Genomic DNA, 57,671 nt, shown 5'->3' on the forward strand with positions numbered 1-57,671 from the left:
CAGAACCTTCCCGTTTCATTTGTTCAACCAGACGGTATACGGTACTGACATCAACAGAAAAACATTCTGCTACTTCTTTTGCGTTGTGTGTTTTGTTATAAGCTTGAATTAAAAGATTTCTGGTTTCATTGTGTAACATATCTATCACCTCTTAGCTTAAGCATATCACTTTAGTCAAGAGTTGCAGTAATTTATGGAATTGCTATAAATCCAGAGCAGACCGTTATGCCATCCTTTCCCCTGCTGCCCTTGATCTTCTTACGGAATACTGGTTTCAATACGGCCACCCAAAAGGATGGCTTTTCCCGAAACAGTTTGATCCTTCCAGACCCATTGATACCTTTTATCTGTCCCGTCACATTCATGAACACGAGCGGCGGCTCGGATGGACCGAAAGACTGACCTGCCATTCTTTCCGCCATGCTTTTGGCACACATCTTTATGAAAACGGTACGGATCTGCTTACCATAAAAGCTCTTATGGGACATAAATCCCTGTATTCCACGGTTCTTTATGTCCATTTGTCTTCCAGACACCTTTCTGGTATTGTCAGTCCTTTTGACCAGACAGGAGGCCGTTCCCATGCAGAATCTTAAAATCAGCAGCATCTGGAAACACTCCTATCAGGATTTCTCTGCTTCCGGCATCCACCAGTCCGATGTCCAGCGGAAAGCTTCGCGTGCTATCCTCAGCTGCAAATCCGGTAACCTTGGCATCAACATTTCGCAATGTCAGGACCGTGGCCATTTGGAGTTCCACTATAATTCCTGCCGTAACCGTAACTGCCCGAACTGTCAGGCCGTCAACAAAGAAATCTGGGTGGACAAGCGCAGAGCTGAAGTCATCGATGCCCCTTACTTTCATGTGGTCTTTACACTTCCTCATGAATTGAATCCTCTGCTTTACTGCAACCAGCGGCTTCTCTATGCCCTTCTGCACAGATGCTGCGCCCAGACACTTCTTGAACTTTCTGCCAGTAAAAAGTGGCTCGGCGCAACACCCGGGATTATTCAGGTTCTTCATACCTGGAATCAGGAACTCGGATATCATGTACATATGCGCTGCATCATTTCCGGCGGCGGACTGACAAAAGACCATAAAATATGGAAAACCAGAACGTCTTTTTTTATTCCTCTCAAGGTACTCCGGGATAAGTTCAAAGGAAAATATCTTGCAGAACTGGATTCTCTTTATAAAAATCAGAAGCTGGTGTTTTCCTCTTCCTGTGAAAAACTCCGGAACTCTTACCAATGGGCTGAATTCCGCAGCCGCCTTTTTGAAAAAGACTGGTGTCCTTATATCAAAGAGACCTTCAACGGATTTGGCAACGCAATCGAGTATCTTGGCAGATATACACATAAAGTTGCCATTTCCAATCATCGTATCCTGTCTGTCGCTCACAAAAAAGTGACCTTTTCTGCCCGCGGCTGGAAGCCGGGTGACCCGCACAGGATCATCACTCTGGATCATACCGAATTTATCCGCAGGTATCTGATGCATGTACTTCCGTCAGGCTTTCAAAAAATCCGCTATTATGGATTTCTGAATAACCGTGCCAGGAGGAAAAACCTGAAATTAATCTTCACGCTTCAGGGACATCAGCGTTTTCATGCCAGATATGCCGGTTTGTCCATGGCCGAACTGCTAAAGACAGTCTGGAAGGTAGATATCTGTATCTGCCCGGAGTGTGGCTGCCATCGTATGCGCAGCATAGGAAGAACCTATGGAACTTCCTGATAAAACTCCTTCTTCATTGAATACATTTTTAAAAAGCCTCCGGAAGAAGGCTTTAAAGGCATGCCCATTTTTCAAAAAGGAATCAAAAAACTCTGTGGCTTCCGATGAAATTCCCTGAACAGCGTCTTGATTTATCATCATTTGGTAAAGGGAAAAAATACTTTCCCCATACACATCCTGGCTAACCGTCCGCGTCCTGGTACAATTGGAAAGAATCACATTCAGAGCAGTTCTGATTTTTCTCAGAACTGCTCTTTTGGTCTGCTCTGAATCTGATACTTTCCTTAAGAATTATACCATAATATTCCCAAAAATCTTGATAATTTTCCATTTTTTTGTTCCTTTTTTCAAAATTTCTAAAAGAAACGAATATCACTGTGATGACTTATTCACCTCAATACTATTTTGTAAGTTCACCAATCCAACTTACTTTTTTTCACTACCACACGACAATTTAGGAAGCTCTTCTATATTCTCTTTATCCCATCGCACCAAAATATCTTGTCGCTCATGTTCCATACACCATTCTTTTAAGGATTTTTCCATTCACGCCCCTCTATTCCAAACTTCATAACCTTGCCGTCTCGCTGAATCATACACTGGCTGCATATTCTTCTGTAAAATATTATAAAACTGCTCCCGTGAATTCCCCTTGCAATACAATTCTCTTCCAGCCCAGATAGAATGCAAATTATCCCGATAGCACCCTTCAAACAATTTATGTATTCCCGGCCTGTCATGAATAAACCCATACAGCAAATACTGATTCTCCGCAAATCTTTTAAAAAACGGATCCCATTTCGGAAGCTTATTACTTTTCGCCGAATTCAAAGAAGAATCCATCGGCATCAAATTCCAAAGTTCATCGTTCATGACAAACGACCATGGAATAAAGTGATCTACATCATACGCTTTCGGTGCGACAACTTCTCCAGTAAATACATCTCTGACTTCCGTCAGATCCAAAATGCCTTCCCATAGCTTTCGCACATGATTCAATTTCCGCATTTTCTCATCCATCGGTGCCAGTTTATATACAAGACCTGGAACTTCTGGATTGTTGTTTTGTAGCCATTTGACTTTTTCATATTGAATCCATCCGAGAATCGATACCGTGTTATCCTGAATCATCTTCATCCAAGATGATTGAAAATAGATTTCTTTCTTAAGCTTACTACCGGTTCCCAATGTATACGGTAATAGCACCACACGCCGATTAATTCTCTCAATATATTCCATCATCCGGCGGACGCTTCCCCACTCTGCTGGTTCTTCTGCTTTATCAAAAAATCCTGCAAGGGCTCTGTAAGGAACCATATTGGTAAGCTGTTCTTTGGATGATTTTAATTCTGACGCATACCCGTCCATCGATCGGCATTCCGCTCAGGTGGATGTGAAATTCACGGACCGAATACCATGCGTTACAAATCATTTCATCGATAACTGCATCAAAAGTAGTCTCTTTTACACCTTCCGCGATAAGTTGAACAATCGCTTCCAGCCAATAAAACTTATAACAGTAGGATGGATCCTTCAGCATATGTGAAAATCCTTCAATGTCTAATGTGTTGTAGTATTTTCCATCCAGTTTCAAACTATATCCGATTTTTGAAGTATCAAATTCAACCACTTTTCCTCACTCCTACCCGGGCGGACATCCTTCGATATCCAGTATTCTACTATTTTTATTTCTGAAAAGTTTTTTATAAATGCTTTAAAAGAATTCTCTGTAAAATCGGTAAAATATCGTTCTTCACGATATCCCTCATAGTCTCCATACTTGAAAGAAGTATAAATATATCCATTTGGCTTTATGGCACGCACTATTTTGTATAGCACATCCCGTAACTCAGTTTTTGGAAGATGCAGAATAGAAGAGCACGCCCATATCCCCTCATATTTATTTACGAACGAAAGTTCCGAAAATAACATTTGTTTTACTTCGATTTCGACATATTCTCTGGCAATTTTGCAGATTTCTTCGGATCCGTCTACGGCATCAACACGATAACCTCTTTCCAGAAAATATTTACTATCACGCCCGGAACCGCATCCAAAATCTAAAATATAAGAACTTTCTGGAAGATAAGAAAGAAACTTATCTTGTACAAAACGGAACTCAACGCTCTTTGTACTTGCAACAAACTTAGCTGCATTTTCATCGTAATATTGCAACGTATTTTCGTTCTGCTCTGTAAATTTCTGGTTTGTTCGCTCTAAAGTCATAGTTTCTTTCTATCCTCGCACATTCTTTCTCTCAACAGCACTTTTTCGCATTATATATGCTAATTCTCTGTTCTTACATTTCTTTTCTAATTTTCTCTATCAATGTAATATCTGCCGGCAGCCATTCTACTTCGTCTAACTTTTCTTTCGTCAACCATTTTGCAGCTTCATGTTCTTTTAACACAAGATGTCCATTTAAAACTTCACACCAAAAGCAATCCATAGAAAGATGAAATTCTGGATAATCATATTCAATTGTATCAATGAGTTCTCCCACTTCTATTTCCGTATCCAACTCTTCCATAATTTCTCTTTTCAAAGCTTCCTGCGGTGTTTCGCCTTTTTCAATTTTTCCTCCTGGAAATTCCCAGCCACCTTTAAATTCTCCATAACCTCTCTGGGTTGCAAAAATGATGGATTCTCCTGTTTTATTTACTGCTTTTATTACTGCTGCAACAACTCTGATTGTTTTCATTTTACTTTTCCTCCATTGTTTTTCCACTCTGCAAATATCTCAACAAATCTTCTCTTACTGCTGTTTGCATTTTAAATTTTAATTTACAGATCGGTTTTAATACGCCTCTATTATTTTTCTTTTTCGTTTCATGAGCCTCCAAGACATCAAATTCTCCCATATAGAAAAAATTGTTTTCTGCATCCGTCTTTTGAACAAAAAGATGCTTTCTCGGCGTATTTAAAACTTTATCCATATAGGCACCATCTAATTTCTTATCAATCTGAGAATCCCATCTGAAAATCACGTTATCTACAAATTCATCCGCATAATCTGGTTTCCCATCAACGTATTCTTTTTCTTCATCTGTGTTTTCCGCTTTATGATACGTAACAAAGATGAAAACATCATCTCCCAGTTGAGACATTCCATACATTGTTGATGATAAGTCTTTGCCAGCATTCATAAGCAAGCTGACATCTCTTCTTGAGTATTTTTCATAAAGTACAAATGGCACTTCCTTTTTGTATGGCTTTGCATATTTATCTTGATATCTAGCCAAACCAACAACTACAATATCTCGGATTTGATCGTAAAAATCGTTATGTGCTAAGCGCTCTGTATAACTCAAAATTCTCTTTAAGCGATTCTCTCCATCTGTTTCCAGAATATCAATCTGATAAAACTTCTCTCTTTCCGTGCTGTTTGTGACAAATTTTCCTTTCAGAACATCACATGCAAGATCAATCTTTTGCGTTGTTGTCTCATAACCATATCGCTCTTTGCAGCTATCAATAACTTCAGAATATGTAATTTGATTTTTTTCTAAAAACAATCGCAAAATCTCCAATTCATCTGGTCTGACACCGCTTAATATTGTCTTTGATAAATATTCCAATGTTGTCTTTTCCTGTTCTGACAACTGAAACAAATGCTCTTTTTTCTCCATTTGTTCTGCAAAAGAATAATAAGTTTTGTATTCCTTAATAATTACAAAAGGATCCATCTCCGCATTTTCGTAAAAATCCAAAAGCATTGGGCGCCTTCCGAGACGGTTTTTCAGATTAACGTATCCTTCTTTCATCAATTCTTTCAAGGTGCTTGGTTTGATACAATCAATCGCATGAAAAATTTTTTCTTTTGCTATTTCATCAAAATGAATGGTAGATGCTCCCGGAATGGTACTATTTCCACTAATAACATATTTCCGAATCACATCCGCATTGTAGGTATTATCCCCAGATAAAGCGACGGGAATCATAAAATTATTATTGTAATTTCCGATAAAATCCAGAATCACTACATATTCTTTTCCTTCCGCCTTACGCAGCCCCCGTCCCAATTGTTGGATAAATACAATGGGCGATTGTGTAGGCCGAAGCATAATGACTTGATTGACTTCGACAATATCAATGCCCTCATTTAAAATATCTACAGAGAAAATATAATCTAATGGCTGTAATTCATCCGTTGCATCCTCTTCCCTCATAGCTAAACGTTCAAATGCCGTTTCTCGGAGCTTTTGTGATGTTTCATTGTTAAGCGCAAGCGTTCTATACCCACGTTCATTGAACATTCTCGATAATGTTTCGCATTCTTTATTTCTACTACAAAAAATCAATCCCTTCACGCGTTCTCCACTATAGCCATAATATTGAGCCTGCTCAATGATATGGTCTACCCGTTCTTCGCTTGTAAGAAGATTAAAATCTTTTTCTGTAAGATTCTTTCCTTTAGACGTTTTATCATCTATCAACGAAATATCACTGATTCCAAAATAATGAAATGGACACAGCAAGTGATCTTCCATTGCTTTCTGTAATCGAATTTCATGTGCTATTTGATGATGGAAAAGTTCATAGACATTTCGCCCTTCTATATGATCATCCAGTTTATCCGGCGTAGCTGTCATACCTAAAAATAACTGTGGTTCAAAATAGTTCATTACTTTCTGATAGGTATTCGCTGGACTATGGTGTGCTTCATCGAGAATGATACAATCAAATGCATCTTTTTCATATTGGAACAAATGCTGATCTCTATTTAGCGTCTCTACCATAGCAAATACAAAATCACAGCCATATTCGTGTTTTCCATCTCCTACGATGCCCATAGAAATGGAATTATTAAACACTCGTTCAAAAGACTTCTTGGCTTGTTTGGCTAACTGCGCCCGGTGGACAAGAAATAATACTCTCTTAAAACCTAATTCACGCATTGCAAATGCTGACGCATACGTTTTTCCGGTTCCTGTAGCCGAGATTAATAATGCTCTTTTCTCGCCTTTTTCAATGATTTTTCGAAGATTAACAATGAATTCTTCCTGCATGGAATTTGGCTTTAATGTATATTTTTCAAAAGACGGAATCTTGTCTTTTTTAGCTTCTTCCCGTTGATGCTTGATAATCTCATATCGTGCTTTATAAATTTCATAAAAGCTTTCAAAGTCCAAAGCGTACTCTGAATTCCAATGCAGATTGAATTCTTCTACGATCTCGTTTGCTACCTCGCCCTGCTCTGTAGATATAATCTTTGTGTTCCATTCTATGTTGCTGGTAAGTGCTGCGCTTGTCATATTGGAACTGCCAAGGATAATTCTATAGACTTCCTCTTTCTTAAAAATATATCCTTTCGTATGGAATCCATTATCTGCTGCTTCCACATCATACATTTTCAGGGTAATATTTTTCAGTTCATTCAGTTTGGCTAAGGCTTTTGGTTCACTGAAATCCAAATAATTCGTTGTAAGGATTTTCCCCGGAATTCCCCTTCGTTCGAGTTCTTTTAATGTCTGCAACAGGGGCGTGATTCCTCCCATTGTGATAAATGCCACACTAATCTGGAATTGTTCACAGCGAAGCAGCTCTTCCTCAATAGAAGAAATAACTTTTTTACCTTCTTCTGGATTGTTTGATATAAAACTTGGTTTATATTCCAGATTAGAAGCGAGATTACCGTTGATATAAGCTGCTTCCAAACCTTGATTTATGTTTTGTATTATTTCTTCTTTCACCGTTTCATCCTCTCTGTTCTAACTTTAAATTGTAATCTATTTTATCTCACAATTCAAATTTTTTCACAAGCTCCCAATATTTACTAATTTATAACTCGTCTTTCATTGGGACATTATCTCATGACCACTTTACATCGTCTCCTGATATGCTCGATCAATCAAGTTCTTCGCCTTCTGGAAATCCTCCACTGTCTTGATTGACACTTCCAGCTCCCCAGTTCCATAATGCCCGATTCCGCGGGTATCTCTTGTGAACCCTTCTTCCAGTTCAACAGTATCTGGATCGAGTTTCATCCGCAGCAGAATCTGCTTATTATAAATCTCAATACAGAAAATATTCTGTACTTTCTTATAAGCCAAATACAGCTTCAGCTGGTTCGCAACGAGATCATCTCCCAGCGATTCGATATAATCGCAAAGTGCTGTATATAATGTTTTGAAATGGCTGCTTGCCAAAGCCAGCTTCTCTACATGCGTTTTCTGTGTGTATGTACTTGCTGTCGGCATCGTCGATGTCTCCGGTACCGGCTTTGCCACTGGTGTATTCAAATGTTCAAACAGCAGCAGCTCCTCCCCATATTTGCGGTATTTCACCAGTTTGATATTTCTCTGCATCTGATTGACTGCATGCACATCATATCTCGTGAAATCATTTGCAATGCAGATAACGCAAGGCACGGACCAGTCGATCTGGTTGGCGACCTCCATTCCAAATTTTTCTATCACAAGCAGTTTAAAATCCGCTTTGTGATCCAGAAGCCAGTCCAGGTAGAATAATCCCTGATTGATTACATTTTCACTGGTGCTTCTCTTGTACTCAAAAATTACCGGGCTGTTGTTTTCATCAATTCCGATGCTGTCCATTCTTCCGGATGTGATCATATATTCACTTTTCAGAAAACGAACGCCGAAAAATGTCTCCATGTTCTGCTCTATCGTTGTTTGCAGTTGTTTCTCCAATACTACCGTGGAAGAGGTGCGCTCTTTTACAACCGTTCCGACCTCAAAAAGTTTTATTTCCGACACTGCAGTTTCTCCTTCCCTGTCGCAAGATATATGTTCATTATATCGTACCTTCTTACAAAATACTATTGTAAAACATTCTTTCCGCAGGCATTCCCATCAAAAAAGGCCGCAGCTCCGCAAAGCTGTGACCTTTTCCCAATATTACCAATATGCTATTTCCGATACACCGTCTTCCCCCGTGCAATCACTTCCCGAAGTTCCAATCCCTGATCCAGTATGCAAAGATCCGCATCAAACCCTTCCCGGATCTTCCCTTTTCCTTTCAGTGACAGAATTTCCGCCGGGTTCGACGTAATGGTCGAAATCGCGGTTTCCAGCGGAATTCCCGCTTTCTCCACGCATTCTTTTACTTCTTTCAGCAAACAGCTCGACTGGCCCATGCCCATCCGCAGGAATTCTCCCTTCTCATTAAAGATCGGCAGACTGCCCTGGCCGTCGGATGAGATGGTGATGTGTTTCGGGTTAACGCCTGCATCCAGCATGCGGCGGATTCCTTTGCACACGCGGACTTCATCACAGACAGTTTCCCAGTAATCGATCTCTTCATTTCCGGTGAAATCGACTGCGCCGCCCTTTACGGCGTATTCAATTGCCTTCTGGAACAGCTTCTCGTTCCGGTTGACATGGGTCGGCAGGAACTGGCTGGCCGGGATTTCGGTTTCGCTGATGACGCGTTCGATCAGCTCCATACATCTTGCACCGTTGCCAAGGTGGACATTGATCACTCCCGCTTTCCCGGAAAGAACGCCGCCGAGGCGCGTGTCTGCTGCCAGCCGTGCGAATTCTTCGAAGGTCGGCTGTGAGGATCGGTGGTCCGAGATGGCGATTTCGCCGGTTCCGATGATTTCTTCGATCATCATGATATCTTTTGTAATTCCATCCGTCAGTGTGCGCACCGGAACCTGATAGCTGCCGGTGTAGCACCAGGCGGACATGCCCTGCTCCCGGAGACCTTTTGTTTTTGCCACGAGCGCGCACATGTCACGGCCAATGCCGTCAGTTCCGAGACATCCGACAACGGTTGTCACGCCGAATTTGTTCAGGCCTTCCATTGTTGCCTCCGGGGTGCGGTTGGCAAAACCGCCCTCACCGCCTCCGCCGAGCACGTGAACATGGCAGTCGACAAAGCCAGGTGTCAGGACAAGTCCGGTTCCGTCTACGGTCTCCGCTCCAGAGAGCAGGCCGTCTGCCGTTATCGTGCCGGCATCTGCGATCTTGACAATTTTATCATACACCGTAAGAACGTCTTTTCTTCCGAGGTATTCCGGCGCATAGACGTCTATATTCTGAAATAATATCATTTTCTCTCACTCCTCTTAAAATCCAATAGCAACCGCAATCAGAATCGTAATGACTGCTCCAATCATCAGTATCCCTAAGAATTTCCACATGAATTTGATCCAGTTCGACCACTCGATCTTTGCAATCGCCAGGGAGCCGATCAGGCAGCCGGAGGTCGGGACGATCAGGTTTGTGAAGGCATCACCGAGCTGGAACGCAAGGACAGATGTCTGGCGTGATACGCCGAGAAGGTCCGCGAGCGGTGCCATGATCGGCATGGTGATCGCCGCCTGACCGGAGCCGGATACAACGAAGAAATTGAAGACCGACTGGAACACGTACATCAGCACGGCTGCGGCTGCACCGGAGAGACCGGCCAGGGCCTGTGAGATGCCGTACATAATGGTGTTGATAACGGTCGGTGTGGTCGGATCAGAACCGCCGAGCACCTGCATGATGCCCTGTGCCATCGCAACAACGAGTGCTGCGCCGATCAGGTCTTTTGCGCCGTCTTTGAAGGAAACGGCAATGTCGTTCACTTTCATGTCGTTCAGATGGAAAATGACACCGATCACACCGGCCACGATTCCCATGATGAAGAACTGGGTTGCAATTTCTGCCATGTAATAGCCTTTTGCCATAACGCCCCAGATGACCCAGACAATGGTAACTGCCAGGGTCACCAGAACTAAGATGTGGCCGATGCCGAAGGAATGACCCTCGTCGATGCCTGTTTTTTCGTTCTGGTCACGGAAATACTGGTCGCTTTCGTAGGCAACGGAGATTTCCGGGGTCTTTTTGACTTTTGCTGCATAGAACATGGTCATGCCGCAGCCAAGAGCGGTGAATACCACCCACATTACCATACGGAAACCTGCGCCGGAGAAGACGTCAACGCCGGCGATTCCCTGTGCGATTCCGACGGAAAACGGGTTCATCCAGGAAGATCCGAAGCCGATCTGTGTTGCCACGTACGTAACGAGCACAGCAATGACGGTGTCGTATCCGACAGCAACGAACAACGGGCAGAGGATCATCGTGAACGGAAGGGCCTCTTCTCCCATTCCGAACACGGCTCCGCCGAGGGAAAACAGGACGAAAAGGACCGGGATCAGCAGTTTTTCGGCTCCTCTTGCCTTGCGGATCAGGCCGATCAGGCCCGCCTCAACAGCTCCGGTGCGGATCATGATGCCGAAAGCACCGCCGACTACCATCAGAAATGCGATGATTTCGATAGCGGAGCTGCTGATAATTCCGTTATACATGTAATTGAAAAATCCGGTTCCGCCGTCGCCGCTGAACAGTGCAACGCCTTCTGTGACCGGTTTTCCGGCAGCATCGGTCAGATACTGGAAACTTCCGTCTTTGATGACGGTACGGGTTTTTTCTACCCCGTTCATCAGGTATGTGACATCCTCCGTCTCGTAATAGCCTTTCGGGACGAGGAAAGTCATGACGGCCGCGATAACCACCACAAAAAAGATGATAATGTAGGTATCCGGCACGTTAAATCCCCTGTTGAATGATTTCAGGCCTTCGCCTTTCTTTTTGCTCATATTTTGAGATTTCCTCCATTTGATATTCTATTCTCATTTTTAACGCGCATGGATTAGTGTACCATAGATCATAGAGGAAAGTCACTGAAAAAATCAAAAAAGTGGCAGAAAAATTTTCCATTCGGATTTTTCTGCAAGCTGTGTGCAATGTCATGCATAACATGATTGTATAGAAAGACAAACAATTCCTTTTTGGGTTTCCTGCTCCCCGTCTCTTATGCTATACTTGGAAAGTTGTTCTAACAGTAATACAAATCTAATACAGAAAGCGAGCTTTTCAAATGAATTCGTTCAAACCAATGCTACTCACTTCTCTGAAGTCCTATGACCGCGCGCAGTTTGCCAAAGATGTGACTGCCGGTATCATCGTTGCGATCATTGCACTTCCTCTTTCTATTGCACTGGCTCTTGCTTCCGGCGTGGGACCGGAGGCTGGTATTTTCACTGCGATTGTGGCGGGCTTTGTGATTTCCGCGCTCGGCGGAAGCTGTGTCCAGATTGCCGGTCCGACGGCCGCGTTTGCTACGATTGTTGCCGGTATTGTCGCGCGGGACGGCCTCGAGGGGCTGATGACGGCGACCATTCTTGCCGGTGTCTTCCTTATTATCATGGGCTTCTGTCATTTTGGAAGTCTGATCAAGTTTATTCCTTATACAATTACGACGGGTTTTACTTCCGGTATTGCGGTGACAATCGTGATCGGACAGTTAAAGGATTTCTGCGGCATTACGTATCCTGACGGGGTAAAGCCGATTGAAACGATGGAAAAACTGAAGGCATTTGCGGAGAATTTTTCCACGATTTCACCGGATGCTCTGATTGTCGGAGGGGTCAGCCTTGCTATTCTGATCGTGTCTCCGCTGATTTTCAAGAAAATCCCGGGATCGCTGATTGCTGTTATTGCCGGTATTCTGATGGTTCAGTTTCTGCCGCTGCACGTTTCTACGATTGGAAATCTGTACACAATCAGCAATGCGCTTCCGACGCTTCATCTGCCGGTTTTTGACATGAAACTGATTCAGTCGGCGATTCCAAATGCGTTTACGATCGCGGTGCTTGCAGCGATTGAGTCGCTTCTCTCCTGTGTTGTTGCGGACGGCATGATCAACAGCAAGCATCGTTCGGATACGGAGCTGATTGCACAGGGTGCCGGAAATATTGCTTCTGCGCTCTTCGGCGGTATTCCGGCTACGGGAGCGATTGCCAGAACGGCGGCAAATATCAAAAACGGCGGACGCACGCCGGTTGCGGGTATGGTGCATTCCATTACGCTCGTCATCGTTCTTGTTGTGCTGATGCCGTTTGCGGGCATGATTCCAATGCCGACGATTGCCGCGATTCTGTTCCTTGTGGCCTACAATATGTGCCAGTGGAGAACCTTCGTGCATCTTGTACGCACGGCTCCGAAGAGTGATATTATCGTTCTTTTTACTACGTTTGTGCTGACCGTTGTGTTTGATCTCGTTGTCGCAATCGAGATCGGCATGGTTCTGGCCTGCCTGCTTTTCATCAAGCGGATGAGCGAGGAAACGCACGCCGACAGCTGGGTCTATGTGGACGATGATTCCCCGGCGGTGGATGAGCATCTGCAAAAATTGCCGCTGGAAATCCGTGTATACGAGATCACAGGACCGCTCTTCTTTGGCGCGGCGGATGCGATTGAGCACATCGTGGTAAAGGATTTCACGAAGTGCCTCGTTCTCCGGATGCGGAGCGTACCGGCGATCGACAGTACGGCCATGAATGCGCTCCAGAATCTGACGAAGCTCTGCGAATCGAAAGGGATCACCCTCGTCTTTTCTCACGTGAATGAGCAGCCGATGAAGGTGATGAAAAAATCCAGCTTTGTGGAGCTTGTCGGGGAAGAAAATTTCTGTGCGAATATTTCGGATGCGTTAAAGCATGCGGAGGAGCTGATTTCAAGATAAGATATCACCTGCATTTCTGTGCGCAAAAAAATGGCAGATCAGAGGTTGTATGACTTCTGATCTGCCATTTTTTCAGTTTTCCGCATCATTTTTCATCTGTGCCTTCGCTTTTCTTGCAATTCCCTGTGTTCCGTTCAGGATGCTTGCGCGGGTGACTTTGTCGTTGCCGTATTTCTGGCGGATTGCGTCGAGGGCGGCATCGAGTTTACGGCTTTTCTCCTTCTTTTCGGGATCTTCGAAGAGGGAGAGCTGTTCGAAATCGTCTTCGGTAAGGCCGGTTACGGAGACACCGATCAGGCGGAGGGGCTCTCCTTTCCAGGATTCGCGGAAGAGCTGTTTGGCGTAGCGGTAGATTTCATCTGTGATATCGGTCGCATTTAGAAGTTTTGTCTGGTGTGAGCGGTTTCGGAAATCGAGGGTGCGGAAGGTTATGGAAACGGAGGTGCATTTTTTCTTTTTCCGACGCATGCGGGCGGCCACGATGTCACACTGGGCGAGAAGAATCGGGTCGACCTGTTCGATAGAGACGATGTCCTCGTTAAAGGTCGTCTCTGCGCTGAAGCCTTTCGCCTCATCGGGCTGTGCTTTTACGGGGGAATCGTCGATGCCGCGGGCGTACTGGTACAGCTGATAGCCGTTTTTATTGCCAATCAGGGTCTGAATATCAGTTTCCCGTGCATGTGCCAGATCTCCGATCGTGCGGATTCCGGCCTCGGTCAGCTTCTTTTCGGACGCTTTGCCGAGAAACAAAAGCTCGCGTACCGGAAGCGGCCACATCTTCTCAGGGATTTCTTCTGGAAACAGGGTGTGCACTTTGTTCGGTTTTTCGAAATCGGACGCCATTTTGGCCAGGAGTTTATTGGTGGAAATGCCGACATTTACCGTAAATCCCAGCTCGTCGGAAATCCGGTCTTTAATTTCATGTGCTGCCGCGATCGGGTCCGGGTACAAAAGAGAGGTTCCCGTCATATCAAGGAACACTTCGTCAATCGAGAAAGACTCCATGACCGGAGTGTAGGATGCGCAGATTTTCTTGAAGGCCCGGGAGCACTTGACATAAAGATCGAAATCACTGGGAACAATAACCATATTCGGGCATTTCCGCAGTGCCATTGCCACAGGCTCGCCGGTCTGGACACCGCATTTTTTCGCCGGAATCGACTTGGCTACGACGATTCCCGTCCTTTTTGCCGGGTCGCCGCCGATGCAGGCGGGAATGTCCCGCAGATCCGGCAGCCCCTCTTTCATCCGCCGAGTGGATTCCCAGGATAAAAAGGCGCTGTTGACATCAATATGAAAAATCAGGCGGTTTTCCGGTTTCTTTGTTTGTTCTTCTCTCATTCTCAACACCTCTGCAAAATTTTTCTGCCATGCTCTATATGGAAATCGGCAAGTCTGCTTTTGTAAGAAAGACAAGAAGAACGATCTGTACCAGCAGCATCAGCGGGATGCCGATGGTGAATTTCTTTTTCTTTGTTTTGTGATGGAACAGGTGCATCGCCAACAGTGCTCCTGCAGAACCGCCGGCTGCAGCCAGAGTAAGAAGCGTGGAAACGCGGATTCTCCATTTTCCATGCACAGCGTTTCGTTTGTCAATGCCATAGACTGCTATGGTAATAATATTAATGCAGATCAGGTAGAGATACAATCCTGTCTGCAGTTGAATAGGAAGATTCATCTTCAGTTCACCAGCCTTTCGGTTTTATCTTTCTTTGAAAAGAAGGCAGCGTTTTTTCTCCGCTGCCTTCTTTTCAGATTTTTTTCAGAATCATTTCTTCTCCAGAAATATTTTTCTTGTAACAAAATTGTAAACCATAACGACCGCGGTTGCGAATACTTTTGCGATCGTATAGATCAGGTTGTGACCAATGTTCTGCTGCAGTACCGCGTTTCCGCTATAGATGGGTCCTACCACAATCCAAATCAAAAAGCTGTTCAGCAGCATTCCGATCAGGGAAAGGACGACGAAGGTAATGAATTCGACTTTTTTGTTCAGGTCTTCTTTTCGTTCAAAGACAAATTTGAAACTTAAAATGTAATTGACGATGACGGACACGGTAAATCCTGCAACGGAGCCGACAAGCGACGCCATTTCAAAATAGGAACTGGAGGTCAATGCCATGATAAGGTTCAGGACAATCAATCCGATCACATAGTCAATGCCAAAGCTGATGAAGCCGACAATGCCGAATTTCACAATCTGTGCAAATAATTTCTTCATTTTTCCTCTGTTTCCTCTGTTTTTTACGATGCCATTTTGAAGCAGCATCGTATAGAGGATACCATAAAACATCAGGGTTTTCAAGTAATACAGACAGAGAAGCGGTTAGAATTCTTTTTTCTCCATCACCCTCACGCTGATTCCATAAGAAATCAGTAATGCAGCGATACCGACCGCAAAAGCTCCGATTTTTCCCGAAGTTTTTTCCAGCATATCTGAGAATGATGTAATTTTTTCAAGTGCAGCATCCCCCGCTGTTTTGTGTACAAACAAGATCACACCTGCACCCAGAAAGCAGATTCCTGCCAGAACAATTCTGGATCCTTCCGCTCCATACTTCACCTGGATTGGAATTGTCACCGCGATGGCCAGGAAAAATACGGCCAGAACGACAGGAAACATGCCTGCATTTTCCAGAAGCTGCCCTGCTGCATCTGCAACGCCGTTCACCATCAGAGAGGCAAAATACAGTGCCAAAGCAATAAGAAAAGATCCTGCTGCGCCTAGGATACAGAGCAGATATTTTTCCCGGATATACATTTTCCGGTCAACCGGCAGTGTAAACAGAAACGGAAATCCGTTGTCCATCTCGTCATACGAAATAGTTCCTGTCAGCATGATAATCATAAGAAACGGGAAATAGCCCAGAATAAAGGTATTTGTCTGCCCCAGACTGATTACTACTGCAAGGGCCAAAAAAAGGACCAGTGTTTTCCGGTTGCTTTTCAGCAGACAGAGATCTTTTTGTAATAATCCGCTCATCGTACTTCTCCTCCTGTCATCATCAAAATTAATTCATCGATCCCGGCCCGCTCGACAACAAGATCCGGGTAATTTTCTTTGTAATACTGCTGATCGCTTGTGAAGCATGCATAACCATACGCTTCCTTCCGGCATTTCAACAGATATTCCTTGTCCAGCGCCGCATACTGCTCTTCGCTTGCTTTGATGAGGCCGTACTGTTCGAGAATCACATCCGTCTCCTCGTGCAGGATCTGTTTTCCTTCGTGAATCAGGTAAATATCATCACAGAGATGCTCGAGGTCGGAAGAAATATGTGAAGTAATGAGAATCGTACGGCTCTCATCCTCCGCCGCATAGCTTCGCAGCAGATCGAGAATTTCGTTCCGTGCCTCCACATCAAGGCCGGCCGTCGGCTCATCCAGAATCAGCAGATCTGCTCTGTGAGATAAAGCAGCAAGCACGCGCAGCTTCGCTTTCATTCCAGTGGAAAATTCCCGGAGTTTTTTCTGCATGGGAAGCTGGAGTTTTCTGCACTGCTCTTCAAACCAGTTCCTGTCAAAGTTCTGATACATTTTTGCCAGAATCTTTTCCGTATCTGTAACGGTAAACAGCTCGTTAAATCCGGATTCTGCCAGGGAAACGCCGATCCACTGCTTATCCAAAGCTTTCATTTCGCTGACCGGTTTTCCAAAAATCTCAATCGTTCCGCTTTCTGCTTTTACAAGTCCCACCATCAGCTTGATTGCTGTACTTTTTCCTGCCCCGTTTTTTCCTACCAGACCGGTAATTCTTCCCTTGGGAATTTCCAGGGAAAGCTGAAAATCAAACGCGGGATACGTTTTTTTGACATTCTCCATCTTGATCATGTCGGAACCTCTCTTTCTTCTGCCCAGATCAGATTTCTTCGTCTGGGACGATACCTTTCTTTTTATTTTTCCTCCAAAAGGAGCTGTACGATTTCTGAAATTTCTTCTTTGCTCATTCCCATTGAAAGGGCGCGGTCGATGGCTTTTTCAAAATCCGCTTCCGCTTCTCTCTGCCTTGCTTCTTTTGCGAGCTGCTGGTCGGAAGCCGTTACATACGTTCCTTTTCCGTGAATAGTTGTAACGAAGCCATCCTCTTCCAGCTTATCGTACGCCTTTTTCACGGTCAGCGCACTGATCCGCAGTTCCCCGGCCAGAGAACGGACGGATGGGAGCGCTTCTCCTTCTTTTAATGCGGTATCTATAATTTCTGATTTGATCTGCTCCATGAGCTGCTCATAAATCGGCACCATGGAGGAATGGTTTAAAATAATATGCATATTGTTCTGTTTCTCCTTCACGATAAACAGTATATAACAGTCGAACACTGTTGTCAACTGTTATATACTGTTTATTTTCGAGTTTCCGATTTTTTTCCTGCCATCCGCTTCTTCCAATGACGCACTCTGTCATGCCGAATTTCTTTGTTTTCTTACGCCTTTTGCATGTTTTTCTTTCTTTTATATGGTTTTTTCCTCTGTCACACATGAAATTGATGAAATCCGGGAAATTCTTGACGGCGATCCGGAAATCGACGGCGGCGCAACGACGCTCTCCGGCGGCGATCTTGCTGTTCGGATTTTCGGACACCGTGCGCAGAAGCTGCAGCAGACGGCGGAAAAAATCAAAGCTGTGTATGAAAAACTTCTATAAAAAAGGCTGGAAAATATCCGTTTTCTGTCTGTCAAAAATCGCAGGAAAAATGTCAAAATAAAGTGTGACAACCTCCTCAGAATGTGATAAAATAGCTTTCGTTTGAAATGAATACAAAACTTATTTTTATCATTTTTGAGGAGGTTTTTCATGGAAAGAGATATGACAAAGGGCAGTCCGCTGCCGGTCATTCTGCGGTTTACGCTGCCGCTGATTATCGGAAATATTTTCCAGCAGCTCTACAACATGGCAGACACAATCATTGTCGGACGTTATGTCGGGGCGGATGCACTGGCTGCAGTTGGTTCTACGGGAACCATTATGTTCCTGGTGCTTGGCTTTGCGCAGGGCATCACAGCAGGCTTTACGGTTCTGACATCGCAACGGTTCGGCGCAAAGGATACAAATGGGGTAAAGCGAAGTGTGGCAAACGGCATTCTACTGGCTCTCCTTTTCACGGTTGTCCTGACGTTCTTCAGCATGATCTCCATGCGGTCGCTGCTGCATCTCATGAACACACCGGAAAATATCTTTCAGGACGCTTATACCTATATTATGATTATCTGCGGCGGACTGATCGCCACGATTTTTTACAATCTGCTTTCCTCCTATCTGCGTGCGGTCGGAAACAGCCAGACTCCGCTGATGTTCCTGATTTTTTCGGCTGTATTAAATGTTCTTCTGGATCTGCTTCTCATTATCCATTTTAAAATGGGCGTTGCGGGAGCCGGATATGCAACTGTTTTCTCTCAGGGAATTTCTGCCGTGCTCTGTCTTTTTTATATCTATCGCTCCATGCCGGATATGTGGCCGGAAAAACACCACTGGAAGCTTCATGCGGCAGATTCCCGTCATCAACTCTCGATGGGCATTCCGATGGCTCTCCAGTTTGCCATCACCGGATCCGGTACGATGATTATGCAGGCAGCCATTAACCTGTTCGGCTCAGAGGCGGTTGCCGCTTTTACGGCGGCCTGTAAGCTGCAGAATCTGGTCACACAGGGCTTTTCCGCAATGGGACAGACGATGGCAACCTACAGCGGGCAAAATTTCGGGAAAGGCGATATTCCGCGGATCAAAAAGGGAGTTCGCGCTGCACTTCTGACTTCCATCACCTATTCTATCGTAGCCGCTGTTCTCGTCTTCCTTCTTCTGAAGCCATGTCTTTCTCTCTTCTTCTCGGGTGATGTCGATATGGCCGCCATGATGCCGTGGGCGAAAACATACTCTTATATGTGTGCGTTTTTTTATGTACCGCTCTGCACTATTTTTATTTTCCGAAATGCAATGCAGGGTTGCGGCTACGGTTTTCTGCCGATGATGGGCGGCGTTTCTGAACTGTTTGCGCGCCTTATTGTAGCTGTGATTGCCATGAAAGTCATCAGCTATCCGCTCGCCTGTTTCTGTGACCCGGCAGCCTGGGTGACGGCAGCTGTCTTTACCGGTGTTTCGTATCTGTTCGTGATGAAGAATATCGACAAAAAGTATGGAACAAAGACACCGACAGCTCCAATCAGCTGACATTTTTCATACCAAACGCAAAACTGCGCGGAATGCACGATTTTGAAATGCATTCCACGCAGTTTTTTGTATTTACAGGGTTACGGATTCAGTTTTGCTTTCTGCAAACTTACACAGGAATGATTATACGTGAGTGTCATCGTCAGATAAACGACGCCCACGACAATGACTGCGAGAATACCGGTATGGAACACCAGATGCAGGAGCATCGTCGCACACAGCAGGATCTGAATCATCTTACCCAGCGCCATATAGGCCTTATAGGCACTCTGGTATACCATCTCTTTTTCTGCCTCATCGCAGCTTGCCATCCAGTCTTTCTGGAAGTTTTTTGAGTTCATATCGCCTCTCTTCTCCGGGTGAGCTGCCTGAACCATTTTTACATAACGCATCTGATAATAGCCATAGAGAAAGAAGCTGATACAAAACAGAACACAGGCTGCCAAGAATCCAGCGAGCTCTTTTCCCGATGCTTCTTCCAGCCAGGGACGGGAAAAGGTAAATGACAGCACGCTGAAATCGCAGACCTGCGAAATCACATTACAGTTCATCAGCATCGCGCCGTATTTCTCTTCTTCATAGCTTAAAACTTCGTACTGCTCATCCTCTGCTTCTTCGAGATGTTTCAGTATATCCTTTAACTTCCGGCTGTAAAATTCCATCAGGACAATGCTTACAACGAAAATTACCGCAATGATCGGCAGTGCCAGCGGGCGGACCAGATCGCTCAGATCACTCATGCCATTTTTCACCCCGAACGTCACAAAAATTCCGACAAAGAAACCGAAGACTCCGCCGATTCCGAGATAGATCAGCATCCGTTTCATCAGCTTTCCGTAGGAATTTGGTTTGTTCCCCTGTTTTTCTTTCATGATTCATCCTCCTCGTATTGAAAAATATCTTCTACTTTTACTTCACAGATTTTTGCAAGTTTTAACGCCAGTGTCACCGACGGCGAATAGTCTCCCCGTTCGATCAGGCTGATGGTCTGTCTCGATACCCCGGCCATTTTTCCAAGGTCGGTCTGGCTGATGCCGAGCTTCGAACGGTATTCTTTTAGCTGATTGTACAGCGGCATCGCAGCATCTCCTTTCTGTTCACGTTTCTTAGATGAGTTTTCTATTTGACAACTTTTCTTGTCATCTATTACTCTATCATTGACAACTTTATTTGTCAATCCTTTTTGACAAGTTTTTTTGTCATTTTCCGTTCCCCAGTCTTTTGCCAAAACTCGCGGTTGATTTGTGTTCCGAAATGTACTAAACTAATATTATCTATTTTCTTCCGGGCGGAAGGCCCCGGAACCCCACTCCAAGCCGCAGAAAGGACAGAATTTATGGAACAGAAAGACAGCCGGTTTGCCGTATTGATCGATGCGGACAATGTTTCCCCGAAATACATCAAATATATCCTGGACGAGGTTTCCGACCAGGGCGTTGCTACGTACAAGAGAATCTACGGGGACTGGACGGACATCTCGAAAAAAAGCTGGAAGGAACAGCTTTTACGCTACTCGATCAATCCGATCCAGCAGTACAGCAATACGAACGGAAAGAACTCGACCGACTCTGCGATGATTATCGATGCCATGGATATCCTCTACTCCGGAAATGTGGAGGGCTTCTGCCTCGTCTCCTCGGATTCCGACTTTACGAAGCTGGCACAGCGTCTGCGCGAATCGGGCATGTTTGTGCTCGGCATGGGCGAACAGAAAACGCCGTCCTCGTTCCGTGTCGCGTGTGATGCCTTTAAAATCCTCGAGGTGATCTCCCAGAATGAGGACGATATCTCCCCTGCTATCACTGCTGTTTCGGAGAGTTCGGCACGCTACGGCGTTTCGCAGGATGAGGCTCCGTCGATTACGAGCAAGGCGGAGATTGAGCGGACCGTATCACGTGTGCTGACGGAAAACAATGACCACGGAAAGAATACGACACTCAGTGAAATCGGCAGTATCTTACAGAAGAAATTTTCGGAATTTGATGTTCGAAATTACGGCTATTCAAAGCTCTCGACGTTTTTAGAGAGCATGAACGATATCGAGGTACTGAAGACCGGCCACAATTACCTTGTAAAAGAACGCCAGAACACCGTATCGCGCCAGCAGATCGAAAAGTGCATCACCGACCTGATCTGCTCAAACGGCGGCCATATCGACAATCTGAGCATCATCCACGACGCTCTGCGGAGCCGCTTCCCGGGCTTTGATGTGAAGCAGTATGGGTACAGCAGGATTTCGAGCTTTATCAACAGCTTCAAAAAATTCAAAATCACGAATAATACGGTTCAGATGAAATAAAAAGGACCCCGGAAACGCCAGTTTTCACTGATGTTTCCGGGGTCTTTCTATATAATTCGCAGCTCGGATTTACTGTTTTCCTGTGCTTCCGATTCCGCCGCGGTCTTCGCCGTTTAAATGGTCAACTTCCTCAAAGCTGATGGTCGGCTGGTGTTTCTCGATGCGGAACTGGCAGATGCGGTCATTCACATAAATCACGGTGTCGCGCAGGGCATACGCCGGCATGTAGAACCAGTCGTTCGGTCCGCAGTAGCTCTCGTCGATGATACCGCAGTGGTTCGTCTGGATAATGCCGAAGTTCTTGAAGGTGCTGCTTCTCGGCACGATATGCGCCTCATAGCCTTCCGGCAGCTGCATCGCAACGCCGAGGTGGATCAGCTTAAATTCTCCGGCCTTTAACTCTACTTCTTCTGCCGCGCGCAGGTCGATCCAGTCGGACTTTCCGTCGATATAGCGCAGGCGCTCAATTTCATCGTTTAAATACTGAATTTTAATGGTTTCCATAAAGCGTCTCCTTTTCTTTTTGCGTGACTACTTTTCGCCGAACAGTACGACTTCGCCGCGTGCTCTCGTCTTTTTCACATCAATGACTCTCTGATTCGGGCTGCCCTTCCATTCCAGGGTAACGTCCCTCTGGGCAAGAATAAAGCGACCGTCCACAACCACGTCCGTGTAATCCATCAGTTCCAGATCACAGACGGATTCCCACTCATATCCGGTGTAAACCCAGATATCTTTTTTCGGATATCTTTCCTTGATCTCTTTTGCCAGAGCCGTCACATCCGCCCGATTTGCCTCATGCAGCGGATCTCCGCCGGAGAAGGTGATGCCGGAAATGTAGTCCTTGTCCAGCTGTTCAAAAATTTCTGCCTTTGCCGCGTCATCAAACGGGATGCCGCCATTTGGATCCCAGGTAATCGGATTCTGACATCCCTTGCAGTGATGGCCGCATCCGGCGACCCAGAGCACGACGCGCAGGCCGTCTCCGTTCAGCATATCGTCTTTCGTTATATTATGGTATCTCATAGCTTTCACTCCTATTCGGACATAAGAAAACACAGAAAAACGAACCGTTTTGCAGATCCCTTTTTCTGTGTTCCCGCTCTTTATCGTCTGGCAGATCTATTTATTTTGCGTCTGCCGGAACATCCTTGATACTGAAGCTTACACGGCCCATTTTATCTTTGCCCATGCAGACTACTTTTACAACATCGCCAAGGCTGACAACGTCTTCTACTTTCTCAACACGCTGTTTTGCGAGCTTGGAGATGTGTACCAGACCTTCTTTTCCAGGTGCGAACTCAAGGAAAGCACCGAAGTCTTTGATGCTGACAACTTTTCCGGTCAGGATCTGTCCCTCGGTAAAGTCGCTTGCGATGATCTCGATATATTTCTTTGCCTGATCCATCATAGCCTGCTCGGTTCCGCAGATGGAAACTGCACCGTCGTCTGTGATGTCGATCTTTACGCCGGTCTCGTCGATGATTGCGTTGATGGTCTTTCCTCTCTGGCCGACAACTTCACCGATCTTCTGCGGGTCGATCATCATCTGGATGATCTTCGGAGCGAACTCGCCGACCGTCTTACGCGGCTCTGCGATGGCTTTCTCCATAACCTCGGTCAGGATGTACTCTCTTGCCTGTTTCGTTCTGGCAATCGCCTCTTCTACGATCTGACGGGTCAGTCCATGGATCTTGATATCCATCTGGATTGCAGTGATTCCGTCGTGGGTACCAGCTACCTTGAAGTCCATGTCGCCGAAGAAGTCTTCGAGACCCTGGATATCAGTCAGTACGAGGTAATCGTCATCGGTCTCGCCTGTTACCAGACCGCAGGAGATACCTGCAACCGGTTTTCTGATCGGTACGCCGGCAGCCATCAGAGACATGGTGGATGCACAGATACTTGCCTGGGAAGTAGAACCGTTGGACTCGAAGGTCTCGGATACGGTACGGATTGCGTATGGGAACTCTTCCTCGGTCGGAAGTACCGGAACCAGGGCACGCTCTGCCAGAGCGCCATGGCCGATCTCACGGCGTCCCGGTCCGCGGGACGGTTTTGTCTCGCCTACGGAGTAGGACGGGAAGTTGTACTGATGCATGTAACGTTTGGAGGTCTCGAACTCGTCCAGTCCGTCCAGCTTCTGAGCCTCGGAAAGCGGAGCCAGAGTTGTTACGTTGCAGATCTGAGTCTGTCCACGGGTGAACATAGCGGAACCATGAACACGCGGGATAATGTCAACCTCTGCTGCCAGAGGACGGATTTCTGTGATCGCACGGCCGTCCGGACGTTTGTGGTCTTTTAAGATCATCTTACGAACGGTCTTTTTCTGATACTGGTAAACAGCCTCGCCTAATACTGCCAGCCACTCTTCGTTGTCGGCAAATGCCTCCTCGAGTTTCTCGGTGATGACGCGGATGTTTTCTTCTCTTGTCTGTTTGTCATCGCTGAAAACAGCCTCTTCCATCTCTGCCGGAGGAACGATCTCTTTGATTGCCGCAAACAGCTCTTCCGGAATCGCGCAGCTCTCATAAGCGTGTTTCGGTTTTCCAACCTCTGCTACAATGCTGTCGATGAATTTGATGATTTCCTGGTTTACTTCGTGTGCTTTGTAGATCGCCTCGATCATTTTTGCTTCCGGAATCTCTTTTGCTCCGGCTTCAATCATGATGACTTTCTCTCTGGTGGAAGCTACGGTCAGTTTCAGGTCAGATACGGCTTTCTGTGCGAGAGTCGGGTTTACGATAAACTCGCCGTCGATCATGCCGATCTGGGTCATGGCACACGGGCCGTCAAACGGGATGTCGGAAATGCAGGTTGCGATTGCGGAACCCAGCATTGCAACTACTTCCGGATCACACTCCGGATCTACGGACATTACCATGTTGTTTAAGGTAACATCGTTACGGTAATCCTTCGGGAACAGCGGACGCATCGGACGGTCGATGACACGGCTGGTCAGAATTGCGTGCTCGCTTGCTTTTCCTTCTCTTTTGTTGAATCCGCCCGGGATTTTTCCAACGGCGTACATCTTCTCTTCGTACTCAACGCTTAATGGGAAGAAGTCGATGCCGTCACGCGGTTTCTCAGATGCGGTTGCTGTAGAAAGAACTACAGTATCGCCATAATGCATAAATGCTGCGCCGTTTGCCTGTTTTGCTACACGGCCTACGTCTACGGTCAGGGTTCTGCCTGCCAGTTCCATAGAAAAACTCTTGTACATAAATAATCTCCTTTTTTTCTTCTGAGCAGAATTTCCGAAACAACTGAAAAGCACACCGGAATACGGACAGGATGCAGCTTTTCAATGTGTTTTTCAGTGGTCTCGGATAAAATTCCTGCACCTCCAGAACCTGCCACTGGCAGCTTCTTACGGATGCAATGCAGCTCAGAATGGCTCCATGTCGTTTGCGTCTTTGATCTTACAAGCAAAGAAACGGGCGGAAAATGTATCCCGCCCGTTGTTCCAAGCTGATTATTTTCTGATTCCTAACTTCTCGATTAAAGCACGGTATCTTTCAATATCAGTTTTCTTTAAGTAGTCAAGCAGACCACGTCTCTGACCAACCATTTTCAGAAGACCTCTTCTGGAGTGATGATCTTTGTGGTGAACTTTCAGATGCTCAGTGAGCTCCTCGATTCTTGCGGTAAGAACAGCTACCTGTACTTCCGGTGATCCTGTATCTCCCTCAGTTCTTGCATACTCTTTGATGATTGCCTGTTTTTTTTCTTTCGAAATCATTTTAAATTCCTCCTGTTATTTTGATTGCACCGCTGACTAAGAAGTGGTCGGAGTGTCCTGCCTCTGAATCAGGGTCCGGGGATCTTTTTTGTCCCGCATACTCGATTAGTATAGCATACGCTTTTCGAATTGTAAATACTAAAATCAGATGTTTTCGCGATGAATTTTCACGTAGTTACAGTTCTCCGAACTGTAACTTTCACAGCTCTCATTTTAAGTTTTGCTTCGCAAAAGGAGAGCTGCTCACACCTGAATCACTTTCTTACGCAGCGAAACAGCGAGTGTTTCACTGCTGAGCGAACTTTTTTTCTACATATTTTTTTCCTGCCGCAACATCATGATCGAGCTGGTTTTTCAGCGCGTCGATCGAAGCAAATTTCTGCTCCGGGCGCAGGAATTTTAACAGAGAAACCTCCGCCTGTTTTCCATAGAGATCCTCGCTGCAGTCAAAAAGATTCGTCTCCACACCGGTAAATTTCTCCTGTACCGTCGGCTTGACGCCGATGTTCGTGATGCCGTAATAGATTTTTCCTTCGATTTTCACCTCAGAAACGTAGACGCCGAACGGCGGCAGCAGCTTTTCCGCCGGCGGGATCTGATTGATTGTCGGCACGCCGATCGTTCTGCCGAGTGCATGGCCATGGACAATCTCACCGTGAACGGCGTAATCGTAGCCGAGCAGACCGCTCACGGCTTCCATATTGCCCTGTTCCAGCTCTTCCCGTGCCCAGGTGCTGCTGATCTCGCGGCCGTTTTCCTCTGCTTTTTCGATGATCTCGGTTTCGAAACCAAGGGACGGGCCCATTTCTTTTAGCATTTCGGCTGTGCCGCTTCTCTTGTAGCCAAAACCGAAATCCTTTCCCACAACAACTTTTTTCGCGTGCAGCTTATCCACCAGAATCTCTTTGATAAAGGCTTCCGGCGTCATGTGCATCACTTCATCCACAAACGGGCATTCCACAAGGCAGTCCATGCCAAGCTGTTCGAGGCGGGCTCTTCTCTCCTCATTCGTCAGCAGCTGATGCGGCCTGACATGCTGCACTTTCGACTGCGGCGGCACGTCAAACGTAAACACAACCGTTTCCAGTCCTTCCGTTCTGCCGATTGCAAGGACACGGCGGATCAGAAGCATATGCCCCCGGTGGAGGCCGTCAAATTTTCCCAGGGTTACAACGCTGTCCCTTCTGCTGTCAAAATCCAGTGTTTTTGTTAGATATCTCATGTTCTCTCCAGAAATAACTTGACCGGTCTGGTTAAGTTTTGTGATGGTCTGTATTGATAAATGCCGACAAACGTTCCGTCATCGAGATAAAGGCGGAACTCCTCGTCTTCTGCGAAGTCCCCGCCGGAAGCAGTTTCCCCGGTTTCGCGGATCTGCGCCGGTTTCAGCGGATTTCCGTTTTCCGCAAGCTTTTTCGCATGATCGTCCGCCGTTGCAAAGCTGCGCAGCTGCGCAAACATTTCATCGACCGGTACGAGGATCTCCGAAAGGCGGCCCTCACCGACAATCGCTGCGATCTCGTCAAGCGTGTGCGCTCCGTTTCGGTCAAACTGGCCGACTCTCGCGCGGATCAGCTGCTCCATACATCCGTGGCAGCCCAGTTTTTCGCCGATATCGTGGCACAGGGTGCGGATATACGTTCCCTTCGAACACGTTACCTCCATGCGGACCAGCGGAAGCTTCACTTCCAGAATGTTGATCTCGTAAAAGTGCACCGTACGGGCCTTCCGCTCGATCTCAATGCCTTCCCGCGCCAGCTCATAGAGCTTCTTTCCATTCACCTTCAGCGCGGAATACATCGGCGGCACCTGCTGCTGCTCCCCGACAAACGAGGCGATGCAGGTGCACACCTCTTCTTCCGTCACGGTCACCGGGGCTTCTGCTGTCACGGTTCCGCTCATATCCTGTGTATCCGTTGCGATTCCAAGGTGAAGCAGTGCTTCATACGTCTTCGTCTCATCGGTCAGCATATCGCAGAGACGCGTTCCCTTTCCAAGGCAGACCGGAAGCACGCCCGTCGCATCCGGGTCGAGGGTTCCGGTGTGGCCGATTTTTTTCTGGTGCAGGATGCCGCGCAGCTTCGCAACCACGTCATGCGACGTAAATCCCGCCTCTTTCCATACGTTCAGAACTCCGTTTATCATGTTGTTTTGTCTCCCTCTTTTTCACAAGAAAACCGGGCGTGGATGTATTTTCTCGCCCGGCTGTTTCCTGTTTATGCTTCTTCCTCTGTCGTCTCTTCTTCCTCTTCTGCAAGAAGCTGTTTTTCGATATACAGAGTCAGATTGTTGATTACGTCATACGGAGAACCTGACATCGTGCAGCCAGCCGCACGGATATGGCCGCCGCCGCCGAATACGGCTGCGATTTTGCTCACATCAACCAGCTCGTCGGAGCGAAGGCTTACTTTGAAGACCTGCGGCTCCAGCTCATACAGGAAGATCGCTACGTGAACGCCTTCTGTATTTTTTAACTGGCTGACAATGCCGTCCATATCTCCCGTTGTCAGGCCATAGAAGTCCATGACCTTTTTCCGCACGATACCGACGATGCACTGCTTGTCGAGAAGCATGATGCTTTCTGTCAGCGTGCGTCCCATAATCTGGTTCTGTACGTATGTTTTCTTGAAGAATGCATCCTCGATGATTCTGGTAAACGGAACTCCCTTTTCCATCAGAGCGGCCGCAACCCGCATCGTGTGCGGAGAGGTGCTGCTGTACTGGAATACACCGGAATCGGTCACAATACCGGTGTACAGCGCCTCGGCGCACGGCTCGGAGATCTTTTCTTCCTCCAGAAGACCGAACAGCACCTCGCAGGCAGAGCTTGCATCCGGCTCGACGTGATTGATTTCGCAATATTCTGTATTCGTCACATGGTGATCGATGCAGACTGTTCTGCCCGCTTTTGCAAGAAGCGGTGCGGCAACGCCGATGCGGTCCTCGCTGGATACATCCAGAAGAACCACAAGGTCGTACGCTTTCTCTTCACAGCTTGTCTTTACCTCAGAAAAGCCCGGCAGATAGGAAAATTCCGGCCGTGGATCCTCAAGATAGACATCTGCCTGAATCTCCGGCCGATTGTCGCGAAGATACTGGTATAATCCCAGGCAGGAACCGATGCAGTCACCGTCCGGACGAACGTGTCCGGCGATGGCCATGCAGGAGACTCCGTTTAGAATTTCATCAATTTTCTTCATTTTCCTCATCCTTTTTGTCTTCTTTGTGTGTTACTTCATCAATCAGTTTCGACATCGTAACGCCATATTCAATCGACTCATCCAGGACAAAGGTCAGCTCCGGTGTATTGCGGAGGTTAATGGTCTTGGCCAGCATACGGCGGATGAAGCCCTCCGCGCTCTTTAAGCCGCGGATGGTTTCTTTCTTCGCCTCCTCATCGCCAAATACACTGATATATACTTTACACGTCTTCAGATCCGGCGCTACCTCTGCCGCTGTGACAGAGGTCATCATTCCGATGCGCGGATCCTTGATCTCGTTCCGGATGATATTGGAAAGCTCTTTCTGTACTTCCCCGTTGATCCTGGTGTTTTTAATACTGTTTTTTCTCAACTTAATTCCTCATTTCTATCTCGGCACTTCTACCATGATGTAGGCCTCGACCTGATCGAACTCCTGAAGATCGTTGAATCCTTCAAATACAAGACCGCACTCATAGCCGGAGCGCACTTCTTTGACATCGTCTTTGAAACGTTTGAGGGATGCCAGATTTCCTTCGAAGATCTGGTTTCCTTCGCGGCTGATCCGAACTTTGCAGCCTCTCTGGAACGTTCCGTCCAGTACATAGCTTCCGGCGATCGTTCCGACACCAGATGCCTTGAAGAGCTGACGTACCTCGGCATGGCCGATAACTTTCTCTTCGTAAACCGGCTCGAGCATACCCTTCATGGCTGCCTCAACATCCTCGATTGCCTGGTAGATGACACGGTACAGGCGGATGTCAACACCGTTCTGCTCTGCCATGGATTTTGCATTTACATCCGGACGTACATTAAATCCGATGATGATAGCGGAAGATGCGGTTGCCAGCATAACGTCGGACTCGTTGATCGCACCGACACCGCCGTGGATAACGCGTACGGCAACTTCCTCGTTGGAGAGTTTGACAAGACTCTGTTTTACTGCTTCGACAGATCCCTGTACGTCGGCTTTGACAACGAGTGCCAGTTCTTTTAAGTTACCCTCCTGAATCTGGTTGAACAGATCATCCAGGGACATCTTCGCTTTTGTCTCCTCAAGCAGGTTCTTCTTGTTCTCTGCCACGAAGGTTGCTGCGAAGTTCTTTGCTTCTTTATCGTTATCGGTCTGAACGAGGATCTCTCCTGCGTTCGGAACATCGGAAAGTCCGAGGATCTCAACCGGAGTAGACGGGCCTGCCTCCTTGACGCGGCGTCCCTTATCATCCATCATCGCACGGACTTTACCAGAGCATGCGCCTGCTGCGATGTAATCGCCGACATGCAGGGTACCTTTCTGTACCAGAATGGTAGCAACCGGTCCTTTTCCTTTGTCAAGCTCAGCCTCGATAACAAGACCTCTTGCTTTTCGGTTCGGGTTTGCTTTCAGCTCGAGCACTTCGGAAGTCAGAAGGATCATCTCAAGCAGATCGTCGATACCTTCATTGTTCTTTGCAGATACCGGAACAAATACGGTGCTTCCGCCCCAGTCCTCCGGAATCAGTTCGTACTCGGAGAGCTCCTGTTTTACACGCTCTACGTTTGCGCCTGGTTTATCGATCTTATTGATCGCAACGATGATCTCAACGCCGGCTGCTTTTGCATGGTTGATTGCCTCAACGGTCTGCGGCATCACACCGTCGTCTGCTGCGACAACGAGGATTGCGATATCCGTCGCATTGGCTCCACGCATACGCATAGCGGTGAATGCCTCATGTCCCGGGGTATCGAGGAACGTAATCTTCTGTTTGTTGATCGAAACGGTGTATGCACCGATGTGCTGGGTAATACCGCCAGCCTCGCGGTCGGTGACATGGGTGTTCCGGATGCAGTCCAGAAGGGATGTTTTACCGTGGTCAACGTGTCCCATAACGCAGACTACCGGCGGACGCGGAACCATGTCTTTTTCATCCTCTTCGTCCTCTTTTAAAAGCTCTTCGATCACATCTACTTTCTCTTCCGGCTCAGCGATGATGTTATAATCAAGCGCGATTTCCTGTGCTTTTTCGAAATCGATCTCATGGTTTACGGTAACCATCGTTCCTTCCATGAACAGTTTCTTTACGATGACTGCCGGCTGCATTTTCATCTTCTCAGCCAGCTCGCGGATGGTCATTTTCTCCGGCAGGGTGATCTCCTTTACCTCATCCTTCGGAGCTTCCTGTTTCGGTTTGTTGACCGGTTTCTGGAGCGCTTTCGGGAGTCTGGACTGCTGATGATGTCCCTGGTTCGGACGGTTTCCGCCTCTTCCTCTGTCTTCACTGAATTTATTTTCTCTTAAAGAATCTTTGTTTTTGTCTTTTTCTTTTCTTCCTGTATCACGGCCTGGCTTCTTGATGCCAAGGCTCATTGTATCGCCTGCAGAGCTCTTATGCTCCGTTCTGCGGCGGTCTCCTCCCGGACGGCGGTTCTGATTCTGGGAATCATCATCCTTTCCTGCGAACGGTCTTCCGCCATTATTTCCCGGTCTGCCTCCGTTTGGACGTGCGGAACGCTCACCGAATGGTCTTCCGCTTCTCTCACCGTTTCCGCTTCTTCCGCCGTTATTGCGGTCTCCGAACGGACGGTCTCCGCTACGGTTCGGGCGGTCTCCATTGTTTCCGCCGAAGCGGCGTTCTCCCTGCGGACGGTCTCCGCTGCGGTTCGGGCGGTCTCCGTTATTGTTGAAGCGGCGCTCTCCCTGCGGACGGTCTCCATTGCGGTTCGGGCGGTCTCCGTTATTGTTGAAACGGCGCTCTCCCTGCGGACGGTCTCCATTGCGGTTCGGACGATCTCCATTTCCGCCGTTTCCGTTTCCACGGTTCGGACGGTCCTCGCTTCTTCCGTTTCCATTGCGGTTTCCTTCCGGACGGCCGTTTCCGCGGGACGGACGGTCTTTTTTCTGTCCCTGGTTCTTTGTGAACTCTTTTGCTTCTTTACTTGTTGCGTTCTGCGGACGCACAACGGAAATAATTTTCTTTTTCTTCGGTTTTGCCTGCTCTTCCGGCTTCTTCATTTCCATATTTTCTGTATCTTTCTTTTCCAATGATCTTCTCTCCTCTTTCTGCGGTTTTCGTGTTTCCTGCATCCATCCACCGACCTTTCCGGCCTTACGCCTTACGCTTCTGCCAACAATGCTGCTATTTTTTCTGCAAAATGCGCTTCACATACGGCAAGGGAAGAACGGTATTCTCTTCCGATGGCTCTTCCAAGCTGCTCTTTGTCCCCAAAAAGAATGCATGGCACTTTATAGTATGCACACATATTGCGAAATTTCTTCTGTGTATTGGCCGACGCCGTTTCCGCCAGAATGACAAGGTATGCGCTGCCGCTCTTTACGGCCTGCTCGGTCGCAAATTCGCCGCTCGATACCTTACCCGCCTTCATGGCAAGGCCCAGCATGGATAATCCTTTACTTTGACTATTCAATCTTCGCAAATGCCTCCTTTAACTGCTCATAAACCTCTGATGGAATTTCTGCCTTCAGAGAACGGGAAAGTCCTTTGTTTTTCATCGCTTTTCCCAGGCATTCCAGAGAGCAGACATAAGCACCGCGTCCGTTCATTCTTCCGGTTGTGTCTGGAACAATCGTTCCTTCGGTAGTTTTCACCACGCGGATCATTTCTTTTTTGTTTTTCATTTCATTGCAGCCAATGCACTTACGCAGCGGCACTTTACGAACTGTACTCAAATGCTCATCCCGCCTTTGTTTTTATTTTAATTACTCTTCGTCTCCGGCTTCCTCTGCTGTTTCCACATCATTCTCGTCGAAGTCTTCTTCTGCAGAGATGATTTCCTCCTCTGCTGCGGACTCATCGTAATTGTTCTCTTCCTCGTATTCCTCTTCTTCTACGTAGTCGAAGTCTCCTGCCTCGCGTGCCTGGGTCTCGCTCTTGATGTCGATCTTGAATCCGGTCAGACGTGCAGCAAGTCTTGCGTTCTGTCCCTCTTTACCGATGGCAAGGGAAAGCTGATAATCCGGAACGATAACCTTTGCGGTCTTCTCATCCGGGTCTGCCATAACGGAGATAACTTTTGCCGGGCTCAGTGCGTTCTCGATCAGGAGTGCCGGGTTCTCATCCCATGTGATGATGTCGATCTTCTCTCCGTTCAGCTCATTGACAACCGCGTTGACACGGCTTCCGTTCATACCGACGCATGCGCCGACTGCATCGACGTTCGGATCGTTGGACCATACTGCCATTTTCGTACGGCTTCCTGCCTCACGGGCAATGCTCTTGATCTCTACGATGCCTTCTGCAACCTCGGAAACCTCAGACTCAAAGAGACGTTTTACGAGTTCCGGATGGGTACGGGATACCATAACTTTCGGTCCCTTGGTTGTATTCTTTACTTCCAGAACGTATACTTTCACACGCTGGGTCGGCTCAAATTTCTCGCCTTTGACCTGCTCGTTCTCGGTCAGCAGAGCGTCTACTTTTCCGAGGTTGATGCTGACGTTGCGTCCTACATAGCGCTGTACCACACCGGTAACCACATCGTGCTCTTTCTCGAAGTACTGATCAAACAGAACTTTACGCTCTTCCTCACGGATCTTCTGAAGAATCACGTTTTTGGCATTCTGGGTTGCAATACGGCCGAACTCTTTGGATTTGATCTCTACCGGAACGATATCGCCGAGCTCATAGCGGGAGTCTGCACGTTTTGCATCGGAAAGGGCGATCTCCATGATCGGATCCTGTACCAGATCAACAACGGTTTTCTCTGCTACGACTTTGAAATCACCAGTCTGGGCATTGATGCTTACCTTTACATTATCTGCTTTGCCAAAATGGTTTTTACAGGCCTGGATCAGCGACTGCTCAATTGCCTCAAGCAGGGTATCTTTGCTGATATTCTTCTCTTTCTCAAGAACTTCAAGGGCCTCCATTAATTCTGTATTCATTTTTCTCTTTTCCTCCTGTATCTGCGTCTGTTTAGAAATCAAATGCTAAACGGATCAATGCAATATCGCTTTTCTGGAAGACACGCTCTGTTCCGTCCTCCTCCTCAATGGTCACACTGTTATCATCATATGCGGTGAGTATTCCGTAAAATTCCCGGTTTCTCTCGATCGCACGGTATGTCCGGATTTCCAGCTCTTTTCCCATGCTTCTCTTGTAGTCCTTCTCTTTTTTCAACGGACGTCCAAGACCCGGAGAGCTGACCTCCATGATATAGGCGTCATCAATAAAGTCCTCTGCGTCCAGCCGGTCAGAAAATGCACGGCTGACGATTTCGCAGTCATCCACGGTGATTCCGCCTTCTTTGTCGATGTAAGCACGCAGGTACCAGGTACCGCCCTCTTTGACATACTCCACATCCACCAGTTCAAAACCATTGGCTTCTACAATCGGAGTGATCAGTTCTTCTGCCTTCTGTTCGTATTCTTCTCTTCTGCTCAAATCCTCACCACCTTTTTGATTCAGGGAAACTTCCGAAAAATTCTTTCATTTCCCTGTACACAAGAAAGAGTGGACGAAATCGTCCACTCCTTAACAGTCACTTATTAACAGTTCCACTATAGCACCTTTTCCGTGCAATTGCAAGGGTTAATTTTCAAAATATCCTTTATTTATCGCCTTTTCCGGCTTTTTTGTTCGCCGGTTCCGGGCAGATGTGGACATCGAGCTGGTTATACGGGATGGAAATTCCCGCCGCGTCAAACTCTTCTTTGATGCGCTCATTCATTTTCCATTTGACCGGCCAGTAATTTTCCGTTGCGACCCAGGCGCGCAGACCGACCGTGATCGCGCTCTCGCCCAGCTCATCTACGAAAAACTGCTGCTCCTCCGACTGAAAATGCGGCTCCTCCTCAACGAGGCGGCGCAGGATGTCCTTCGCTTTTCTGATATCGGACTCATAAGAAATGCCGACTTTGATCTCCAGCTTTCTGCGGTCCATTGCCGTCACGTTGATGATGGTGTGGTTCGTCAGATTGGCATTCGGGATCATGATGGTACGGTTGTCGATGCTGTTGATTGTCGTGTAATACATCTCAATCTTTTTGACCGTTCCCTCCTGGTCTTCGCCCGGGAAGATAATGTAGTCACCGACTTTAAATGGCTTCAGCAGCAGAATCATCACGCCGCCTGCAAAGTTCGAGAGGCCGCCCTGCAGTGCCAGGGATACGGCAACGCCGGCGGAGGCGATGGCTGCCGCGATCGACGCTTCGGATACAATGCCGAGCTGAACGATAATCGTCAGCACCAGCAGAGCGTTCAGGCTGTATTTCACCAGGGAAACGGTGAAACTGATCACCGCCTCCTCCATTTGAAAACGCCGCATGTTTTTCCGGATCAGCCCGCAGAGCCACAGGATCAGTTTCCGTGCAATCAGAAGAAGGATTACTGCAAACACGATCTTCAGCACCAGATCGGCAGCCGAGGAGACTTTGTTGATCCAGTATTCATAGACGCGTTCTGCCGCTGTCAGGTTCACCATGTGTTATTTCTCCTCTGTCTCGAATTTTCTCTGCAGCTCCTCGCCGAGTTTGCTCATACCTGTGCTTTTTTTCGTTTTTGTCTCTGGTTTTGCCTCTGATTTTGCTTCCGATTTGGTTTCCGGCTTTGCAGCCGGCTTCTTTTCCGGATCGGCGGCTGCGCGGTATTTTTCCACGGCTTTTGCTGCCTCTGCCGCTGCGGATTTTCCGGCTTTCACCAGCTTGTCCACCGTCTGCTCTACCGTTTTCACCGGTTTGCTGTCGATCGCCTGCTTTACGGCTTTCTCGACCTTCTCTGTCGCAGTCACGGTTCCCTGCTTTTTCTCTGCGGTTTTCACCGTTTTTTCCGATACCTTTTTCTCTGCTTTTTGGGCAGTCTTTGTTGTTTTCTTTGCTTTTACTGCTTTTACTGCTTCTTCCGTTTTTCCAGCCGGTTTTCCCTTCTTTCCGGTTTTCTTCTCTGCTGCCGCTTTTGCTGCAGTTTTTGCCTTTGCGCTCTTATTGCTTGCAGCGCCTGTCTCCGGCTTCGTATAAGAAAATATCTGAACGGAAAGCGGTGCGAGTTTCACGGTAATCGAGTTTTTCCGCTCGTCGCACTCTGTTTTTTTCGACATTTTCACGCGTGGATTTCCAACGCCTGTTCCGCCATAAGCTTCTGCATCGCTGTTGAACATCTCTTTGTACTTTCCCGGATACGGCACACCAATGCGGAAATCATCGTACTCGACATTCGAGAAGTTGCATACGACAAGCAGCGTATCTTCTTTCTTCCTTGTTCTGCGAAGGAAGATCAGAAGATTCTTTTCCCACTCCATACCATTGATCCACTCAAAGCCCTCCGGCTTTTCGTCAAGCTGATACAATGCCGGATTTGCTTTGTAGAATGCATGAAGTGCCGCCATATAGTTCTTTAACTGCAGATGTTCCTTATTCTCAAGAAGCTCCCAGGACAGGGACTGTTTCTCATTCCACTCTTTTTCCTGTCCGAATTCCTGTCCCATAAACAGAAGCTTCTTTCCGGGATGCACCATCTGATAAGCGTACGCCAGACGAAGATTTGCCATTTTCTGCTCCGGTGTACCCGGCATTTTGGTATACATGGATCCCTTCAGATGAACCACTTCATCGTGCGACAAACTCAGCATGAATTTCTCCGAGTATGCATATACCATAGAAAAAGTCAGCTGATCGTGATGTGCCCCGCGGTATACCGGATCGTTTTTCATATATTCCGTAAAATCATTCATCCAGCCCATGTTCCACTTGTAGTCGAAGCCAAGTCCTTCATCGTCGAGGTCTCCCGTCACCTTCGGCCATGCGGTCGATTCCTCTGCGATAAGAAGCGCATCCGGGAACTCTTTTTTGAAGATGGAGTTCAGATGTTTTAAAAATTCAATCGCCTCAAGGTTCTCATTTCCGCCGTAGATATTTGCGACCCACTCCCCGTCCTGCTTGCCATAATCAAGATACAGCATCGATGCAACCGCATCCATACGGATTCCGTCGGCATGGTACTCTTTTGCCCAGAAAAGAGCATTGGCAATCAGGAAGTTCTTTACTTCCGGTCTTCCGTAATTATAAATCAGCGTGCCCCAGTGTGGATGGGATCCCTGTCTCGGATCGAAATGCTCGTACAGACATGTTCCGTCAAACGCAGAAAGTCCAAAGGTATCGCGTGGGAAGTGTGCCGGTACCCAGTCGAGAATAACACCAATGTCGTTCTGGTGCATTGTATCCATAAAATAGCGGAAGTCATCCGGCGTTCCGTAACGTGCTGTCGGTGCGTAATAGCCCGTCACCTGATAACCCCAGGATTCATCGAGCGGATGCTCCATCACCGGCATCAGCTCAACATGGGTATAGCCAAGCTCTTTCACGTAGGAAGCCAGCATCGGAGCGATCTCACGGTAGTTATAAAATTCACGGCCATCGTCCGGTTTTTTCCAGGAGCCAAGATGCACTTCATAAACAGAGATCGGCGCTTTGTCGCTCTGTGCGACGCCACGCTTTTTCATCCAGTTTTCGTCCTGCCACTCATATTTTCCAAGATCAAACACAACACTCGCATTGTTCGGACGCAGCTGTGCTGCATTCGCGTACGGATCCGATTTCAGATACGTCAGACCGCCCTTTGCCTTGATTTCGTATTTATAGATGTCGCCCGCGCGGACACCGGGGATAAAGAGTTCGTAGATTCCGGACTCCAGAAGATTCATCTGATATGCTCTTCCGTCCCAGTTATTGAAGTTTCCGACAACACTGACACGGATCGCATTCGGTGCCCAGACGGCGAAGTAAACGCCGCTGATCCCATCAATTTTGACCGGGTGTGCACCCAGCTTCTCATAGATGGAATAGCAGATGCCGTTTTCAAACTGTTTCTGTTCCTGCCCGGTGAACTGCATCGGGTAGGCGTATGGATCGTAATGCTCCATCTGGTTTCCGTCGCCATCCCAGTAGATCAGCGTATAAGACGGAATTTTCTTTCCCGGAAGCAGTACAGCGAAAAATCCCGCCTCATCCTCGCAGACCATCTCGGTCTGTTTTCCGTCGCGGATCGTATGTACGGCTGCGCGGGTTGCCCCGGGGAAAAACGCCTGAATTAAAATACCATCCTCCGTTACACGTGGTCCCAGGATATCTCTTGGATGATTCTCCTCGGAATAGACCACTGCTTCAATTTCCGCCCAATCCATATAATCGTATAATTTTTCTTCCATTTTCAAAATTATAACCCCTCCTTTTTTTCTGTCTTCAACTAACAAATTCTGTTTTTATTCTACCATTTCAACTGCAATTGTACAATGCAAATCTGGTTTGTTTTTTATTCATCTGTCGTCTGCATCTCATCGTTCTCAAACCAGATACTGTAAATGTTCTGTGAAGTCAGTGTTTCCAGGGACTCCCTGGAAAGCGATTCGGCCTGATAATCAGAAAATGCTGCAAGCAGCGTATCGGCACAGCCATATTCACCGGAATAGGCGATCAGTTCGGATGCTGCTGTGTGGTCTTTTCCGTCTGCCGCGCTAAGATACGGCGTGCACATCGTTCCGTCCTGATACTGGTAATAGCGGTACGTATCCGGGCTGCCCGCCTGGTAAGCGTGGAAAAACACGATGCTTTTCGGTCCTTCATACGTCATTGTTCCGTATGACTGGATTTCGTTCCCGGAAAGATGGTACAGCGGGTACTGGTACTCTTTTTCCCCTGTTTCATCGAGACAGCGCACAAATCCGTCCTTGCTGGAAATAATGCCGAGCTGATAGCCCCCGCCGCGGATCGTGTCCGCCAGATAGTCAATCAAAAAAGCATTTTTCATCCAGAAATAGTCGAGATACGCCGTGTAGCCCATCTCTGCGGCATATGCCTGATACGCATCCGACACATGCAGGCAGACCTGGTTTTCTCCCGGGAATTCCAGGGAAATGTCATCCGGGTTCTGCGCAAAAGCTGCGACCGCTGCCGCTTCCTCTGCCGCATCATCATCCTTCTCCGGATCGAACTGTGCTGCGACCGCATCATCATTGCTCATGCAGAGATTTTCCAGTGACGCGTACAGCGGTCCCAGATAGATTTCCCGGCAGTTGGCATCGGATACTTTTTTCAGGGCATCGTACAAAACCGGATCTACCGTCATCACTTCGTTTGGATGCTGGTTGATATCGTACAGGTTTGTCACATCATCGAAACTCTCGTCGATATTGAAAAGCCGGTAGCCCTTCACAGCCGCATCGGTATAAATCAGCGAGAGTGCCTTTGCCTCCCCGCCTGCAGAAACGCCGCCTGCGCCGACATTATATTTCAGCGTGAAATCCTCGCTGCAGTTCAGCTCCGCGCCCGCCTTTACGCTGATTTCGCGCCAGCCGGAATCGCCGCGCAGAAAATTCATAAAACCATACACCAGAAAGCCGGATCCAAGCGCCAGAAACAGTACCACAAGCACGATGCGCCGTCCGACATTCTTCTCGGAGAGCTGGACCTTCTGCACCGGTTTCGGCCGCCGTCTGTTTGGATCTTTTACTGTTCTTCCCATTCTTTTACTCCTCTTTCATTCTAATTTCCTTTTCTGCTGTAATTTATTGTCCCAAAAAACACATCGCCCGTCAAGTAAAATCGGACAGGAAAGTTCAACGAAGCCTCCTGTAAATCAAAAAAGCGGCACCGGAACCTTTTTCTGGTTCCGGGCCACTTTTTCTTTCCTGTCCACTATAGGGCAACTAAAATCAATGCAATGATAAAGATCAGGAGAATCACGGCAAGTACGGCAAATCCGTACAGCGCACCCTGCTTGCATGCTTTGTAGTTGTGATAGTATTGTTTCTTTTTGTATACCATTGCTGCGATGATACCGATGATCGGGAAGAAGAATGACAGAACTTTGTACCAGATACTTCCGGTATCGTGAACCGGAGTTTTCAGGAATTCGTCTTCCGCCTTGGAAAGATGAACCTCGTGGTTCTCCTCTTTTACTTCCTCGCCAGGCTTTCGGATAGTGATCGGCTGCAGCGGCTCTCCCTTTTCACGGAGTGCCTTGTACTCTTCGATCTCTTTTTTATTTCCATATACAAAGTGGTTGTGTCCGATATCCACGAATTCCGGTTTGTCCACGGAATAATCATGGATGGACGGGTCGTAGGTGTACAGCACCTTATTCTTCTCGAGCTGCGGATCCGGAATCGGAATCGCAGAAATCAGAGAATGCGTGTATGGGTGCAGCGGGAAGTTAAACAGCTCCTCTGCATCCGCAACCTCTACGATATTTCCTTTGTAGATAACACCGATACGGTCGGAAATGAACCGAACGATGGAAAGGTCATGGGCGATAAACAGGTAAGTAACCTGTTTTTCTTTCTGGAACTTCTTCAGCAGATTGAGAACCTGTGCACGGATCGATACGTCCAGTGCGGAGATCGGCTCATCGGCTACAACCAGCTCCGGCTCCATAACCATGGCACGGGCCAGACCGATACGCTGGCGCTGTCCGCCGGAGAACTCATGTGGATAACGGGTCAGATGCTCCGGCAGAAGACCAACCTCGTTGATCATATTCTCTACCTTCTTCACACGGTCTGCCTCGTTCTCGTACAGATGGAAGTTGTAAAGACCCTCGGATACGATATAATCGACCGTCGCACGCTCATTTAACGATGCGGCCGGATCCTGGAATACCATCTGAATGTTTCGGATAACCTCCCGGTCCAGGGAATGCGGAATCTTGCCGGAAATTTTAACACCCTTGTACAGGATCTCTCCTGCAGAACACGGGTTGACACGAATGACCGCACGGCCGATCGTGGTCTTTCCGGAACCGGACTCGCCTACGAGGGAGAAAGTCTCTCCCTTGTAGATGTCAAAAGAAGCATTTTTTACCGCTTTGACTGCGTCATCGCCCTTGCCGAAAGTGATATCTACATTTTTTACCTGCAGTAAGATTTCTCTTCCATTTTCGTCAATCGGACCATGCTCCGGCAGATGCGAAACAGTGGTCTTGCTTTCCTGCTTTGTAGACACTTTCAAACTCTCCTATAAGTTGTATGCTTTTAATAATTTTTCGTGAATATTCTGAATTGCCTCCGGCTTCTCCGTCTTCGGTGCTCTCGGATCCAGCAGCCAGGTTTTGGCGTAATGGGTATCCGTTACTTTGAACATCGGCGGCTCTTCCAGCGTGTCGATTTTCAGACAGTACTGGTTACGCGGCGCGAACGGGTCTCCGATAATCTTGTTGTACAGAGACGGCGGAGTACCGGTAATCGAGAACAGCTTTGTATTCCTCTCCGCAAGCTGCGGCAGGGAAGAAAGCAGTGCCCAGGTGTACGGATGGCGCGGATCGTAGAACAGCTCTTCTACGTTCGCAAACTCGATGATCTGTCCTGCGTACAGAACGGCAACACGGTCTGCGATATTTGCTACGACACCAAGGTCGTGGGTAATAAACACGATGGTGTAGTTGTACTCTTTCTGAAGATCCTTGATCAGTTTCAGGATCTGTGCCTGAATCGTAACGTCCAGCGCAGTTGTCGGCTCATCGCAGATCAGGATCTTCGGACGACAGGAAAGTGCAATCGCAATAACGATACGCTGTCTCATACCGCCGGAATACTGGAACGGATAATCATCGAAACGCTGCTCTGCGTTCGGAATACCAACCTTTTCCATCAGCTCAAGCGCCTGTGCTCTTGCTTCCACCTCGCTGACATGCTGATGCTTCATGATAACAGAAGTGATCTGTTTTCCGATTGTGATGATCGGGTTCAGGGAAGTCATCGGATCCTGGAATACGGTTGCAATTTTCTTACCGCGGATCTGTCCCCAGTCATTCGGATCCTGGATTTTTGCCAGGTTAATGATACAGGTTCCATGAAGCCGCTCCGGTGTTTCATCCAGATAGCGCACACGGAAAGTAGCCTGGTCGAAAACGCTGTTCCGTTTCTGCTCATCGTTCAGATCCACACCGCGCTCCATTGCAGCTTTGAATGCTTCGTGCAGCTTTTTGATCATGCGAACCTTTTTGCGCAGTTTGTAACGTCCAACGGAAAGATAGATCTCTTTGGCAAGAATCTCGTTTCTCTTTCTCGTCTCGTCCGTAATTTCTTTTGCTGTCAGGCCGGCGTACTCTTTTTTGTACTCTGCCATCTTTGCATCATATGCCTGATTGTAGGCCGTGTCGTTCATGGCAGCCTGTTTGTGAGCCTTGATTTTTTCCTCTTTTGCTTTCTGCAGAGCCTTAATCTCGCCGTCCAGTCTGGAAATCTCGGCGGATGTCTCTTTGACCTTCGCTTTTTCTTTGGAAGTATCGAGTGTCTGCTTGTAGTTGAAAAGTTCGGTTCTCTTTCCTACGAGTTCCTTGATTTTGGCATCTGCTTTCTCACGCTCTTCCTCGCTCAGCGTCATTTTTTCTTCTTTTTCCTGCTCCAGCGCTTTCATTTTCAGGAATACTTCTGCGCCGTATTCCAGTTTGGAATACTCATTCAGTTTCTCCCAGGTGGATGCGATGGTCTTTTTCGCATAAGAGTTCAGCGGCACAACGGTATCGCTCAGCTCGGCATCGTTAAAAAGAATATCTCCCTGATCGATGAAACCGTTGCTGTCCAGCATGCCCGCAAACGCTTTTGTGAATACGGATTTACCGGCACCGGACTCTCCTACGATAGCAATGGACTCATTCTCGTAAATATCCAGCGTTACGCCCCGGATCGCCGTCAGGATACGGCCGCGGACACGGAATTTTACCTGTAAGTCCTTAATCGATAATAATACTTTTTTATCTTCCATGCGGCTTTCCTTCCTACATATGTGTTCTCGGGTCGGACGCATCTCCAAGGTTCTGTCCAACTACATACAATACTACGGTGATGATTGAAGCGACAACAACCGGGCTCCAGAACTCGAATCCCCATCCCGGTGTCAGCATGGCACCCTCAGCCTCATAGATCAGTCTTCCCAGAGACATGTCAGAAAGACCCATACCGATGTAAGCCAGGAACACCTCGTAAGAGATGTAGGACGGAATCTCAGTTGCCGCCAGAGTAACAATGACAGATGTCATAAACGGGAGAATATTCTTCATCGCAATGCGGAAAATCGAGGTTCCGAGACATTTTGATGCCAGATTATACTCTCTGTCACGGATGATAACGACCTGCGTACGGATAAAGTACGCGATGGCAAGCCATCCGGTAACGGTCAGTGCAAATACCATGGTCCAGAAGCTCGGAGAAAAGATAAGCACCAGGACGGAGATCAGAAGTACATACGGAATATTTCCGATGATGTTGTAAACCTCCATCATGAAGACATCAACCTTTTTCGAAAATCCCCAGACAGATCCGACAATCACACCAATCGAAAGGTTGATGAGCGCACAGATAAATGCCAGGGAAACTGAAATTCTGGAACCAAACCAGACAGCATCAAAGGTCGACTGTCCGGAAGCACCGGATCCTAAAATCCAGTGAATATTGAATCCAAGCTGCTGCAAGGCTTTGCCTGGAGACAGATGTTTTGTCGCGCCGTTCATCAGATTGGCGAAACGGTCGTACTCCACAAAGAGCGGATACACATACGTCATCAGCAGAATCACACCCAGGAGGCAAAGTACGGCAATATTGATTTTTTTCTTAAAAAATACGCGGAACACGGAATGCCAGTAGGAATATCTCGGAGCCGTAATTTTCTCAGACTCCAAACTGCTGTTATCTACAGGAGAAAACAGTTCTTCCTCAGACAGACCGAATTTATCTAAATCATAATTCATAAGTCCCTACCTGTCTTTCGTTGAGAATGAGATTCGCGGATCCACCATGGACATCAAAACATCGCCCAGGATGATGGAAATAACGGAGAGCACTGCGTAGAACAGTGTAACACCTACGATAACACCATTGTCATATTTGCTGATTGCTTCAGTCAGCAGATTACCGGCACCTGGTACTACGTACACACGCTCGGTGATGATGGCTCCGGTCAGTGCGAACAGTACGCTCGCCGGAACACCCTGCACGATCGGAATCGCTGCGTTCTTCAAAATGTGTTTCGTAAAGATTTCTCCCTCTGTCAGACCACCGGATCTTGCGAATTTTACGTAATCGGAGTTCATCTGGTCGATCATGTATCGACGCAGCCATTTCATCAGGTTTGCCACCTGCGGCAGTGCCAGGGAAACGATTGGCAGAATATACATCAGCTTGCTCTTCGAATCCATGTCAAAGGTGGTTGGCAGACCCATTTTTCCTCCGATTGCCTTAAACAGGAAGATATAGGCCAGTGAAGGTACTGCTATAATGAATACAATATAGATGGTTCCAAGCTGGTCAACCAGTTTGTCTTTCTTTCTCGCCATCAGAATGCCAAGCGGCACTGCGATGAGATAGGAAAGAATTACGGCAATGATACCGATTACAAAGGAATAGCCGATTTTTGATTTACCACTCTTAACTGTATCCACGTTGGTATAGTCATCTGTGAACCGATCGGAATGAACAGCGCTTGCATCCTGAGATTCGCTCATATACGTTGCGCTGTGCAGATCGTCTGCACTGTATTCCACCAGACCGCTTGGATAGGTAATCTCCGATTTTACGTAGGATCCCTGCGCGCGGGTCATGGTCAGTGCTACATCCACACCCTCATTTACGGAATAGGACTTTCCTAAATTTATGGTGATTATATTCTGATGGAAATATGGGAATTTTGAGTCAAAGTACATCAGGTACTTGTGTGTTGTGCCATTTCCCATGATGGCCGGTGAAAATTTCTTTCCCCCATATACCGGATCGTGTAAGGTAAATGTAATCCCCCTCTTACCTTCTACCTTTGCAGCATCGTGAATGCTGTCGATGTCAATCAAACCGGAAAAATATTTTCCGAGACGCGTTGCAAGCGGAATATCCTTGTACGCAAACAGCTGCTGCTGTCCGCCGTTGGCATATTTTTTCTTGCCCATCATGATCGCGTCGTATCTTCTTACGGTGTAACCTTTTGCTTTATAATAAGCTGTAAATTCCTTTACATATTCAGATACCAGTTCTGAATCCTGGTCTTTCGTTCTTCCGAATGCTACTGCTTTGGATCTCGTATCCTCGTCAATTTCGCCTTTTGCTTTGAGAGCGTTCAAATAATCTGCATAGGTTACATAGTCAAGATATCCGTATGTCTCCCACTTCTGATATTTGTACACCTTTTTCTGGTTATTGCTCTGATGGGAATAGGTGGTGTCCTGTGCGAAAATCAGATTTCGGTCCATCAGAGAATAGATCATAGTCATAACGCATCCAACGACAATTACTACGGAAACAAGGCCATGCAACAAACGCTTAAAAAGATATTTTGTCATATTCTCTCATTCCTTAACACAATATGACAGGGGAATGGCTGTTTTTGTTCCCATCCCCCTGCCGGTTTATTCATTGGCTTTCAACTGTTCTGGTCTTTCCAATTTTTATTTTTCCAAAATTAGAAGATACCGAAACATTTGGTCATGTATCCTTCATAGTCCGGAAGCATGGTATCCAGGTAAGTGCACGGATCACCAAAGTCAGGACCCCATCCGGAGACATCGTATACGTCGTAGTTTGCTTCATAACCATAGTTTGCATAGTATCCTGCATAGTACCATCCATCCAGGTCTACGGCATCAACCAGATTGATCACAACTTTTCCGCCAAGGGCAGCCTCTACTGATTTCTTGTAGGAGTTTGCTTTGTTGGTGTAAACTTCTACTGCAGACGGATATGGATACTCAATCTGGATCGGGTTGCTCTCATCGATGGTGATGCCTTCTTCTGCGAGCTCTTCGATTGCGGTATTCAGTTCTTCTACTGCGTTTTCCGGATTGTACCATCCATCAAAACCATCACTGGTCTTGTTTTCGGCATCCCATACTTTAATCTTCACGCCGTCGGCGTCGATCTGTTTCTGTACGATTTCACCATAGTAGGTGCCTGCCGGGAAGGTTGTGTCGGTTCCGTTGATCTGAATGGTGGTGTCTTCTGACAGGCTTACGAAATATCCCGGGGTAAAGGTATTTCTAAGGGAAGTATACTTCAGATCCTCGCCAACCTGCTGTGCATTGTAAGCGCCGCGATCTGCTGCAAAGCTGATCGCTCTTCTGAAGTGAACGTTCTGCAGCGCTTTGTTTGTTCTCTGGATTTCTTCGTCAGACTTTGTAGTCTTTGCTGTTGTTCCGTCGTTGGCGTTTGCAGTCGCAGTACGGTTGAGGTTGTAGAATCCCATGAAAGAAGTAGCGTCGGTATCGGAAACTACTGCGTACTGATCGTACAGACCTTCGGATTTTGCTGTCTCCATGGTGGAGGTGTTCAGGTTTACATAGTCAACGGTACCTGCTTTTGCATCTGTGTACATTTTGGTAACATCAGACTGGTCATTGAACAGCCAGGTCAGGGTTTTAATGTTTACGTTGTCTTTGTTCCAGTAAGAATCGCTCAGTTTAAATACGATGGTATTTTTAGCTGTAGCGTTGGTTACCAGGTACGGTCCGCAGTATGCGATCGAGTTGGAATCTTTTCCGTACTGATAATCTGCTGCGGAGGAATCATACTCAGCACCAAATTTACCGCCCTGTGACTGATAGTAGCTTCTGCTCATCGGAGCGAAGATGGTGTAGCCAAGCATGGTCATGAAGTAACTGCATGGCTCTTCCAGTGTGTACTCTAAGGTGTAATCATCAACAGCTTTTACACCAACCTCATCGAAATCGGTAATTTCGCCGCTGATGTACTGAGATACGTTTTTGATCACGCCCTGTACCAGGTATTCCAGACCGCCCTGTGCATCACACATGTGTTGCATTCCGGCCACAAAGTCATCTGCTTTTACAGTATCCACTTCACGTCCCTGGGAATCGGTCCATTTTACACCTTTGCGAAGGTGGAAGGTATAGGTCAGTCCGTCGTCAGATACTTCATAGGATTCTGCCAGTGCCGGCTGCAGAGTTCCCTCTACATCGTACTCCATCAGTCCGTCGTAAGTATTGATGATCGCATCGTTATCTGCCGCACGGGAAGTTGCAAGTCCGTCCCATGTTACCGGATCGCTCGCATACGGCATGGAGAAGCTGTCTTTTAAGGTGTAGCCTTTTCCTGCCAGATATTCTTTTACCCAGCTCTCATAGGTTCCTGTTCCTTTGAGTTCATCCCATTTTGCTCTCATCTCGTTGTAATCTTCTGCTTTGATAAAATCAGTTGTTACAACATACTGATGATAACGGTCCTGATCGCTTCCCCAAAGGGTATAGTCCTTGGTGCGCGGAGCCATTCTGTACATAGCGTACATACCACCTTTTGAGATGAGCGGGTACATCATGGCGGACTCCATCAGTTTTCCCTCTGCAACTGCCATCAGGGCATATCTCTCATCCACCGTTTCTGCTTCCTTTGCAGTAGCAAGTGCATCGTTGAAATCACCCAGCGCCTCGTTATAGAGCTCTGTGCTGGTCTCATCGTATCCTTCCGGCATTTCAGATTCCTCTGCCTCGGCTTCACTCTCACTGCTTGCAGATGCGCTTGCATCACTTTCGGAAGATGCGCTGCTGCTTACGCTTACACTTTCATCTGCCGGATCAGAACTTCCGCTGCCGGAATTTCCGCAGGCAACCAGGCTTGCAGTCATACTCATAACAAGTAATGCGCTTACAATTTTTCTTTTCATAATTTTCTTCCTAACTCCTTTCATGGATTTACGTTGTTTTTGCATCATCCGGACATTTGCCGGGACGGCTTCACCATTCCACCGTTTTTCATTTTGGCACTTTACCACATCAAAACGAAGAGTACAAAAAGGAGATGCGTCCAACAAGATTTGTTTTCTTCATCCCTCATGCCCGTACATTTGTCCGTTTGTCCAAAAACAACTGCGTTCATTATAACCAGAACTCTCTCCATTTGTCAATATCCGATGCAGGAGAAAAGTGTATAAACTGCATTTAAAGTAATCAAAATCCTCTATTTTCCTCTTTTTGGGTATTGTTCTGATGCCGTTTTTCTATTTTCCTGTATTCTTTGGTTTTATAACGGCAAAAAGATTACACAAAGAATCGTTTCTTTCCATTTGCGTTCTGCAGTACTGTCTTTTTATTTCTGAAAAATGTGTTTCTTCTTATTAAATGCGTTTTACTTTTTGTCTTCGACAGTCTCCGGACTATTGACAGCAAAAAAAAATCCTGCTAATATTAATTTTAATAAGGAACCAGTGCAGTACACGGAAAACAGGCACCGCACGCGGCGTCTCTGATATCCTTGTCGGATACAGCAGACGCTTTTTTGCTTTCCTGTGTATCATCACTTCTGCATCCGTATCCGCACGAAAAGAAAAAAGGAGACTTCTTTTATGTATCTTTATAATTCTGCAACCCATAAAAAAGCTGAATTCCAGACACACACACCGGGCCGTGTAGAAATGTACACCTGCGGACCTACCGTTTATCATTTTGCGCACATTGGAAACCTGCGCAGTTATATTATGGAGGATGTCCTTGAAAAGGCACTCCGCTATGAGGGCTACGACGTCAACCGTGTCATGAACATTACCGACGTCGGCCATTTAAGCTCCGATGCGGACACCGGTGAGGACAAGATGGTCAAAGGTGCCAAGCGCGAGCATAAAACAGTTATGGAAATCGCACAGTATTACACCGATGCATTCTTTGCGGATTGCAAAAAGCTGAACATCAAGCGCCCGGACGTCGTACAGCCGGCTACGGGATGCATTGACGAATATATCAAAATCATTGAGAAGCTGATGGACACCGGCTACGCTTACTTTGCCGGCGGAAATGTTTACTTTGACACCAGCCGTCTTGACCACTACTATGTGTTCAACGATCACGACGAGGATGATCTTGCCGTTGGTGTCCGCGAGGGCGTAGAGGAAGATACCAACAAACGCAACAAAAACGATTTCGTTCTCTGGTTTACCAAGTCAAAATTCGAGAATCAGGCGCTCAAATGGGATTCTCCATGGGGCGTTGGCTATCCGGGATGGCACATTGAGTGCTCCGGTATTTCCATGAAATACAACGGAGAATACCTCGACCTGCACTGCGGCGGCGTGGACAATGCCTTCCCGCACCACACCAACGAGATCGCGCAGTCTGAGAGCTACCTTGGTCATGCATGGTGCCCGCAGTGGTTCCATGTACATCACCTGAATACCTCGACCGGAAAAATGTCGAAATCAAAAGGTGAGTTCCTGACGGTTTCTCTTCTGGAAGAAAAAGGCTACGATCCGCTCGTCTACCGTTTCTTCTGTCTGCAGTCCCATTACCGCAAAGCGCTTGTGTTTACGTGGGAGAACCTGGACAACGCAAAAATTGCCTACGACAAGCTGATTGCCCGTATCGCCGCTTTAAATCCGGAGAACGGATCCGTCGATGAAGCTTCCATGAGTGTTTTAAAAGAAAAATTCCAGAAAGCACTCGATGCTGATCTCAATACTTCGCTTGCCATCACAACGCTGTATGATGTCTTAAAGGCAGACATGAACGACGCAACGAAACTGGCACTTCTCGACAATTTCGATCAGGTGCTCGGTCTTGCCCTTCTCTCCCATGCAGAAGCAAAGAGAAAAGAGGCCGCAAAGACAACTTCCGCTTCCACTGCATCCGGTTATCAGATTACCGGCGAGGGAGATCCGGAGATTGATGCGCTCGTTTTAAAACGATATGAAGCAAAGAAAGCCAAAAACTTTGCGGAAGCAGATAAGATCCGTGACGATCTGAAAGCACAGGGCATTGAAGTTGCTGATGTACGCGGCGGAGCCGTCTGGAAACGAATCTGAAAATCTTTTCGTAACCATACATTACAGGCAAAGAGAACTGTCCCAGGGCAGTTCTCTTTTTTGTGCCGTTCTTTACCCAAAGGAAGTCAAACAGCAGTAACTTCTGCCGTTCTTGACAAGAAAAGGCGGTACCCCTGTTTTCGGGCACCGCCTTTTCCTGTCACTTTTTGATTTTCTTTGATTCTCTTTATTTAATGATACGAACCTTTAATACACCATCAACTGCTTCGAGGGCTTTTACTATCTCCTCGGTTGCTTCGCTTTCCAGATCCATCATCGTGTAAGCGTAATCGCCTTTACCTTTGTTTGTCATATCGCTGATGTTGACATCCGCATTACCCATAACGGTTGTGAAGGCCCCCAGCATACCTGGGATATTCTTGTGGCAGATCGTCACACGGCCTGCGCCTGTGCATACGCCCATGCTGCAGTTCGGGAAGTTGACGGAGTTTTTGATGTTTCCGTTCTCCAGAAAATCACGGATTTCCTTGACTGCCATCACAGCACAATTGTCCTCGGATTCTTTGGTGGATGCTCCAAGGTGCGGGGTAACGATCGTTCCCTCTGCACCGACTACCTTCGGATTTGCAAAGTCGGTCACATATTTCTTCATTTTTCCGGCCTTTAAAGCCGCGAGAACAGCATCCTCGTCAACGAGAAGATCTCTTGCATAGTTCAGAAGAACCACGCCGTCTTTCATCTCTTCGATCGCCGCTTTGTTGATCATGCCCTTGGTGCTGTCCAAAAGCGGCACGTGGATGGTGATATAATCGCAGGTGCGATAGATATCTTCTACATTCTGGATGTGATGGATGTCGCGGGACAGGTTCCATGCTGCATCGACAGAGATGTATGGATCATATCCATATACTTCCATACCAAGATGGGTGGCTGCATTTGCCACAAGCTGGCCGATGGCACCAAGGCCGATGATACCGAGTTTCTTTCCGCTGATCTCACAGCCGGCAAATTTCTTTTTCTGTTTTTCTGCTGTCTTTGCGATGTCGCCGTCTTCTTTGTCGCTCTTCACCCATTCGATACCGCCTGCGATATCACGGGATGCCAGCAGCATGCCGGCAAGCACGAGCTCTTTGACACCGTTTGCATTGGCTCCCGGTGTGTTGAAGACCACGATACCCTGCTCTGCGCAGTCGGCAAGCGGAATGTTGTTGACGCCGGCTCCTGCTCTTGCTACAGCGAGGAGGCTCTTCGGCAGCTCCATGCCGTGCATGGCTGCACTTCTGACGAGAACCGCATCGGCTCCCTCCAGGCTCTCGGTCTGCTGATAGTTTTCATTAAAATTTGCAAGGCCTACGCCTGCAATCGGATTTAAGCAATGATACTGAAACATTAGAGATTTTCCTCCTCGAACTTTTTCATGAAGGCTACGAGTGTTTCCACGCCTTCTTTCGGCATTGCATTGTAGATGCTTGCACGCATACCGCCGACGGTACGATGGCCTTTCAGGTTCTCAAGTCCGGCTTCTTTGGACTCTTTGACGAATTTCGCATCCAGATCTGCATTTCCGGTGATAAACGGAACATTCATCAGAGAACGGTCTTCCGGTACAACGGTTCCTTTGAAGAGCTTGCTCTGATCCAGGAAATCATACAGCAGCTTTGCTTTCTCTTCGTTGCGCTGTTTCATAACTTCCAGGCCGCCCATTTTCTTCAGCCATTTGAATACTTTGCCGCACATGTAGATGCAGTAGCAGTTCGGTGTGTTGTACAGGGATCCTGCATCTGCGTGGGTTTTGAATTTCATCATGGTTGGTGTTCCCGGCAGGACATCGTCGGTGATCAGATCGTCACGGATGATGGAGATAACCATTCCGGCAGGTCCGATGTTTTTCTGGACACCGCCGTAGATGATGCCGTAATCGGAAACATTGACAGGTTCGGAGAGGAAACAGGAGGAGACGTCTGCCACCAGGGTTTTACCCTTGGTATTCGGCAGTTTTTTGTATTTGGTACCGTAAATGGTGTTGTTTTCGCAGATATAAACATAGTCGGCATCCGGGCTGATCGGAAGATCGCTGCAGTCCGGGATGTAGGAAAATGTTTTATCCTCAGAGGAGGCAATTTTGTTTGCCTTTCCGTATTTCTGTGCCTCTGCGTATGCTTTCTTTGCCCACTGGCCTGTTACGATGTAATCTGCGACACCGTTTTTCATCAGGTTCATCGGGATCATGGAAAACTGCAGGGATGCACCGCCCTGGAGAAACAGAACTTTGTAATTTGACGGGATTCCCATCAGATCACGAAGATCTGCTTCTGCCTCATCGATGATGTTCTGGAATACTTTGGAACGGTGGCTCATCTCCATGACAGACATGCCGCATCCGCGGTAATCCAGCATTTCCTCCTGGGCTTCTTTTAACACTTCCTCTGGCAGAACCGCCGGTCCTGCGGAAAAATTATAGACTCTGCTCATTTCTTCATCCTCCTGTTTCTCTTGTTACTTTATATTACTTAGAAACCACCGATAGTAGACCGATGGTTTCTATTGTAATCACATCTGTGTAATTCGTGTGGTAATACAGTATTGCTTTACCACGTTGAAACCATGATACCTCTTTGTCAGAAATCTGTCAATCCTTTTCTTGTTCCTTTTTTGCCAGATCCTCTGCATCGAAGACATCCTCAATCGGAGCTCCTGCCGGTACCATCGGGAATACTTTTTCGTCGCAGTCGATCCAGACATCGATGAGCGCCGGTTTTCCGCTCTCGATTGCCTCGCGGATGGCAGGACCCATCTCCTCTTTTTTCGTCACGCGGATGCCCTTTACGCCGAGTGCCTCAGCAACCTTGACAAAGTCTGCCTGATCCTGGAGAACGGTGTTGGAATACCGTTTTCCGTAGAACAGGGTCTGCCACTGGCGTACCATGCCGAGTACGTGGTTGTTGACAACAACCTCAATGACCGGAATGTTGTGTCTCGAAAGTGTTGCCAGTTCATTCATGTTCATACGGAAACAGCCGTCGCCTGCGATGTTGATGACGGTCTTGTCCGGGCGTCCCATTTTCGCGCCCATGGCTGCCCCAAGGCCGAAGCCCATCGTTCCAAGGCCGCCGGAGGTCAGAAGCGTTCTCGGGCTCGTATAGCGGTAATACTGCGCCGCCCACATCTGATGCTGTCCGACATCGGTCGTGATGATGGCCTGTCCATCGGTTGCCTTGTAGATCTCCTCAATGACGAGCGGTCCGGTCAGGCCGTCTTCATGCTTCAGCGGGAATTTTTCTTTCATTGCCTCGATCTCGGCAATCCACTCGTCATGGTGCATCGGCCCCAGCTTCGCATTCAGGCGTTTTAAGACTTCTTTGACATCTCCGATGATGCTCGACTCGACAACAACGTTCTTGTTGATTTCTGCCGCATCTACGTCGATCTGGACGATTTTTGCGTTATTGGCAAATTTTGCGGCGTTTCCGGTGACACGATCGGAGAATCTTGCGCCGAGCACGATCAGCAGGTCGCACTTTGTCACGCCGTAGTTCGATGTTTTCGTTCCGTGCATACCGAGCATGCCGGTGTACAGCTCATCTGTTCCCGGGAATGCACCCTTTCCCATCAGGGTGTCGCAGACCGGTGTCTGGATGCGGTGTGCCAGTTCGCGCACTTCCTCGGACGCGCCGGAGATGATACTGCCGCCGCCCACGAAAATATACGGGCGCTTCGACTCCTTGATCAGAGATACGACGTGATCCAGGCTTTCTTCTGTAATTCTCTCAGTAAACGGTTCAATTTTCTCCGGAGTCTTCGGCTCGTACTCATACGTTGCTGCTGTGACATCTTTTGTAATATCGACCAGAACCGGGCCCGGTCTTCCGCTCTTTGCGATCGTGAACGCACGGCGCAGGGTGTCTGCAAGAACCGTGATATCTTTTACGATCACACTGTATTTTGTGATCGGCATCGCAACGCCTGCGATGTCAATCTCCTGAAAGCTGTCTTTTCCAAGCAGCGCCTTTCCTACGTTGCAGGTGATGGCTACCATCGGGGTGGAGTCCATGTAAGCCGTTGCAATTCCGGTGACAAGGTTTGTCGCACCAGGGCCGCTCGTTGCCATACATACGCCTGTTTTTCCGGTCGCACGCGCATATCCGTCTGCCGCATGGGCTGCTCCCTGCTCGTGGGAGGTCAGGATGTGGTGGATTTCCGGGTGGCGGTAAAGCTCATCGTAGATATTTAAAATCGTTCCGCCCGGATAGCCGAACACGGTGTCTACGCCCTGCTCCTTCAGGCACTCGATAACAATCTGTGATCCAGTTAATTCCATGTCTGTTTGATTCCTTCCTTATATTTTGGATGTTTTCGCTTTGTGTATGAAATCTGTTTATGAAATCAGCCATCCGAGAAAAAAGCACGTTCGGACGGCTGATATGATTTTTCTGAATTAGAACTCCAGAATAGCTCCCTTATTTGCGCTGGAAACCATCTTTGCGTAGCGTTTCAGATAGCCTGTGGTTACCTTCGGCTCTCTCGGAGTCCATGCAGCTTTTCTGCGCGCCAGCTCTTCATCGGATACGGCAAGCTCCAGCTTGTGCTCCGGAATGTTGATGCGGATCAGGTCGCCTTCCTCAACAAGCGCGATCGGGCCGCCTTCTGCTGCCTCAGGGCTTACGTGGCCGATGGACGCACCGCGGGATGCACCGGAGAAACGGCCGTCTGTAATCAGAGCTACGGAAGAGCCAAGTCCCATACCAGCAATCGCAGATGTCGGGTTCAGCATCTCACGCATGCCAGGACCTCCCTTTGGTCCCTCATAGCGGATGACAACAACGTCACCTGCCACGATCTTGCCGCCGCGGATTGCCTCGATGGCATCCTCCTCGCAGTCAAAGACTCTGGCCGGGCCTTCGTGAACCTGCATCTCCGGAACAACAGCAGAACGTTTGACAACTGCGGTATCCGGTGCCAGGTTTCCTTTCAGAACGGCGATACCGCCGGTCTTGCTGTATGGATTCTCAACCGGACGGATGATCTCAGGATTTTTGTTGACACATCCTTTGATGTTCTCTCCTACGGTCTTTCCGGTTGCGGTCATACACTCGGTGTGCAGCAGACCCAGTTTGTTCAGCTCGTTCATAACGGCATAAACACCGCCTGCCTCGTTCAGCTCCTCGATGTAGTGGTATCCTGCCGGAGCCAGATGGCAGAGGTTCGGGGTCTTCTCGCTGATGGCGTTTGCCATCTCCGGATTCAGCTCTACGCCTGCCTCATGTGCGATGGCCGGCAGATGCAGCATACTGTTGGTGGAACATCCAAGCGCCATATCGACGGTCAGAGCATTTAAGAATGCTTCTTTTGTCATAATGTCTCTTGGACAGATATCCTGTTTTAACAGCTCCATAACCTGCATACCGGCTCTCTTTGCCAGGCGCAGACGCTCGGAGTATACGGCCGGAATCGTTCCGTTGCCTTTTAAGCCCATGCCGAGAACCTCGGTCAGGCAGTTCATGCTGTTTGCAGTGTACATACCGGAGCAGGAACCGCAGGTCGGGCACGCATTACACTCGAAATCATAAACATCTTCCTCTGTCATGGTTCCGGCAGCGTAGGAGCCGACTGCCTCGAACATACTCGAAAGACTTCTCTTCTCGCCTTTTACGTGGCCGGCAAGCATCGGGCCGCCGCTGACAAATACGGTCGGAACGTTGACTCTTGCTGCTGCCATCAGAAGGCCAGGTACGTTTTTATCGCAGTTCGGGATGCATACCAGGGCATCAAACTGATGTGCCATTGCCATACACTCGGTGGAATCGGCGATCAGGTCACGGGTAACGAGGGAATATTTCATTCCGATGTGCCCCATGGCGATACCGTCACAGACTGCGATGGCCGGGAACACGATCGGTGTTCCGCCTGCCATCGCAACGCCCATTTTTACAGCCTCTGTAATTTTATCCAGGTTCATGTGGCCTGGTACGATCTCATTGTAGGAGCTTACGATTCCTACGAGCGGTTTTTTCATCTCTTCTTCGGTCAGACCCAGCGCACGCATCAGAGAACGCTGCGGTGCCTGTGCGATTCCTTTTTTTACAGCATCACTTCTCATGATCTTTTCCTCTTTTCTTATCTTACAGTTTTATGCCAGTGCTTTTACCAGCAGATCTCCCATTTCGGATGTGGAAACTCTAGTACATCCCTCGGACATGATGTCTACGGTGCGGTATCCGTCTTTTAAGATTTTCTGTACCGCATTCTCGACTGCCTCTGCCTCTTTGTCGAGGTCCAGCGAGTAGCGGAGCATCATGGCTGCGGACAGAACGGTTGCGATCGGGTTTGCAATGTTTTTTCCTGCGATGTCCGGTGCAGAGCCATGGCTTGGCTCGTACAGGCCGAATTTTGTCTCGTTCAGGCTGGCGGAAGAAAGCATTCCGATGGAGCCTGCTACCATACTTGCCTCGTCGGAGAGGATATCTCCGAACATGTTCTCGGTCAGAACGACGTCAAACTGGCATGGATTGTGAACGATCTGCATCGCGCAGTTGTCAACAAGCATATGCTCTAAGGTAACTTCCGGGTAATCTTTTGCAACGTCTTCTACAACGGATCTCCACAGACGGGAGGAGTCGAGAACGTTTGCTTTATCTACGCTTGTTACTTTTTTCTTTCTCTTCATGGCGATATCGAAAGCACGGATCGCGATGCGGCGGATTTCGGTCTCGCTGTAGGTCAGGGTATCAGTTGCTTTTCTGATGCCGTTCTCTTCTACGGTATGGCGTTCTCCGAAGTACAGGCCTCCGGTCAGCTCACGCATGATCAGCATGTCAAAGCCATCTCCGATGATCTCTTCTTTTAACGGGCAGGCATCTTTTAATTCCTGATACAGGTAAGCCGGGCGCAGGTTTGCGAACAGGCCTAACGATTTCCGGATTTTTAAGAGTCCTGCCTCCGGGCGTTTGTCCGGGCTTAATTTGTACCATGGGGAGGTCTTGGCATCTCCTCCGATGGAGCCCATCAGAACAGCGTCACATTTTTTTGCTTCTTCTATGGTTTCATCTGTCAGCGGCACGCCGTGCACATCGATGGAGGCTCCGCCCAGCAGAAGGTTGGTATATTCAAACTGATGTCCATATTTCTCGCAGACGGCGTCCAGAACTTTTTTTGCTTCGTCTACAATTTCCGGTCCGATTCCGTCTCCGTGAATTAATCCAATACGGTATTCCATATCTTTCTCCCTCTTTTCTTCCGGCTGAAAAACCGTTCTATTTTCTCTGCGTCTATAGCATTTCTAAATTATACGCCATTTTTCCGGTAATTTCAACACGAAATTTCTTTGCATCGGACGAAACGCAATAATCTTTTTGCTTTTTTGTCATTTGAAAGAAAAATACGCGGCTTTCTTCCCCGTTTCCGCCCGGTATCGCCGAAGAAGTTTCGGAGACACAAAAACGCAGGTATTCGTTCTCTTTTTGAATACCTGCGTTTCTTGTTTTTACATATCGCTATGCAAACATTATTTTTTCTTTTCTGTTTTCTCTTCTACAACTGCAGAATCCGGTTTTTCAACCTCTGTGATGGCTGTTTTGCGCATCGGGATACGGCAGTTTTTGTTGTTTCCGAACTCTACGATGACATCATCGTCTGTGATGTCGATGACAATTCCGTAGAAACCGCTTGTCGTGATGACTGCATCGCCGACTGCGAGGTCATTCAGCATTGCCTGCAGTTTTTTCTGCTCTTTCTTCTGCGGACGGATCATTAAGAAATACATCATACCGAACATGATGACCAGCCACATAATTAACATACCGGTGCTCATGACACCGCCGTTTGCTGTTGTTGTTGCTAAAAACATTTTCTTTCCTCCTGTTATTCGACGTTCTTTAGACACACCTATCATAATACACAATCCGTATCAGATGGGCAAGTCTTTTTCGGATATTTTCCAAAGATTTCATATATTCTCAATTACTTTTTGTCGTATTCCTCAAAGCCTGCGAGTTTTGCACGTTTGTAGGAAGCAAAATTGCCCTCATCGAGTGCAGTCCGGATTTCTGTCATCATATTGTTGTAGAAATACAGATTGTGCAGAACACAGAGGCGCATGCCGAGCATCTCTTTTGCTTTCAGCAGATGACGGATATAGGCTCTGCTGTAATGACGGCACGCCGGGCACTGGCAGCCTTCCTCGATCGGGCGCGGGTCCAGCTCGTATTTCTGGTTGAACAGATTCATTTTTCCATGGTTTGTATAAACGTGGCCGTGGCGTCCGTTCCGGCTCGGGTATACGCAGTCGAAGAAATCGATACCGCGCTCGACACCCTCAAGAATATTTGCCGGCGTTCCGACACCCATCAGATACGTCGGTTTTTCTTTCGGCAGATACGG

At 47.5% G+C, this 57,671-nt stretch carries 51 protein-coding genes (1 of these 51 running past the window's edge); 8 read left to right on the top strand and 43 right to left on the bottom strand.

The window, feature by feature from the left end; genetic code table 11:
- Positions 1-230 precede the first annotated feature (230 nt).
- Genes ACY2VW_RS02870 through ACY2VW_RS02880 form a run of 3 tightly spaced genes read left to right on the top strand, consistent with a single transcriptional unit; the run spans position 231 to position 1,855 of the window.
- Positions 231-596, top strand: a complete 366-nt coding sequence (locus tag ACY2VW_RS02870) for a tyrosine-type recombinase/integrase (protein WP_461876978.1) — start codon at positions 231-233, stop codon at positions 594-596.
- Positions 583-1,737: an IS91 family transposase gene (locus tag ACY2VW_RS02875; RefSeq protein WP_461876923.1), complete on the top strand. Its 1,155-nt coding sequence runs from the start codon at positions 583-585 to the stop codon at positions 1,735-1,737. Before ACY2VW_RS02870 ends, ACY2VW_RS02875 begins: the two co-directional genes overlap by 14 nt.
- Positions 1,724-1,855 carry a hypothetical protein gene (locus ACY2VW_RS02880; protein ID WP_461876981.1) on the top strand — a complete coding sequence of 44 codons (132 nt, stop codon included), beginning with the start codon at positions 1,724-1,726 and terminating at the stop codon, positions 1,853-1,855. Before ACY2VW_RS02875 ends, ACY2VW_RS02880 begins: the two co-directional genes overlap by 14 nt.
- 428 nt (positions 1,856-2,283) lie before the next feature.
- Here ACY2VW_RS02880 and ACY2VW_RS02885 read toward each other — a convergent pair whose 3' ends face one another.
- The 7 genes from ACY2VW_RS02885 to yfcC form a co-directional block, all read right to left on the bottom strand.
- The gene (locus ACY2VW_RS02885; RefSeq protein ID WP_461876924.1) at positions 2,284-3,105 is read right to left on the bottom strand and encodes an HNH endonuclease domain-containing protein; all 822 of its coding nucleotides are present in this window, start codon (positions 3,103-3,105) and stop codon (positions 2,284-2,286) included.
- A gap of 222 nt (positions 3,106-3,327) precedes the next feature.
- Entirely contained in the window at positions 3,328-3,963 is a 636-nt protein-coding gene (locus tag ACY2VW_RS02890; RefSeq protein ID WP_461876926.1) for a class I SAM-dependent methyltransferase, read from the bottom strand.
- A gap of 73 nt (positions 3,964-4,036) precedes the next feature.
- Positions 4,037-4,438, bottom strand: coding sequence for a (deoxy)nucleoside triphosphate pyrophosphohydrolase (locus ACY2VW_RS02895; protein WP_461876927.1), 402 nt, complete (start codon positions 4,436-4,438; stop codon positions 4,037-4,039).
- A gap of 1 nt (position 4,439) precedes the next feature.
- Positions 4,440-7,430 carry a DEAD/DEAH box helicase gene (locus tag ACY2VW_RS02900; RefSeq protein WP_461876928.1) on the bottom strand — a complete coding sequence of 997 codons (2,991 nt, stop codon included), beginning with the start codon at positions 7,428-7,430 and terminating at the stop codon, positions 4,440-4,442.
- Between the two features lie 129 nt (positions 7,431-7,559).
- Positions 7,560-8,456, bottom strand: a complete 897-nt coding sequence (locus ACY2VW_RS02905) for an endonuclease NucS domain-containing protein (RefSeq protein WP_461876929.1) — start codon at positions 8,454-8,456, stop codon at positions 7,560-7,562.
- 152 nt (positions 8,457-8,608) lie between these two features.
- A complete protein-coding gene (gene iadA, locus ACY2VW_RS02910) occupies positions 8,609-9,757 on the bottom strand; it encodes a beta-aspartyl-peptidase (protein WP_461876930.1) in 1,149 nt (382 codons plus the stop codon).
- A gap of 15 nt (positions 9,758-9,772) precedes the next feature.
- The gene (gene yfcC / locus ACY2VW_RS02915) at positions 9,773-11,293 is read right to left on the bottom strand and encodes a putative basic amino acid antiporter YfcC (protein WP_461876931.1); all 1,521 of its coding nucleotides are present in this window, start codon (positions 11,291-11,293) and stop codon (positions 9,773-9,775) included.
- Positions 11,294-11,574: 281 nt separating this feature from the next.
- Between yfcC and ACY2VW_RS02920 the strand changes: the two genes are divergently transcribed.
- A complete protein-coding gene (locus tag ACY2VW_RS02920; RefSeq protein WP_461876932.1) occupies positions 11,575-13,221 on the top strand; it encodes a SulP family inorganic anion transporter in 1,647 nt (548 codons plus the stop codon).
- Between the two features lie 72 nt (positions 13,222-13,293).
- Here ACY2VW_RS02920 and ACY2VW_RS02925 read toward each other — a convergent pair whose 3' ends face one another.
- From ACY2VW_RS02925 to ACY2VW_RS02950, 6 genes are all read right to left on the bottom strand, one after another.
- Positions 13,294-14,562: a DNA polymerase Y family protein gene (locus tag ACY2VW_RS02925; protein ID WP_461876934.1), complete on the bottom strand. Its 1,269-nt coding sequence runs from the start codon at positions 14,560-14,562 to the stop codon at positions 13,294-13,296.
- Positions 14,563-14,596: 34 nt separating this feature from the next.
- Positions 14,597-14,899 carry a DUF1294 domain-containing protein gene (locus ACY2VW_RS02930; RefSeq protein WP_461876935.1) on the bottom strand — a complete coding sequence of 101 codons (303 nt, stop codon included), beginning with the start codon at positions 14,897-14,899 and terminating at the stop codon, positions 14,597-14,599.
- Between the two features lie 90 nt (positions 14,900-14,989).
- Positions 14,990-15,442 (bottom strand): GtrA family protein, encoded by a 453-nt coding sequence (locus ACY2VW_RS02935; RefSeq protein ID WP_461876936.1) that lies wholly within the window; start codon positions 15,440-15,442, stop codon positions 14,990-14,992.
- 105 nt (positions 15,443-15,547) lie between these two features.
- Positions 15,548-16,204 (bottom strand): ABC-2 transporter permease, encoded by a 657-nt coding sequence (locus tag ACY2VW_RS02940; protein ID WP_461876937.1) that lies wholly within the window; start codon positions 16,202-16,204, stop codon positions 15,548-15,550.
- A complete protein-coding gene (locus ACY2VW_RS02945) occupies positions 16,201-17,052 on the bottom strand; it encodes an ABC transporter ATP-binding protein (RefSeq protein ID WP_461876939.1) in 852 nt (283 codons plus the stop codon). Before ACY2VW_RS02945 ends, ACY2VW_RS02940 begins: the two co-directional genes overlap by 4 nt.
- A 62-nt stretch (positions 17,053-17,114) precedes the next feature.
- Entirely contained in the window at positions 17,115-17,489 is a 375-nt protein-coding gene (locus ACY2VW_RS02950) for a GntR family transcriptional regulator (RefSeq protein WP_461873327.1), read from the bottom strand.
- Positions 17,490-17,673: 184 nt separating this feature from the next.
- Here ACY2VW_RS02950 and ACY2VW_RS02955 point away from each other — a divergent pair, with 184 nt between their 5' ends.
- Both ACY2VW_RS02955 and ACY2VW_RS02960 read left to right on the top strand, forming a co-directional pair.
- Entirely contained in the window at positions 17,674-17,862 is a 189-nt protein-coding gene (locus ACY2VW_RS02955; RefSeq protein WP_461876940.1) for a hypothetical protein, read from the top strand.
- Between the two features lie 150 nt (positions 17,863-18,012).
- On the top strand, positions 18,013-19,383 hold the full coding sequence (locus ACY2VW_RS02960; protein WP_461876941.1) for an MATE family efflux transporter: 1,371 nt from the start codon (positions 18,013-18,015) through the stop codon (positions 19,381-19,383).
- Between the two features lie 80 nt (positions 19,384-19,463).
- On the opposite strand, the gene ACY2VW_RS02965 is transcribed toward ACY2VW_RS02960, so the two are convergent.
- Positions 19,464-20,255, bottom strand: a complete 792-nt coding sequence (locus ACY2VW_RS02965) for a DUF3169 family protein (RefSeq protein ID WP_461876943.1) — start codon at positions 20,253-20,255, stop codon at positions 19,464-19,466.
- Positions 20,252-20,461 carry a helix-turn-helix transcriptional regulator gene (locus ACY2VW_RS02970; RefSeq protein WP_461876944.1) on the bottom strand — a complete coding sequence of 70 codons (210 nt, stop codon included), beginning with the start codon at positions 20,459-20,461 and terminating at the stop codon, positions 20,252-20,254. Before ACY2VW_RS02970 ends, ACY2VW_RS02965 begins: the two co-directional genes overlap by 4 nt.
- Before the next feature lie 258 nt (positions 20,462-20,719).
- Between ACY2VW_RS02970 and ACY2VW_RS02975 the strand changes: the two genes are divergently transcribed.
- Complete coding sequence (locus ACY2VW_RS02975) at positions 20,720-21,682, top strand: NYN domain-containing protein (protein ID WP_195531071.1); 963 nt, start codon at positions 20,720-20,722, stop codon at positions 21,680-21,682.
- A gap of 69 nt (positions 21,683-21,751) precedes the next feature.
- On the opposite strand, the gene ACY2VW_RS02980 is transcribed toward ACY2VW_RS02975, so the two are convergent.
- The 21 genes from ACY2VW_RS02980 to ACY2VW_RS03080 all read right to left on the bottom strand — a co-directional run bounded on the left by ACY2VW_RS02980 (position 21,752) and on the right by ACY2VW_RS03080 (position 47,207).
- Positions 21,752-22,186, bottom strand: coding sequence for a dUTP diphosphatase (locus tag ACY2VW_RS02980; RefSeq protein ID WP_461876945.1), 435 nt, complete (start codon positions 22,184-22,186; stop codon positions 21,752-21,754).
- A 27-nt stretch (positions 22,187-22,213) separates the two neighbouring features.
- Positions 22,214-22,708, bottom strand: a complete 495-nt coding sequence (nrdG, locus tag ACY2VW_RS02985; RefSeq protein WP_022462937.1) for an anaerobic ribonucleoside-triphosphate reductase activating protein — start codon at positions 22,706-22,708, stop codon at positions 22,214-22,216.
- A 100-nt stretch (positions 22,709-22,808) separates the two neighbouring features.
- A complete protein-coding gene (locus ACY2VW_RS02990) occupies positions 22,809-24,905 on the bottom strand; it encodes a polyribonucleotide nucleotidyltransferase (RefSeq protein ID WP_461876946.1) in 2,097 nt (698 codons plus the stop codon).
- A 252-nt stretch (positions 24,906-25,157) separates the two neighbouring features.
- A complete protein-coding gene (gene rpsO / locus ACY2VW_RS02995; RefSeq protein WP_022462935.1) occupies positions 25,158-25,424 on the bottom strand; it encodes a 30S ribosomal protein S15 in 267 nt (88 codons plus the stop codon).
- A gap of 286 nt (positions 25,425-25,710) precedes the next feature.
- On the bottom strand, positions 25,711-26,646 hold the full coding sequence (locus ACY2VW_RS03000; protein ID WP_461876947.1) for a bifunctional riboflavin kinase/FAD synthetase: 936 nt from the start codon (positions 26,644-26,646) through the stop codon (positions 25,711-25,713).
- The gene (gene truB / locus ACY2VW_RS03005) at positions 26,643-27,569 is read right to left on the bottom strand and encodes a tRNA pseudouridine(55) synthase TruB (protein ID WP_461876948.1); all 927 of its coding nucleotides are present in this window, start codon (positions 27,567-27,569) and stop codon (positions 26,643-26,645) included. Before truB ends, ACY2VW_RS03000 begins: the two co-directional genes overlap by 4 nt.
- A 71-nt stretch (positions 27,570-27,640) precedes the next feature.
- Positions 27,641-28,624: a DHH family phosphoesterase gene (locus tag ACY2VW_RS03010; protein ID WP_461873318.1), complete on the bottom strand. Its 984-nt coding sequence runs from the start codon at positions 28,622-28,624 to the stop codon at positions 27,641-27,643.
- Entirely contained in the window at positions 28,611-28,997 is a 387-nt protein-coding gene (gene rbfA / locus ACY2VW_RS03015) for a 30S ribosome-binding factor RbfA (protein ID WP_461873317.1), read from the bottom strand. Before rbfA ends, ACY2VW_RS03010 begins: the two co-directional genes overlap by 14 nt.
- Positions 28,998-29,012: 15 nt before the next feature.
- Entirely contained in the window at positions 29,013-31,622 is a 2,610-nt protein-coding gene (gene infB, locus ACY2VW_RS03020) for a translation initiation factor IF-2 (protein ID WP_461873359.1), read from the bottom strand.
- A 95-nt stretch (positions 31,623-31,717) separates the two neighbouring features.
- Positions 31,718-32,029 carry a L7Ae/L30e/S12e/Gadd45 family ribosomal protein gene (locus ACY2VW_RS03025; protein WP_055221524.1) on the bottom strand — a complete coding sequence of 104 codons (312 nt, stop codon included), beginning with the start codon at positions 32,027-32,029 and terminating at the stop codon, positions 31,718-31,720.
- On the bottom strand, positions 32,022-32,291 hold the full coding sequence (gene rnpM / locus ACY2VW_RS03030) for an RNase P modulator RnpM (RefSeq protein ID WP_461876950.1): 270 nt from the start codon (positions 32,289-32,291) through the stop codon (positions 32,022-32,024). Before rnpM ends, ACY2VW_RS03025 begins: the two co-directional genes overlap by 8 nt.
- Before the next feature lie 30 nt (positions 32,292-32,321).
- Positions 32,322-33,506 carry a transcription termination factor NusA gene (gene nusA / locus ACY2VW_RS03035; RefSeq protein ID WP_461876951.1) on the bottom strand — a complete coding sequence of 395 codons (1,185 nt, stop codon included), beginning with the start codon at positions 33,504-33,506 and terminating at the stop codon, positions 32,322-32,324.
- A gap of 31 nt (positions 33,507-33,537) precedes the next feature.
- Positions 33,538-34,005 (bottom strand): ribosome maturation factor RimP, encoded by a 468-nt coding sequence (locus ACY2VW_RS03040; protein ID WP_118742351.1) that lies wholly within the window; start codon positions 34,003-34,005, stop codon positions 33,538-33,540.
- Positions 34,006-34,171: 166 nt separating this feature from the next.
- Positions 34,172-35,044 carry a mechanosensitive ion channel family protein gene (locus ACY2VW_RS03045; RefSeq protein ID WP_461876953.1) on the bottom strand — a complete coding sequence of 291 codons (873 nt, stop codon included), beginning with the start codon at positions 35,042-35,044 and terminating at the stop codon, positions 34,172-34,174.
- A 3-nt stretch (positions 35,045-35,047) separates the two neighbouring features.
- Complete coding sequence (glgB, locus tag ACY2VW_RS03050; RefSeq protein WP_461876979.1) at positions 35,048-37,762, bottom strand: 1,4-alpha-glucan branching protein GlgB; 2,715 nt, start codon at positions 37,760-37,762, stop codon at positions 35,048-35,050.
- Between the two features lie 104 nt (positions 37,763-37,866).
- Positions 37,867-39,075 carry a hypothetical protein gene (locus tag ACY2VW_RS03055; protein ID WP_461873314.1) on the bottom strand — a complete coding sequence of 403 codons (1,209 nt, stop codon included), beginning with the start codon at positions 39,073-39,075 and terminating at the stop codon, positions 37,867-37,869.
- 173 nt (positions 39,076-39,248) lie between these two features.
- Positions 39,249-40,553, bottom strand: a complete 1,305-nt coding sequence (locus ACY2VW_RS03060; protein WP_461876954.1) for an ATP-binding cassette domain-containing protein — start codon at positions 40,551-40,553, stop codon at positions 39,249-39,251.
- Between the two features lie 12 nt (positions 40,554-40,565).
- A complete protein-coding gene (gene oppD, locus ACY2VW_RS03065; protein WP_461876956.1) occupies positions 40,566-42,314 on the bottom strand; it encodes an oligopeptide ABC transporter ATP-binding protein OppD in 1,749 nt (582 codons plus the stop codon).
- A 13-nt stretch (positions 42,315-42,327) separates the two neighbouring features.
- Complete coding sequence (locus ACY2VW_RS03070; RefSeq protein ID WP_055228618.1) at positions 42,328-43,296, bottom strand: ABC transporter permease; 969 nt, start codon at positions 43,294-43,296, stop codon at positions 42,328-42,330.
- A 6-nt stretch (positions 43,297-43,302) separates the two neighbouring features.
- Positions 43,303-44,874 (bottom strand): ABC transporter permease, encoded by a 1,572-nt coding sequence (locus ACY2VW_RS03075; protein ID WP_461876958.1) that lies wholly within the window; start codon positions 44,872-44,874, stop codon positions 43,303-43,305.
- Between the two features lie 119 nt (positions 44,875-44,993).
- A complete protein-coding gene (locus tag ACY2VW_RS03080; RefSeq protein WP_461876959.1) occupies positions 44,994-47,207 on the bottom strand; it encodes an ABC transporter substrate-binding protein in 2,214 nt (737 codons plus the stop codon).
- Positions 47,208-47,885: 678 nt separating this feature from the next.
- Here ACY2VW_RS03080 and cysS point away from each other — a divergent pair.
- Positions 47,886-49,334, top strand: coding sequence for a cysteine--tRNA ligase (gene cysS / locus ACY2VW_RS03085; RefSeq protein WP_461876960.1), 1,449 nt, complete (start codon positions 47,886-47,888; stop codon positions 49,332-49,334).
- A 187-nt stretch (positions 49,335-49,521) separates the two neighbouring features.
- Here cysS and ACY2VW_RS03090 read toward each other — a convergent pair whose 3' ends face one another.
- The 7 genes from ACY2VW_RS03090 to tgt all read right to left on the bottom strand — a co-directional run.
- Positions 49,522-50,685, bottom strand: a complete 1,164-nt coding sequence (locus ACY2VW_RS03090; RefSeq protein ID WP_461876962.1) for a phosphoglycerate dehydrogenase — start codon at positions 50,683-50,685, stop codon at positions 49,522-49,524.
- Positions 50,685-51,767 carry a 3-phosphoserine/phosphohydroxythreonine transaminase gene (gene serC, locus ACY2VW_RS03095; RefSeq protein ID WP_055228623.1) on the bottom strand — a complete coding sequence of 361 codons (1,083 nt, stop codon included), beginning with the start codon at positions 51,765-51,767 and terminating at the stop codon, positions 50,685-50,687. Before serC ends, ACY2VW_RS03090 begins: the two co-directional genes overlap by 1 nt.
- A 157-nt stretch (positions 51,768-51,924) precedes the next feature.
- Positions 51,925-53,613 carry a biosynthetic-type acetolactate synthase large subunit gene (gene ilvB, locus ACY2VW_RS03100; RefSeq protein WP_461876963.1) on the bottom strand — a complete coding sequence of 563 codons (1,689 nt, stop codon included), beginning with the start codon at positions 53,611-53,613 and terminating at the stop codon, positions 51,925-51,927.
- Between the two features lie 117 nt (positions 53,614-53,730).
- A complete protein-coding gene (gene ilvD / locus ACY2VW_RS03105) occupies positions 53,731-55,392 on the bottom strand; it encodes a dihydroxy-acid dehydratase (RefSeq protein WP_461876965.1) in 1,662 nt (553 codons plus the stop codon).
- 30 nt (positions 55,393-55,422) lie between these two features.
- Positions 55,423-56,508, bottom strand: coding sequence for a 3-isopropylmalate dehydrogenase (gene leuB, locus ACY2VW_RS03110; protein ID WP_461876967.1), 1,086 nt, complete (start codon positions 56,506-56,508; stop codon positions 55,423-55,425).
- Positions 56,509-56,796: 288 nt separating this feature from the next.
- Positions 56,797-57,138 carry a preprotein translocase subunit YajC gene (yajC, locus tag ACY2VW_RS03115; protein ID WP_461873306.1) on the bottom strand — a complete coding sequence of 114 codons (342 nt, stop codon included), beginning with the start codon at positions 57,136-57,138 and terminating at the stop codon, positions 56,797-56,799.
- A 113-nt stretch (positions 57,139-57,251) separates the two neighbouring features.
- On the bottom strand, positions 57,252-57,671 hold the 3' portion of the coding sequence (gene tgt / locus ACY2VW_RS03120) for a tRNA guanosine(34) transglycosylase Tgt (protein ID WP_461873305.1). It continues 717 nt past the right edge of the window; the window shows 420 of its 1,137 coding nt (coding positions 718-1,137); the start codon falls outside the window, past its right edge — the gene reads right to left on this strand; it ends in the stop codon at positions 57,252-57,254.

This window comes from Fusicatenibacter sp., assembly GCF_977045365.1.

Excerpts from the sequence above, each read along its gene's own strand:
- ACY2VW_RS02875 (WP_461876923.1), top strand. The coding sequence starts at position 583 with ATGCAGAATCTTAAAATCAGCAGCATCTGGAAACACTCCTATCAGGAT.
- ACY2VW_RS02880 (WP_461876981.1), top strand. The coding sequence starts at position 1,724 with ATGGAACTTCCTGATAAAACTCCTTCTTCATTGAATACATTTTTAAAA.
- ACY2VW_RS02885 (WP_461876924.1), bottom strand. The coding sequence starts at position 3,105 with ATGGACGGGTATGCGTCAGAATTAAAATCATCCAAAGAACAGCTTACC.
- ACY2VW_RS02890 (WP_461876926.1), bottom strand. The coding sequence starts at position 3,963 with ATGACTTTAGAGCGAACAAACCAGAAATTTACAGAGCAGAACGAAAAT.
- ACY2VW_RS02895 (WP_461876927.1), bottom strand. The coding sequence starts at position 4,438 with ATGAAAACAATCAGAGTTGTTGCAGCAGTAATAAAAGCAGTAAATAAA.
- iadA (WP_461876930.1), bottom strand. The coding sequence starts at position 9,757 with ATGATATTATTTCAGAATATAGACGTCTATGCGCCGGAATACCTCGGA.
- yfcC (WP_461876931.1), bottom strand. The coding sequence starts at position 11,293 with ATGAGCAAAAAGAAAGGCGAAGGCCTGAAATCATTCAACAGGGGATTT.
- ACY2VW_RS02920 (WP_461876932.1), top strand. The coding sequence starts at position 11,575 with ATGAATTCGTTCAAACCAATGCTACTCACTTCTCTGAAGTCCTATGAC.
- ACY2VW_RS02925 (WP_461876934.1), bottom strand. The coding sequence starts at position 14,562 with ATGAGAGAAGAACAAACAAAGAAACCGGAAAACCGCCTGATTTTTCAT.
- ACY2VW_RS02930 (WP_461876935.1), bottom strand. The coding sequence starts at position 14,899 with ATGAATCTTCCTATTCAACTGCAGACAGGATTGTATCTCTACCTGATC.
- ACY2VW_RS02935 (WP_461876936.1), bottom strand. The coding sequence starts at position 15,442 with ATGAAGAAATTATTTGCACAGATTGTGAAATTCGGCATTGTCGGCTTC.
- ACY2VW_RS02940 (WP_461876937.1), bottom strand. The coding sequence starts at position 16,204 with ATGAGCGGATTATTACAAAAAGATCTCTGTCTGCTGAAAAGCAACCGG.
- ACY2VW_RS02945 (WP_461876939.1), bottom strand. The coding sequence starts at position 17,052 with ATGATCAAGATGGAGAATGTCAAAAAAACGTATCCCGCGTTTGATTTT.
- ACY2VW_RS02950 (WP_461873327.1), bottom strand. The coding sequence starts at position 17,489 with ATGCATATTATTTTAAACCATTCCTCCATGGTGCCGATTTATGAGCAG.
- ACY2VW_RS02955 (WP_461876940.1), top strand. The coding sequence starts at position 17,674 with ATGGTTTTTTCCTCTGTCACACATGAAATTGATGAAATCCGGGAAATT.
- ACY2VW_RS02960 (WP_461876941.1), top strand. The coding sequence starts at position 18,013 with ATGGAAAGAGATATGACAAAGGGCAGTCCGCTGCCGGTCATTCTGCGG.
- ACY2VW_RS02965 (WP_461876943.1), bottom strand. The coding sequence starts at position 20,255 with ATGAAAGAAAAACAGGGGAACAAACCAAATTCCTACGGAAAGCTGATG.
- ACY2VW_RS02970 (WP_461876944.1), bottom strand. The coding sequence starts at position 20,461 with ATGCCGCTGTACAATCAGCTAAAAGAATACCGTTCGAAGCTCGGCATC.
- ACY2VW_RS02975 (WP_195531071.1), top strand. The coding sequence starts at position 20,720 with ATGGAACAGAAAGACAGCCGGTTTGCCGTATTGATCGATGCGGACAAT.
- ACY2VW_RS02980 (WP_461876945.1), bottom strand. The coding sequence starts at position 22,186 with ATGGAAACCATTAAAATTCAGTATTTAAACGATGAAATTGAGCGCCTG.
- nrdG (WP_022462937.1), bottom strand. The coding sequence starts at position 22,708 with ATGAGATACCATAATATAACGAAAGACGATATGCTGAACGGAGACGGC.
- ACY2VW_RS02990 (WP_461876946.1), bottom strand. The coding sequence starts at position 24,905 with ATGTACAAGAGTTTTTCTATGGAACTGGCAGGCAGAACCCTGACCGTA.
- rpsO (WP_022462935.1), bottom strand. The coding sequence starts at position 25,424 with ATGATTTCGAAAGAAAAAAAACAGGCAATCATCAAAGAGTATGCAAGA.
- ACY2VW_RS03000 (WP_461876947.1), bottom strand. The coding sequence starts at position 26,646 with ATGAGATATCTAACAAAAACACTGGATTTTGACAGCAGAAGGGACAGC.
- truB (WP_461876948.1), bottom strand. The coding sequence starts at position 27,569 with ATGATAAACGGAGTTCTGAACGTATGGAAAGAGGCGGGATTTACGTCG.
- ACY2VW_RS03010 (WP_461873318.1), bottom strand. The coding sequence starts at position 28,624 with ATGAAGAAAATTGATGAAATTCTAAACGGAGTCTCCTGCATGGCCATC.
- infB (WP_461873359.1), bottom strand. The coding sequence starts at position 31,622 with ATGGAAATGAAGAAGCCGGAAGAGCAGGCAAAACCGAAGAAAAAGAAA.
- nusA (WP_461876951.1), bottom strand. The coding sequence starts at position 33,506 with ATGAATACAGAATTAATGGAGGCCCTTGAAGTTCTTGAGAAAGAGAAG.
- ACY2VW_RS03045 (WP_461876953.1), bottom strand. The coding sequence starts at position 35,044 with ATGGTGAACCTGACAGCGGCAGAACGCGTCTATGAATACTGGATCAAC.
- glgB (WP_461876979.1), bottom strand. The coding sequence starts at position 37,762 with ATGGAAGAAAAATTATACGATTATATGGATTGGGCGGAAATTGAAGCA.
- ACY2VW_RS03055 (WP_461873314.1), bottom strand. The coding sequence starts at position 39,075 with ATGGGAAGAACAGTAAAAGATCCAAACAGACGGCGGCCGAAACCGGTG.
- oppD (WP_461876956.1), bottom strand. The coding sequence starts at position 42,314 with ATGGAAGATAAAAAAGTATTATTATCGATTAAGGACTTACAGGTAAAA.
- ACY2VW_RS03070 (WP_055228618.1), bottom strand. The coding sequence starts at position 43,296 with ATGAATTATGATTTAGATAAATTCGGTCTGTCTGAGGAAGAACTGTTT.
- ACY2VW_RS03075 (WP_461876958.1), bottom strand. The coding sequence starts at position 44,874 with ATGACAAAATATCTTTTTAAGCGTTTGTTGCATGGCCTTGTTTCCGTA.
- ACY2VW_RS03080 (WP_461876959.1), bottom strand. The coding sequence starts at position 47,207 with ATGAAAAGAAAAATTGTAAGCGCATTACTTGTTATGAGTATGACTGCA.
- cysS (WP_461876960.1), top strand. The coding sequence starts at position 47,886 with ATGTATCTTTATAATTCTGCAACCCATAAAAAAGCTGAATTCCAGACA.
- ACY2VW_RS03090 (WP_461876962.1), bottom strand. The coding sequence starts at position 50,685 with ATGTTTCAGTATCATTGCTTAAATCCGATTGCAGGCGTAGGCCTTGCA.
- serC (WP_055228623.1), bottom strand. The coding sequence starts at position 51,767 with ATGAGCAGAGTCTATAATTTTTCCGCAGGACCGGCGGTTCTGCCAGAG.
- ilvB (WP_461876963.1), bottom strand. The coding sequence starts at position 53,613 with ATGGAATTAACTGGATCACAGATTGTTATCGAGTGCCTGAAGGAGCAG.
- ilvD (WP_461876965.1), bottom strand. The coding sequence starts at position 55,392 with ATGAGAAGTGATGCTGTAAAAAAAGGAATCGCACAGGCACCGCAGCGT.
- leuB (WP_461876967.1), bottom strand. The coding sequence starts at position 56,508 with ATGGAATACCGTATTGGATTAATTCACGGAGACGGAATCGGACCGGAA.
- yajC (WP_461873306.1), bottom strand. The coding sequence starts at position 57,138 with ATGTTTTTAGCAACAACAACAGCAAACGGCGGTGTCATGAGCACCGGT.